We start from the raw sequence: 57,439 nt of genomic DNA, 5'->3' as shown, positions 1-57,439 counted from the left end.
TCGAGTGGAACCTCGACAGCCAGTCGATCGTCGGCTCGGCCGGCGGCAGCGTGCAGCAGGTCGTGTTCTACGTGGCGCCGTCGATGACGCTCACCGCGATCACGGCCGCGTACAACAAGGCGGTGACCGACAACGTCGCGAAGGTGATCAACGTATCGCTCGGCGTGTGCGAATCGTCGGCGAACAGCACCGGCTCGCAGGCGACCGACGACACGATCTTCAAGCAGGCGGTCGCGCAGGGGCAAACCTTCTCCGTGTCCGCCGGCGATCATGGCGCGTACGAATGCGCGAGCGGCACGCCGTCGCGCTCGACCTACACGGTGAGCGAACCGGCAACGTCGCCGTACGTGATCGCGGTGGGCGGCACGACGCTGTTCACCAGCACGTCGACCAACGCGTACAACAGCGAGATCGTCTGGAACGATCCGAGCTGGCAGCCGGGCACCGTGTGGTCGACGGGCGGCGGATACAGCAAGTACGAGGCCGCGCCGTCGTGGCAATCGTCGAGCCTCACCGGGTCGACCAAGCGCGCACTGCCGGACGTCGGCTTCGACGCCGACCTGCGCACCGGCGCGATTCTCGTCGTGAACGGCCAGACATCCGACACGCTGTGGGGGTCGGGCTACCTGAACAACGAAGGCGGCACGAGCCTGGCCGCACCGATCTTCACGGGCATCTGGGCACGGCTGCAATCGGCGAACAACAACGCGCTCGGGTTCCCCGCGTCGAGCATCTACAAGTACTTCCCGACCAACGCGGCGCTGCTGCACGACGTCACGTCCGGCAACAACGGCAGCGGCACCTACGGCTACAAGGCGAAGGCCGGCTGGGATGCGACGACGGGCTTCGGCAGCGTGAACATCTCGAAGCTGAACACGTTCATCCAGAGCACGTCGGATTTCGCGCGCTGATGAGGCGCTGACCGCGCCGGTTCCGGGTGTGCGCCGTTTGGCGCACCCGGAACCGCATACGACCGCAGGCAAAACCCGCGACGGCCGCAAGGCCATCGCGGGTTTTCTGCATTTCGCGCCGTCGCGTATCCCGGCATTCGGCAAGACGAGATACTGCCCACCTTGCAATCGTTGCGCAAACAACTTTCATATCACTTACCGGGCCGGCGACTACCCGCTTACGAACCGCAAGGTACACACACTGTTACACAACCCCCGACAACTTCCGGACGTGTCGCGCGTTTAACTGGATATAACGATTCGTCGCGGGACAACCGCCATGCGAACACGACCTTGCCGGCCGATGCTGCCGGTGTGCATTCGGTCGGTCGCGGCACGGTGCTGAAGCCGATCGCGCGCCCCGCGTACCCGACAACGCCACGACAACACCGAACGAACACCATGAAAAACGCACGTGCACACCACCGTCCCGTCAGAACGCTGATCGCATCGTCCATCATCGTGTCGCTGCTCGGCCTCTCGGCGTGCAACAAGAACGGCGACGGCAGCACGGCAGCGCCAGCCAGCGACGCGAGCGCGGCCTCGGCGGCACTGCCCGCGTCAACGCCGGTCGCCTACACGCCGCCGACTGCCGACCAGCTCTACCAGATGGTCGCGCCGATCGCGCTGTTCCCCGACAAGCTGGTCGCACTGGTGCTTGCGGGCGCAACGTATCCGGACCAGGTGGCGGCCGCCAATACATGGGTCGCGCAGAATCCTTCGCTGAAGGAGCAGGCGCTTGCAACCGCCGCCGATACGCAGCCGTGGGACCCATCCGTCAAGGCATTGACCGCGTTCCCCGCCGTGCTGGCGCAAATGGCATCGAACCCGGCCTGGACCACGTCGCTCGGCCAGGCGTACTACAACGATCCGACCGACGTGATGAACGCGATCCAGGTGATGCGCCAGCGCGCGCAGACGTCGGGACATCTCCGCTCCGGCGGCCAGATGCGCGTCACGCAAGTCGCGCAGGCCGCGCCGACCGGTTATACGCCGGCCACCGACGCGCCCGTGGTCTACGCCGGGCCGGCGATCGTGCCGCCGCCCGCGCAGGCAATCGAGATCGAATCCGCACAGCCCGACGTCGTCTACGTCCCGTCGTACAACCCGACGGTCGTCTACGGCGAGCCGGTTTCGTCCTACCCTGGCTACGTGTACCGGCCGCCCGCATACAGCACCGGCGAAGTCGTTGCGGCCGGCGTGATCACGTTCGGCGTCGGCATCGCCGTCGGCGCCGCGATCTTCGGGCATCACGACTGGGGCTGGCATGCATGGGGCATGAACTGGGGCGCGCCGCATCCGGACGGCCCGCGCTGGAACGGCGGCTGGCAGCGTCCGGCCGTGGTGTACAACCACACCGCGTACGTGTCGAAGTCGACTACCGTGATCAACAACATCACCAACATCCGCAACACACGCATCACGAACAACTACGGCGGCAACGTCACCAACAACACGACGATCGAACGCAACACGATGCAATCGGGCGCGGAGCCGATGCACGGGCAGGCCATGCAGCAACGCCCTGGTGCCGCGCCGATGACGATCCCGCACTTCGCCGCGAACGACGCGCGTCCCGGCGTGCGGCCGGCGCCGGACGCATTCGCGCAGAACCACGCGAATGCGCCGCATGCCGAAGTGCCGGCGCAACACACGCCCGGTGCGATACACGACGAACGGCAGCAGGCGATGCAGCAGGAACGTGCCGCGCAAGAGAATCACGCAGTCGTACAGCAGCAGCAACTGCAGCAACAACAGCGCAACGAAGCTCAGCAGCAACGCGAGGAGATGCAGCAACACGACGCGGCGCAGCAACAGCAACGCGAGGAAGCGCAGCAACGCAACACGGCGGCACAACAGCAGCGTGAGGAAGCGCAGCAACGTAACAAGGCCCGCCAGCACGAGGAAATGCAGCAACGCAACGAGACCCAGCAGCCGCAACGCAAGGAGATACAGCAACGCGCAGAAGCGCAGCCTCAGGAACACGCTGCGCCGCAGCCGCAGCCTCGGCAACCGGCACCCGAGCATGCGCCGGCGACGCATCCGAATCCGCATCCCGCGGAGTCGCATCCACCGCAGCACGAGTCACGTGAACACCGCCCGGAGTGAAACGGAGTACGCCGAGACAGCGCGATCGCCGCGCTCTCGGCCGGTGAAGCGACCATTTCCGTCGTGCGGAAGCCGTGCTGCCTGCAACGCAGCGCGCCTTTGATATCGCGTATGCCGCGCCGAATCGCTTTCGGCGAAGCCCCCTGCTTTTGCCGCGAAACTCAATCGGCCCAGTTCCGGACGTAGTCCGGCACGGGCACGTCGCCGTCTGCATGAACCGGTGTGCCGCGCGTCATCTTCAACGGCAGGATCCCCGCCCAGACGGCGAGCGCGAGATCTTCCTCCTTGTCCGACGGCAGCGAGTCGCTGATTTTCACGGCCGCTTCCGCCAGGGGAATCCGCAGCACGCTGGTCGCGTTGATTTCCTTTGAATTACCCGGCCGCGCTTCATGCTTTCGGCCCGCGGCGATCTTGTCCATGAACGCATCCAGCGCCGCGAGCTTCTCCACGCCGCCCTCCACCATTTCGAACTTCCCGTAGATCACCGCGGACCGGTAATTCATCGAATGACTGAAGGCGGACCTGGCCAATACGAGACCGTCCAGCAGCGTAATCGCCACGCAGGCCTGTGCGCCTGTAGTCAACGCCTTGATCATCCGGCTTCCGTTGGACCCGTGGATATAGAGGTTGTCGTCCCGTCGCCAGTGTGCGGTCGGGATGCAATGCGTGTCCTGGCCGTCGTTGAACGCGATGTGGCAGACATACGCGTCGTCCACGATGCGGTAGAGCATCGCGCGATCGCGATTCGCCAGTTCGGGCAGGCGGCGAATGGTGGTGCGGGATGTGGGAGAGAGGATGACCTGGTCTTTCATGTTTCGGGTTCCTGTACGCGCCGCCTTGCGCACATCGATCGGCATGACTCCGGCAAGAGGCGGAATCCGGTCGAATATATCTATGCAGTGCGAAATTAAATGAATCGGTATCGAGCCGTATCCGGGTCCGAACGAGCGGTCGATTGCGCCGTCGACAGTCGCCCGCCAAATCGAGCAAAATACGCGCTTGCAGCGACCGCCGAATCCCCGCAAACCGCGGCGGATCGCCCAGCCCCCGGCTGCGTCGCGAGAACGTGAACAATACGACGCACGTCGATTCTTAAAAAGAACCACCGCAACGAAAATTTCTGGAACCAGGATATGGATCTCGCGCTGCTCATCTCCTCGCTTTCCGGACAGGACGGCACGACAAGACACAGCCAGCAGGAAGCCCTCTACCGGAGCCTGCGCGACATGCTGCTGGACGGGCACATTCCACCCCGCACGCGGCTCGTGTCGACGCGCGTGCTTGCGGCGGAGCTGGGCATCGCGCGCAATTCGGCGGTCTATGCGTACGAGCGCCTTGCCGAGGAAGGCTTCGTCGCGGCCACGCGCAACGGCACGATCACGCTATGGGACGGTTGCGGCCGTTCGAATGCCCGGCACGAAGGCGGTCCGGCCGCGGTTCACCTGTCCGAGCGCGTACAAGGGCTGGAGAACGTCGACCCCGAGCCGGAACGCATGCTGCCGTTCGTCCCCGGCCTCCCTTCGCTCGACGAATTCCCCGTCGCCCAGTGGCGCCGCTGCATCGAGCGCGCGTGGAAGATCATCAAGCCCGCCCAGCTCGCGTATGGCCCGGTCGAAGGGTTGCCCGAATTGCGGCGCGCCGTGGCCGGCTACATCCGCGTGTCGCGAGGCGTGCGCTGCGAAACCGGTCAGGTATTCATCACCGACGGCACGCAAAGCAGCCTCGAATTGTGTGCGCGCATGCTGACCAATCCCGGTGAATACGGCTGGCTCGAGAACCCCTGCTACAACGGCGCCAGAACCGCATTCCGCTCGACCGGCCTGAATATCGTGCCGATCGAAGTCGATCACGAAGGGATGGCGCCGACCGACGAACAGTGGCGCGTCACGCCGCCCCGGCTGATCTATACGACGCCTTCGCATCAATACCCGCTCGGCGCGCTGATGAGCCCGCGGCGGCGAGCGGCGCTCGTCGAGCACGCGCGCGCATGCGGCGCATGGATCATCGAGGACGATTACGACAGCGAGTTCCGCCACGACGGCCAGCCGCTCCCCGCGATCCAGGGTCTGGATGCCGACGCGCCGGTCTGTTATCTCGGCACGTTCAGCAAGACGATGTTTCCCGCCCTTCGGCTCGGCTTCATGGTCGTTCCACCTGCCTTGGTCGAACGTTTCACCAGAACGCTGCGCGAACTCGTTCATCGCGGGCATTCGGCCGATCAACTGGCGATGGCCGAATTCATCGATACCGGCCTCTTTGCGCGGCACCTGCGCAAGATGAGGGCGCTCTATGCGGACCGGCGCAGCAGCCTCGAAGCGGCGCTTGCGCGCCATCTCGGCACCACGTTGGGCGTGCGCGAAAGCCCGGGCGGCATGCATCTTTCGGCCGATCTCACGATGCCGCTGCACGACTCCGAAATCGCCCGTGCGGCGTCCGGTCAGGGCCTGCTGCTTCAACCGCTGAGCAGCTACTGCGTCGGCGACGGCCGCCGGTACAACGGCTTCGTGCTGGGGTATTCGGGGCTCACCGACGCGACGATCGAAGCAGCGACGATGCAGTTCGCGGAAGTCATCGAAAAGCACGGCAGCACGCGGCGCTGAGCGTCGGCCGCCGCATCGTCCGTCACAGCTCCGATTCGATCGGGAACAGCCCAAGGAGCCAGACTTCCATCCGGCGCGCCGCCGATACTTCCGGTTCGTGGTCGAGCTCCGTGACCTTCCCGTCCGAATCGGTCTGAATCCACTTGAGCCGCCCTTTCCCTGCCGGATCGGTTCTCGGCTCGACACGCCACGCGATCCGGTCGAGCCGCGACTCCAGATCGTTCGCCACCTGCGACGCGATCGCCGGGCTCTCGCAGAAAACGCCGATCTCGGTATTGAGGTTCAACGAGCGCGGATCGAAATTCATCGACCCGATGAAAATGCGCTTGTGGTCGAACACGTAGGTCTTCGCATGCAGCGACGCACGCGACGACCCGATGATGACGTCCTTCGAAATGCTCTTGTCGCCCGATGGCCGCCGCTCGTAGAGCCGCACACCGGCCGCGACGAGGTCGCTGCGATAGCGCCGGTAGCCGGCATGCACGGCCGCCACATCGGTCGACGCGAGCGAGTTGGTGAGCACCGTCACACGCACGCCGCGCGCCGAATACGCACGCAGCCGCTCGACGAAGTCCTTGCCCGGCACGAAATACGGCGACACGATCAGCAGGTCATGTTCAGGTTGCAATGCCACCGCGCGCAACTGCGGCAACAGGTGCCCGTCGCTGTCCTTCGGCGAATGCGCGATCTTCGACGGATCGTCGTACAGGACCGTCGCGTGCCCCCACGACAACTCCGTCCCCTGCCCGTGCACGATCCGGTCGAGCCGTTGCTTCGCCTCGAGCACGTACGGGTTGTCCTCCATCGCCCTCAGGTAGTCGCGCAACCGTTCGCGTTCGCGATCCAGCCCGCCCGGCGACGCTTCGTGCCCGACCAGTGCGTCGACCGGATACGCATACGGGGAATTCCAGAACGCGTCGAACTCCGTGGAGATGGCCTTCACGGCCGGACCATGGACAACGACATCGAGATCGCCGAACTCCAGCATCGACGATGCGCCGAAGTATTCGTCGCCGATGTTGCGGCCGCCGACGATCGCCGCCTGGTTGTCCGCGATCATCGCCTTGTTGTGCATGCGCCGGTTGACGCGCGAGAACTCGAACACCGTGCCGATTTTCTTGAATCGGCGCGTGGCGACGGGATTGAACAGCCGGATCTCGATGTTCGGATGCGAGCTGATCTCGAGCAGCTTGCGGTCGTCCGCGTTCGTACCGAGATCGTCGAGCAGCACGCGAACGCGCACGCCGCGATCGGCCGCGCGAATGATCGCGTCGGCCAGTTCGTGCCCGGTCAGATCGTCGTGCCAGATGTAGTACTGAAGGTCCAGCGACCGGTCCGCGCGATCGGCAAGCAGCACGCGCGCATCCAGCGCGTCGACCGGGTCGGTCAGCAAGTGAAACGCGTCCTGCCCCGGATGCGTGCTGGCCTGCTGCTGGAACGCGGCGCCGAGCCGCGTGTTGTCGGTGTCGGTGAATGCATGCGTCGGCGCACGATCGGCCAGTGGCGGCAGGCTGGCGCACGCGACGAGCGCCAGCGACGAAAGAATCGCACCCCACGAACGCAGCATGATCATGATTGCCGCCCCACTCCCGGACGAAGGTTGTTTTTTCTGGCCGCCGGACGGTCCTCCCGGGGCTTGCCGGTTATCGGCCGCGCTACAGCATACTTCGATTGCCGGCAGCGCGGCACCCTCTCCGTATTTTCCCGATCCTGCCGTTGACACACGCCGCCCGCCAGCCTGTCCCGTGCCGAACGCGGATTAATTCATTTTCATGACAGAATTACATCTTCAAATCATTCATCAACGCGATTCCGCATTTATCACAAGAAAACGGATCAATAATAAACAATCTTTAAATTCACTAAAAATACAAAAATCCACACACCGCCCCGATTATCTTCATCATCGCCAAAACACCATGTGATAGATTGAATAAACGACAGCATCAAACCAGCAGGAGAGTGAATTGCCAAAATATCAGGAACTGATCAAGCAGCGCGCCGAACTGGAAAGGCAGATAGATATTGCAAAATCGAGCGAGCGAGCGGCCATTCTCGACGAAATCAGGCGTCTCGTGATCGAATTCCAGTTCAACGCGCGCGAGATATTCGTCGCGAAGAAGATGAGAGGCAATATCAAACTGACTCCGAAGTTCCGCGACCCCGAAACAGGTAAAACCTGGTGCGGCCGCGGGCGGACGCCTTTGTGGCTCAGAGGCAAGAATCCCAGGGATTATTTAATTACCCGGTAAATCACCGATGCGATATCCGGTCGATGTCGCATTTCGGCATCCGGCACATGTATGCCATGGTTGAAATGCCGTCCGCCGTGTTGGCCCCCGCTCCGCTCGCTCGCCCCCAGGTTGACTGACAAGACGGGGCGGACCGAAGCCTTTCGTCTCGTCACGCGATTCGCGCACACCCGCCCTGACACGCATCAACCAGCGTCCCGCACCCGAGTCCGGACAATCAATAGCGCACGTCGACGATCACGCTGTCGGTATAGGTACCGACCGGCGGCGTCGACTGATCGGAGTAGATTCGGGCAACGTACGGGAACGTTTTCACTGACGTCCCGTCAGCTGAACCGCCGCTGCCGACCCGATTCGTTGCCTGCCCCCAGACCGTGCCGCTACTGGCCGCATAGATGTCGTACTGCAACACGTTCGTCCCGCTCGTCATCTGCCTGCGCCCGTTCGCAGCCGCATGGTTGCCCGGGCTCAGGCCAACCGTATAGGTCATGCCTTTCGTGCAGATCAACGACAGGCTGCCACTGACCGGCGCGAAACTCGATACGGTCGGTGCGGACCCGAAGTTCGCGTCCGGGGCGACGATCGTGCAATCGTTCGTCACGGTCAATGTGACCGGAAACGTCACCGTGTTCTGTCCGTCGTTCCATCCCAGACAGAAAGATCCGATCCCCGCGCCGCCGCAGACATGCCAGTTCCACGCGATCGTCAACGTATCGGTGTAGGTCCCGGCGGCAACATTGTTCCCCGGTGTGGTCCGGAAGAACAACGGAAGCGCAACGTTCGAGCCGCCGCCCAACCCGAGAAAGCTCACGAATTGCGTATCGGCCCAGTTGTACAGCTGCCCGAAGTTCAGCGACTTCGAATAATCCTTGTCGGCGAACATCGAATAGGCAATCGCATCGCCGGTGGCGCCCGTCAGCTTGCCGCCGTTGGCCGACGAGATCGTTCCGTTGATCATGTTTCCGTTCATGAGAAATGCTAAAAGCGCGCCACCGCACGACAGCCCGGCACTAGGCGATGACGTGGATTGCTGCTGACTCGCCAGGTTCAGCGACGTCACCGAACCGAACACGGCCGGCGCAGGATTGTTCGCCACGCAATCCGCATGTGCGGACGTCGGCGCAATCATCGCGACGAGCACCGCGATTGCCGCACGTCGAATGAAGCCGAGAAACGATCTCATGGGATTGACCTCACGGTTTTACTCCTTGCATGACAACGGCCCGATACGGCTCGTCCCGGCAGCCTTCACGTCGAGCGCGAACGCCGCGCTGCAATGCGTGCCGTCCGGCAACGCCACGCTCAGGTGATTGGTGCTCGAGAGTCCTTCGAAATAGGTTTCGCCGTTCCAGCCGACGAGCGAGGCCTGGCCGCTCTCGCGATGCGTCACCGGCGAGCCGACCTTGATCGGTTTGCCGTTTGCATCGACAAGCAGGATCGTGGCCGACACGACGCGTTCGATCGGAAACGTCACGAGCGCACCGGCATGTCGCCTCACGGCGACACGCCGTTCGACCGACGACACCCGCATGTCGTCGGGCAGGCCGAGCGGATCGATCTCGTACTTCGCCCCGTAGTAGGACGGCGCCCACGGCACCAGCAGATGGCCGCCGCTGTCCGTCGTGCCGATCCGCTGGTTCTCGTAGCGCACCGGGATGCCTTTCTGGCCTTGCGTGTCGACCAGCACGAACGAATCGTCGACGCGATTGGCCGGCAGCACCGCACCGTCCATGATCACCAGCGATCCCTGCATGTCGCCCCAGCGCGTATAACCTTCGCGCGAGCCGTATCCGTAGACGCCGCCCTGCACCTGGAAGTAGCGATTGCGCCACGTCATGTCTGCCTGTTGATATCGGGAAGCGCCGCCCGCATAGGCAAGATTCCAGCCGAATCCGCCATCGCTCGGCACGCTGCGGCTGTACTGCACGCGCTCGACCCGGTTGTCGTTGCCGTCCCGCGACACACTGGCGCTCACCGTGCCTCGCCCGCCGAGCGGCACGATCAGTTGAACCTGCGCGTCGACGCCGCGATTGCCGATCGTCCTGTTCAACGACGCGTAAAGCGTCGCACGGTCGAAGAGCGGCCGGGTATATGACACGTTCGCGATCCGCATGCGCGAGCCGTCGCTGCCGCGCACATCGAAATAACCCGCACCGATCGCGCCGCCGATCGCACCGAGATTCAGCGCGCCCGTCGCCTGTGTGCTGCTGCGCACTTGCCGGTAAACGAGGCCGGGCGACAGGTCGTATGCCGACAGATCCCGGAATCCGCCGGTTCGCTGGATTCTCTGCAACGACAGGCTGAAGCGTTGCGATGAATAGCCGTAACCGACCACGTATTGCTGCCCGGACGTTCCTCCCAGCGTGCTCTGCGTTACGGCGGCGCTGGCGACGCCGACCCGGCCGATACCAAGATCGAAGCCGAGGCCGCCGAGCGCGAAACGCTCGCCGCCCTCCACGTGCCCTTCGATCGTCAGCGCATTCGTCAGGCCGTGGCGCACGGTTCCCGACACCGCAAACTTGCCGTACGAAAACGAACTGATCCCGTAGTCGCGCCGCATCGCGCCGGCTGACAGCGAGAAATCGGACAACCCTTTCTGCAGCAGCGTATTGGCGACGTAGAACGGTATCGTGGTCGCAACCTGACGTCCGAGCGCGTCGGTCGTCACGACGGTGGCTTCCCCAGCGCCATTGATGAACGGTACGTTGTTCAGCGTGAAAGGTCCCGGGTTGACCTGGCCAGTGGTCGCCTTGCTGCCGTTGATGAACAAATCGACTGCGGTCGGCACGGCCGCCTGCCCCGAAAACTGCGGCAGCGGATACGTCACGATGTCCGGTCGCACGCTGAAATCGCGCGCGACGGATACGCCGCCAAGACGCACGGCGCTGGTCCACGAGAGGGCCCCGGTCACGAGGTCGCCCGCCGTATACGTCAGCATCCGGTTCTGATCGGAGTAGCTCCAGGTCGTGTCGTAGCGCAGATAGCGATTGTCGCCATGCATGCCCGCACCGCTGCCGTACGATCGCCGGTAAACACCGGTATTGGTCAGGATGCCCCAGCGATCGAAAAAGCGCTGCTCGGTCCATGCCGACGTATAGCCCGTGCCGCGCGTCGGCGAGCTGGTGTAGACGTCGTAGTTGAACAGCAGGCCGCGGCTCACCGCGGCAGGCGTCCTGTCGTAGAGCCTCGACGATCCGACCGCCTGCTCCGGCAACCAGTCGGACGGCACGGTCAGGTTCAACCGCTGTGCCGCGCTGTCGTATTCGACCTCGACGCCGTCGAGTCGGGCGAGATCGACCATTTCATCGGCAGACGCTCCCGTACGGACGGAAACCCTGGCAAGATCCCCGGCCCGGATCGAGTAGGTCCCGTCGAGATAGCGCACCGGCACGACCTGCCCGGTTGCCAGATGATTGACCACCAGCTCGAGAAACAGCGTGCCGCTACGAACGAGCCGGGCCGGCGGCGGCAGTCCCGTGGCATAGTTCTCCGCGAGCGTCGCCTCGTCTGCATGCGCTGCGCTCACCGCCGCGAATGCAAGCCCGGCAACCCATACGATGGCGCGCATGCGCGGCACCCGCGTGTTATCTGCTCGAATATCTCGCACCGGCCCCCCGTCGAGTATCGTTGATTGTCCGTTCCGAGCGACCTGTGAAACTACGGATGCATGTCGGCGCTATCCGGATGCATTTCGACACCTGTCTTGCCGTTGACCGTGGCAACCAGATTCGACTGCATGGCGAGCTTCAGGTCCTGCGGCAACGGCCAGCGCATCTGCGCACCGGGCAGCACGTAGCCCAGCAGTCCCTTCTCGATCTCGGTGCGCCGATCGTCCGACTCGAACGCAATCTGCGTGATGCGCGCATGCACGACGCCACGATTCACCACGACGAGCCAGCGCTTGCCGTCCTCGTGGGTGATATGCCAGCCGAGCAGCGGCACCGAAGCCGTGGCCGGGTCGCGGCGCTTGTCCGGATCTTCCTTGGTCCATATGCCGTTCCCGTACACGAACAGCGGTATCGAGTAATGCATCTGGAACCGTACGCCGAGCGACGCAGCGCTGCCCTTCTCACGGGAATCCTCCGCCTGCGGAATCTCGTCGATGAGCACCCGATACGCCTCCTCGGTTCCGGGTGCGGCATCGACCAGTTTCGTCAACCGGATCAGTTGCCGCTTGCCGGGCAGTACCGTCGCCATCGGCGGGCTGCTCACGATGCGACGCTGATTCTCCGCATGAAACTCCTTCCAGTCGGCCTCACGCCACGCGAGCACGCGGATCTGCAACGTGACCGGCTTGACGTCCTGATTCTCGAGCCACAAGGCGCTCGCCCGCTGGTCGCTCTCGATCACCGGATCGATCGGCCAGATCATCACTGACGTGGCCGCGTGCGCGGCGCTTGCGCATGCGATCGTCATCGACACCGCCATTGCGGTCATGGTCGTGCATCGCATCGTGCGTCCCGGTCGACCGGTCGCAATCGGATCGTTCATAGCGGATTTCATCCTGACTCAGTAACTGACCGTGACCTGGGCGGTATCCGTGTACGTGCCGGCTGGCGCAGTACCGCCTGGCAGACTGAGCGAGCCGTAGATCGGCAAGCTCGCGACGCCCGACACCGGTATCGATACCGGCTGCCCGATGTTGAGCGTTTGTGTGTGGGCGGCATCCGCGTAGAGCCGGTAACCGATGAGCGTTTGGCCCGGTCCCTGCAGATTCCGCTGCGTATTGCCCGAAGAAGGATTGAGCCCGCCGTCGACGGCAATCTTCAGCGTCGTACCCGACGAACACTGGATCTGCAGCACACTGCCGGTCGTCACCGTATTGACCTGCCCGACCGACACCGCGGGATAGGTGCCGAAATCCAGCAGCCCGAAATCGAGGCCGGTTCCGCCGCCCGACACGCCACACCCCGACACGATCTGCGCGCTGACCGTGAAGGCCTTCGTGGTCGGTATCGGCGTATCCGCGATGCCGGTAGCCGGAAACATGAATGCACTCGACAGAAGGGCACAAGCGTTGCGGAGCCACATAGCGATCCCGTCGGGAGATAGGCGTCTTGCGGCACCGTCGGGCACCGCAAGACGGGAGAGGATTGGCGAGCGCGCTTACCAGCCGACCGTCACGTTCAGCACGTCGGTATATGTGCCGGCCGCGAGGGCGGACGTGCTCGTCTTGTTCACGACGCCGTAGATCGGCAGCGCGAGCGCCGTGCCCGCCGTCAGCGGAACGGTTTGGGCGGTGCTTGCGACGTATTGATTCTTGAACGCGCTATCCGAATAGACTTCGTACGGCACATAAGACGTGCCGTTCGCCAACGCGCGCGTGCCCGTACCGACGGCGGCGCCCTTCCCCGCGTTCTTGCCGCCGTCCACCGTGACTTTGACCGAGGTCACATCGGGCGAACAGGTGATCTGTGTCGTGCTCGTCCCGGTCCCGGTCGTTTGCGCATTCAACGATCCGGTAAATCCGCTCGGCTGGGTGCCGAAGTTGAGCGAACCGAAATTGGTGGTCGTACTGACCGAGCCGCTGCCCGCATTGATCGCGCAACCGCTGGTCAGCACGAGCTGCGCATTGACGGTACCGTTGATCGGATTGGATTGCGCGTGCACGAGCCCGCCAGTCATGGCAAGCAAAACGGCAAGCAGAGCACTTGAACGAGCCTTCATGGTTTTCCCCGGTTGAGTTGATAACTGCAAGGTTGACAACTGGAAGCACGACGTTCGCCCGCGTCGCCGCCAATCAGGCAAGCGGGCCGATTCAGTCAACGCTCAAATGAAACCCCGAACCACGCGAGTTCCGTCGGCATGAATTTCTGGAATACATGCAGATTTATAAAACCTGCTTCGCAATACGAATTAATTGACCGGCAGCATCGAACATGATGTTTGCTTGATCATCGCTTTACCGATTTCAGGCTTCTTCCGTTCAATCGATTCGGGCTCGATTAAATCACCCAAATCGATGGCGAGAAAGAGTGCGGCCGGACATCAGCGGCGTAGTTCCGGACACCGATATTCCGCCGGTATCCGACACGATGTTCGGCACCGCCTTGCATCGCATGCCGGACACCGGGTGCTCCTCCGCTTGGCAAAGCATCCTCCACGCGATCAGCGCGACTTCGGCGTCACGTATCGGAATGGCAAATCGATCCTCGCCTTCGGTAGCAGGTTGATCAGCTTCGCAAATGCCGTCACGGAATACACTCTCGACATCAAGGTCCGTCTTGCCGTCGGCCACATCCGAAAAATTCGCGAAGTAGCTCCTGGATTGCTTCAGCACCCGTTGATATTTGAAAAGCGATTCGCACTCGAAAGTGGGCGCGCCCAGGAAGTGGCAGGCTGATGCGACAGCACTGCCGCCATCTTTGGAAAGGCTACTCGCGGCAGCATCGCTGCCCGGCGTGTCATCACCGCCGCAGGCAGTCAACGTCAGACTCGCGATCAGCACCAGGCCGAACGTCTTTCGTGAACGATAGAACGTGGAATTTTCAGATCGATGTGGATGGGTATTCGCCTGTTCGCTGCCCGGATCCTGTCCTGGCTCGCGCTCAAACAACGACGCAATACGCCTTTTCCTGCAACCGACCTCTATCGGGAATTCTTACAACGTGCTCAATTCCAGTTCAACCTCATCGCATTCACGTGATAGCCGGCTTCCACTTGAAATCAACTCAAGCCGATACCCATACCCTCTGACCGCCGCGAGCAGGTAGCCGTTTTCCGGCGTCAGGCCGAGCTTCCTTTTCAGATTCGAGACGTGTGTCCGTATCTTCCCGCTCGCCTCTCCGGTCGAAACACCCCAAGTCGCTTCCTCGAGATAGCTCAACGAAATGGGCCCACCCAAATTCCGGAAAAGCGAAAGAGAAAGATGGAACTCCATCACGTTGACCGGGATGTCCGTTCTCTGCCGCCGGACCTTCTTGCTGAGCAGATCGAATTCGTACGCCCCGTGAATTTCTCTGCAAGGACGCCCTGTTCTCGTCTTTGCGCGCCTCACAAGCGCATCGACATACGACAGAAAAACGGGGCGCGACGCGGTGGTGGCAATATAGGCATCGGCACCCGCATCCAGCATCGACACGACCTTCCATTTCGTCACGTCCGACGTGACGAAAATAATCGGCGTTCTTTCGAGCATGCCATTTCTCCGGCGAAGCAGGATTCGCCCCGATACGGAATCCAGATCTTCGAATCGCGTCACAAGGATGCTTAAATCAGCATGATCCGCGTAATTCCAAATATCCCTGAAACTTCGAAAAAATACGCAATCGTAGTCGGACTCTCTCAAATTCTTCACAATCCACGATTCGATTTCTGAATCCTTGGATAGAATTGCCGCCCTCTTCTTCGGCATCGTCAAGCTCACGCGACCACCTCTTCTCGTCGTCGACACTTCAATTCAGCGCGCACGCCAGATCGATCGAAAATCGATCGATTCCGCGTCCATTTATCCGATTTCACGACCGCGATGATCCGCGCGCATGCGGGATCACACCTCGCGCCACAGCAACATGCCGATCATAAGAACCGTCGAGCGAGTGCATCGCCCACTTCGACTCGCCTGGCGCTATACGACGCCGGCATCTCGCCGAAAATCACTTGGGCTGCGTCCGGTCCACCGGCGAAATGCATGTCTGAAGCTCGACGTATCCGCATATCCGAGCTTTTCGGCAATGTCGTCCATCCGCAAACGCTTATCCAGCAACAGGCGCTTGGCTCTTTTGTGCCGCACGGTATCCAGGACCTCGCGATAGCTGCAGCCTTCATCGGTCAGCCGCCGGCGCAGCGTTCGCTCGTTGATGCCAAGACGCCTGGCGACATCGCTGCTGTCCGGATACTGATCGGGAAGCGATTCGAGCAACTGGAGAATGCGCTCCCGATATCCGCACACTTCCCGCGAGAGCATCGTATCGAGCACCTCTCCACTTATCGCAATGGCTGCCTGGAAAACCGCCTGGTTTGCACTCGGTATCTCCTGTTCGAAGCAGTCGCCCGGCAACGTGAAAACAATCCCCCGACCGCCGAATCGCACCGGTACACCGAAATGCGCTTCATACGGCCCCGGATCGTCGATCGACGCAGGAAGCCGCAAGCGAATCAACCCGATCTTGCCGAGCAACAAGTTCCTGGTCATCGCATATGACGCCGCGGCAACCAGGTTGGCATTGAAAAGCCTCAACTCCGCGGGCAAATCCAGGCTATCGTGCAAATCGATGCTGACATCGACAGTATCGGCACCGGACACCTCGACACGCACGCCCCGAATATCCGGATTGAGCGGCAGCATGTACGTCCTGACGACCTGAAGCGCCTCTCCAAAATTGGCCGCGGTCTTGATCGCCAATCCGACAACGCCGTAGTCGGAAAGCCGATAGTGCTCGCCGATACGCAGCGCCTCCCGCGGAGACATGCTGTTCCGGGCGATCCAGTCGTAAAGCAACTCGCTGGGCAAGCGGTTCGTCGAGCGGGCATCTCTCCACAAATCGGGAATCGCGACACCTTTCTCCTTCAGATAATTGACCAAGGGCCGCCATTCGATGTCCAATCCGATGGCGTCGACGCGATCCATGCGCCCTTTCATTCGGTTCCCGTGCTCTATGCAATGACGCCGTTCGCCCGGCATTTCGTCTTTCATTTGCTCGTCGTCCATCGTGTATCTGTCGTACGCCGAGTTCATCGCGCCCCTCAGTGACGCGGATCAACACATGCTTCCCCACGAAATCGATGCCCGACGCCACCTTCCGGACATCACAAACCACGGCGCTGTCACAACACCGTCACTCACGACCGATGCTTTCCTTGTCGCTTGATAATTCGTTATCCATATTTTTATGATCAGCAGATTATGTCGTGCCGAAACGACTATCCTCCCGACCCAAAAAGAAAGGCCGACAAGCAACAATTCAAGAACTGCCATGAATCGCGCGCAACCATCACGCAATCGATCACCCGCCAATCGGCGCACGACAGCATTGATGACGCGATGAACCCCGGTCCCTGTTGTTCCAACCCAAAGAAATCGCCGGAAACACAGGCTTGCCAGGTCGGCACAATCAGCCGGTTGCTCTACGATTACTGCTGCCTACTCGTCGGGCACCTTCATTTCCCGACGCGTATGTATCGCTTGTTCAATGTAAAAAATTAAAACATTCGGTCCGAAACCGGGGAAGCGTAACAGCGGCCAATGAGCAGGTTTTTTCGGACAAGGTAATGCCGTCATCATCGCGTCGAGCAACGTGGTCTGCATCGCTGATGCAGCGCTGGCGAGCGGGCAGTATCCGGCCGCCGGCCGGGCGCGCTACCCGTGAACCACTTTCGAATCGAAATCATTCTCCCATGGCACGATCGACACTCGATACTCTGCAAATGCAGACGTACGCCCGGACGACCGCCCGTCGTGACGATCCGAGAAATGGTCCGCTCGGGCGTCGCGGCGGACCGATGACGACCCAACCGTCGCCGGACACATCAACGACATTTGCCGACGAAGGATTTGGGCACACAAGAGTCAACGGAGAAATGGGCCATGACCGACGATCACCCTCGCGTCGGGCGACGCGTCGCGACAGGAGTCAGCGGTTTCAAACGGGTCGACGAGATGTAAATGCCGGAGGCTGCCGCAATCAGGATGGCTGGACGCCCTCACCCCGGCCATCTGTCGCATCCGGAACGAGCACCTTGCCGAGTTGGATTTTGTTGTTCACCCCGAGGTGCGCATAGATGCGTTGCAGATAGGTTCTGACCGTTGCAGGGGACAGGCCGATCGCGCGTGAAATTTCCTTGTATGAGCGACCGGCGGCAAACAGATGCGCAATCGCCCTCTCCTTGGGTGACAGGACGAACCCGTGCCCGTCCTGTGCGAGGGATACATGCAGGTAGCTTCCGAAATAGCCGATCTCGACCGTTCTCCCTCCCAGGCGCGTACGACAAGGCGCGTCGCTGAAGAGCTGAACGAGATCGTGTGGCAGCGTCCCGCCGCTCCACCCTGGCCAGTTCACGGAGATGAACTCGCACAGCCCTCCGCCGATGCCGACAATTCTTCCGTCCTTGTCCGCGATCCCGCTCAAATGCACGCTTTCTGCGGCCGGGACAGAAAGCATGCGGTGAAGATTCTCTCGCCATATCTCGAGCGTGTATCTCATTAGCTGACCGAAATATGCCATCTCGATGTCATCGAACGGTCGCGCACCTTGTCCTCGGTACAACGTGCAAAAGAAATGATTCCTTGTGAACGACTCACTCAGCAGTATCGATACGCCATGAGCCAGATCGTAATCCCGGCAATAGTCCTGGACTTCCTTTGTTTTTCCCGGAGCGCCGTAGTTTTCGTCCGTGGAAAAGGCGCAAACCTCGCCGATACGGCTTTCGACTTCTTTCGCGAATGTGTCCTGCGCCGAAATGGGAAGCCACCTTGCCTCGAAGTCTGCTGGGAGCGCTATTAATTCCTTCTTGTAGACCGTCGGTGTGACTTCATTGCACCCACGACCGACCAGCCCCCACCACGCGGAACGGGAGGATATTGATTGACTGACAAGTGCAACCGCGGAGCCGATGAAGGAAGGGGCGGGAAGTTCGCACGAAAGCGCGTGGACCCGCAAAAAAACGTCTCCGAGGAAATTGATCGAATCAACCGATTCGCTCCGACTTGCCTGCATCACGTATTTCCTAACGAGAAGAATTCAAACGGAATGAATGCAAACGTCGCATCGACGTACGGAAAGCCGGCATGGAGCATTGAGTTGTTGCTGGAGGAACGGCTTGGGGCCAACGCATCGGCTTGATGGAGCCAGTGTCCGGTTGGGCGGAGCCAGTTGGTCGAGTTCGTGAGATTACCGACAGTCGTCGATCTTAAACGATAGGACCGGCCGGCGTGATGCCACACCGGCATGGCCTGATGCCTGAGAGGCATACCGGCTGCCTACGAATCCACCCGGACACCCTGAAAAACAAAAAACCCGCGAAGCCTTGCGGCATCGCGGGTTTCGAAACTTCCTCGAATAACGTTGGAAGCAAATCTGGTGGGCCCGGCGGGGTTCGAACCCGCGACCAATCGATTATGAGTCGACTGCTCTAACCGCTGAGCTACAAGCCCTGATGAGAAGCGAAGCGTGCTACACGCAGCCCCGGCAAAGAAGCCGGGCCGGCATTGTAACAACAAAGGAGACAAACGCCACCGGTATCGCGCGGATACCGGCGGCGTTCGCAGGAGAGACGCTGGAAATCAGTTCCCTTCGAGGAACGACTTCAGCTTGTCGGAACGGCTCGGGTGACGCAGCTTGCGCAGCGCCTTGGCCTCGATCTGACGGATCCGCTCGCGCGTGACGTCGAACTGCTTGCCGACTTCCTCGAGCGTGTGATCGGTGCTCATCTCGATACCGAAGCGCATCCGCAGCACCTTCGCCTCACGCGGCGTCAGCGAATCGAGCACGTCCTTCACGACGTCGCGCATGCTGGCATGCAGCGCGGCATCTGCCGGCGCGACCGTGTTGGTGTCCTCGATGAAGTCGCCGAGATGGGAATCGTCGTCGTCACCGATCGGCGTTTCCATCGAGATCGGCTCCTTCGCGATCTTCATGATCTTGCGGATCTTGTCTTCCGGCATTTCCATCTTCTCGGCGAGCGTTGCCGGATCCGGCTCGAGACCGGTTTCCTGCAGGATCTGCCGCGAGATGCGGTTCATCTTGTTGATCGTTTCGATCATGTGAACCGGAATACGGATCGTGCGCGCCTGGTCAGCGATCGAGCGCGTGATGGCCTGACGGATCCACCACGTCGCATAGGTCGAGAACTTGTAGCCGCGACGGTATTCGAACTTGTCCACCGCCTTCATCAGGCCGATGTTGCCTTCCTGGATCAGGTCGAGGAACTGCAGACCACGGTTCGTGTACTTCTTCGCGATCGAGATCACGAGACGCAGGTTGGCCTCGGTCATCTCGCGCTTCGCCTGGCGTGCCTTCAGTTCGCCGGCCGCCATCTGGCGGTTGGTTTCCTTCAGGTCCTTCAGCGGCAGCACGACGCGCGCCTGCAGGTCGAGCAGGCGCTGCTGCTGTTCGCGGATCGCCGGAACGTTACGCGACAGCACCGCGCTGTACGAATGGCCTTCGGCCGTGATCTTCTCGGCCCAGTCGAGATCCGTCTCGCTGCCCGGGAAGCGCGCGATGAATTCCGAACGCGGCATGCCGCACTTGTCGACGACGGTGTGCAGGATCTGGCGCTCGACCTGACGCACTTCGTCCACCTGCGCACGCAGCGTGTCGCACAGGCGCTCGACGGTACGCGCGGTGAAGCGGATCGTCATCAGTTCGGCTTGGATCGTTTCCTGCGCCTTCAGGTAGGCCTTCGACTTGTAGCCTTCCTTTTCGAACGCGCGGCGCATCTTGTCGAACCACTCGCTGATCTGCGAGAACTTGTCGAGCGATGCACGCTTGAGGGCTTCGAGCTGGGCGGCGTTGGCCGATGCTTGCGCGGCACCGTCGTCCTCCTCTTCTTCCTCTTCTTCCTCTTCCTCTTCGGCTTCCTCGTCCTCGTTCTCGATGGCTTCCGCTTCCTTCGCGGAGAAGCCGTCGGTATCGGCGGAATCCGATGCGTTCGGATCGAGCAGGCCGTCGACGAGTTCGTCGACGCGGATCTCTTCGTTCGCGACGCGCTCCGCCATCGCGAGGATGTCGGCAATCGTCGTCGGGCACGCGGAAATCGCCATCACCATGTGGCGCAGGCCGTCCTCGATCCGCTTCGCGATCTCGATTTCGCCTTCGCGCGTGAGCAGCTCGACCGTGCCCATTTCACGCATGTACATCCGAACCGGATCGGTCGTGCGGCCGAATTCCGAATCGACGGTGGACAGCGCGACTTCCGCTTCCTCTTCGACTTCATCGTCCGACGACGCGGCCGGCGCGTTGTCGTTCAGGAGCAGCGTTTCCGCGTCCGGCGCCTGCTCGTAAACCGCCACGCCCATGTCGTTGAACGTGCCGATGATGCCTTCGAGGGCTTCGGTCTCGGTGAAGTTGTCCGGCAGGTGGTCGTTGATTTCGGCGTACGTAAGGAAGCCGCGCTCCTTGCCGAGCTTGATCAGCGCGCGCAGCTTCACGCGGCGCTCTTCGAGCTCCTCGGCCGTGCCCGGCGTGCTCGTCGCGAACGCTTCCTTCAGCAGCGCCTTTTCCTTGGCGCGACGATCGCGCACCTTGGATTTGCCCGGTGCAGCCGCGGCTGCGGGCTGCTCGTCGCTCTGATTTGCGTCGTCTTCGACGGATACTTCGTTCAGCTTTTTGGTCATGGAGTTCGCCGTACCGGCTATATCGACTCGCGGCTGCTGGACGACAGCCGGTTGAACCGTGGGTGCATGAGTAGTACGTACTGCCGTTTCGTCCGCGTCGGCAGTCGTGTCCCTTGCGCTTTTCGCACTTGCCCGCTTCGCCGCCGGCTTGGCCGGCCCGGAGTCGGGTCTGGCGGCAGCCCGTGTTCTGGCTGCCGGCGCCGGCGCAGCCTGAGCGGTGCCGGCCGCGGTTTTCTTTCCTGCAGTGGCTGACGAGGCTGAAGACGTTGTCCTGGTGGAAGAAGCAGACTTGGCCGCTGTGACCTTCTTGGTCGGCTCCGTCGAGCCCTTGCCTGTTGCTTTCTTTCCGCCTGTCGTCTTTGCCATCGCGATTCTCGCCTCTGCTTAGAAAACAAACCGCTGGAAACCTTATATTATAGCACGCTGGGGAGCCCTCTCTAAGCTCCCCCGGCCGCCTACAGCCCGAGCCGACGCTTCATGTCGGTTCGCTGCTGGTTCAATTCCGTCAATTCGGCCAGTTCCTCGGGTGTGAAGGTGGATTGCCGCGCCAGCCTGTCAAGCCTGTCGCAGCAGGCGTCATAGCGCATCTTGAGCACCGCCGCCTGCAGCTCCTCCCCCGCGATCCGCTCCTGCTCACGCTGCCGCTCGGGCACCGTCTCGTCTTCCGGATTCTGTAACAGCAAATCGCGGACGTTTTCATCATAGTCCAGAATTTCGCGGAAGATTTCCTCGTAAGTCGCCCCGTTCGAGGACGTCCGCAGGACGTCCGACAGCAGCCGGAACTCCGCGCCGTCGCCCAGCGCACGCGCGTGGTCGACCACCTCCGCGAACAGCTCGCCGATGCGCGGCAACGCTCGCAGGGTCGCAATCTGTTCGTCGTCGAGCTGCGACGCGATGCGCGGATGCATCACCAGCGTTCGCAACGCGCGCTTTTCGCTGTCCGTCACGCGGCGGCGCTCGCTGCGCGCCGGAGCCTGGCGCGGCGGCGCCGCGATCCGCGTATCGACGTCGGACAGCCCCGCGACCTCTTCGAACGGGATGTCGAGACGGTCCGCGAACATGTGCATGATCTGCGCGCGCAACGCGTTCGCGGGCAGCGCCTGCAGCAGCGGCTTCGCATCGAACAGCGCCTTCGCGCGGCCTTCCGGCTGATCGAGCGCCTTGCCGGCAATGGCTTCGTTCAGCAGAAATTGCGACAGCGGCATCGCGCGCTCGACCTGGTCGGAGAACGCATCGGCGCCAAATTCGCGTACATAGCTGTCCGGATCATGCTCGGTCGGCAGAAAAAGGAACCGGATCGTACGGTTGTCCGCCGCATGCGGCAGACATGCCTCGAGCGCTCGCCGGGCCGCACGCCGCCCCGCCGAGTCGCCGTCGAAACTGAAAATGACCGTGTCGGTCTGGCGCAGCAGCTTCTGCACGTGAATCGGCGTACATGCGGTGCCGAGCGTCGCGACCGCGTTCGGGAACCCCAGCTGCGCGAGCGCGACGACGTCCATGTAGCCCTCGACGACCAGCACGTACTTGCGCTCGCGAATGGCGAGCCGCGCCTCGAACAGGCCGTACAGTTCGCTGCCCTTGTTGAACAGCGGCGTCTCGGGCGAGTTCAGGTACTTCGGCTCGCCGCTGCCGAGCACGCGGCCGCCGAAGCCGATCACCTGCCCCTTCACGTTGCGGATCGGGAACATGATCCGCTCGCGGAACCGGTCGTAGCGGCGCGCGGCGCCCTGCGCATCGGTTTTCTCGCTGACGATCACAAGCCCCGACTCGACGAGCGACTCGTCGCGGTAGTCCGGGAACGCGGCTTCGAGATTCTGCCAGCCGTCCGGCGCATAACCGAGCCCGAAGCGCGCGGCGATCTCGCCGGTCAGGCCCCGGTTCTTCAGGTACTGGATCGCGACGGTCGCGCCGCGCAGCTGCTTGCGGTAGTAATCGCACGCGGCAGTCATCGCGTCGGACAACGCGGTCGCGACTGATTTCGACACGGGCGCCGGATAGTCACCGCCACCGCCTCCTCCACCGCCGCCGCGCATCGACGGCTCGTGCGGCACGGTCAGCCCGACGGACTGCGCGAGTTCCTGCACGGCTTCCGGGAACGTGAGCCCCGCATGCTCCATCAGGAAGCCAATCGCCGTGCCGTGCGCGCCGCAGCCGAAGCAGTGATAGAACTGCTTGGTCGGGCTGACGGTAAACGACGGGCTTTTCTCGTTGTGGAACGGGCACAGCCCCATGAAATTGGCGCCGCCCTTCTTGAGCTGCACGTACCGGCCCACCACGTCGACGATATCGACGCGGTTCAGCAAATCCTGCAGGAACGAGTGCGGAATCACCGTGGGATCGAGCGAAAAAAGACAATACGATGCCCGGCGCGCGCATCGCTGCGCGCACCGGGAACAGGTTTTACTTCGTGAGTGCGGCCTTGACCTGCGCGGAAACGGCCGTCATGTCGGCGCGGCCGGCGAGCTTGCCCTTCAGCACGCCCATCACCTTGCCCATGTCCTGCGGGCCGGCTGCGCCGGTTTGCGCGACCGCGGCCTGGACTTCGGCAGCCACTTCGGCGTCCGACAGCTGCGCGGGCATGTAGCCGCCCAGCACGACCAGCTCGGCCTGCTCCTTCGCGACGAGGTCGTCGCGGTTGGCGGCCTGGAACTGGCTGATCGAATCCTTGCGCTGCTTGATCATCTTGTCGATCACGGCCGTGATGCCCGCGTCGTCGAGCGTGACCCGATCATCGACCTCACGCTGCTTGATCGCGGCCATCAGCAGGCGAATCGTCGCCAGACGCTCGCTGTCCTTCGCGCGCATCGCGGCCTTCATGTCTTCGCTGATCTGCTCTTTCAAACTCATCTTTCACCCGGGATGGAAACGTGAATCTGACGCCCGTGACCGGACGTCAACACAAAAACCCGCTTGGGACAGTGTCTCAAGCGGGTTGCTCGAATCCGGCATCGGCGACTCGCCGCCCGACCGGCCGCCTGACTGGCTGCGCGATCGCGCTCGATTGTCCGGGATCGCGCCCGATTGGAGTCGCCGGTGCGCCGCCCGGCAAACCGCGCGGCGCCCAATCTCGTTCAGTACAGCTTCTTCGGCAACGTCTGGCTGCGGATACGCTTGTAGTGACGCTTCACCGCTGCAGACTTCTTCCGCTTGCGCTCCGCAGTCGGCTTCTCGTAAAACTCGCGCGCACGAAGTTCGGTCAACAGACCGTTCTTTTCGATCGTGCGCTTGAAGCGACGCATTGCAACTTCGAACGGCTCGTTCTCTTTAACGCGAATGATCGTCATGATCCGACACGAATAAAGGTTTGCAGGGAAAGACTACCGAGTATAGCAGAGCACCGCACAAAGACACGAGGGCCTGGTCCCGTCAAAAGGCTTGCCCGGCACGTCAGGCGCCGCGCGAATACTCCGCTGCGGCCTGCCCGGCTGCCGTGCCGGACGCCCACGCCCACTGGAAGTTGTAGCCGCCGAGCCAGCCCGTCACGTCCACGGCCTCGCCGACGAAGAACAGCCCCGGCACCCGCGCGCTCATCATCGTCGCCGACGACAACTCCCGCGTATCGACCCCGCCCTTGGTCACTTCGGCCTTCTTGTAGCCCTCGGTACCATTCGGGGTCAGCGTCCAGCCGGCGAGCGCCTCGCCGATCTGGCGCAGCGTCTTGTCGGGCAAGTCGGCGAGCCGCGCGTCGGCCGCGACACGATGCGTGTCGAGCCATGCGTGCGCGAGGCGCGACGGCACCCAGTCCGCGAGCAGCGAACCGACCTGGCGCTTCGACGTGCGCTTCGCGTCGAGCAGGTCGGCCACCGTGTCGCGCTGCGGCAGCAGGTCGACACGGATCGGGTCGCCGGGCTGCCAGTAGCTCGAGATCTGCAGGATGCCGGGCCCGGACAGGCCGCGATGGGTCAACAGCAGATCCTCGACGAATTCGCCGCCGCGCTTCTTGTCGCCGGTGGACACACGCACCTCGAGCGACACGCCGGACAACGCCGCGAACGGCTCCCAGTCCTGCTGCGCGAACGTGAGCGGCACCAGCGCGGGCCGCGTATCGATGAGCTTGTGGCCGAACTGCTTCGCGAGCCGGTAGCCGAAGTCGGTCGCGCCGATCTTCGGGATCGACAGGCCGCCGGTCGCGACGATCAGCGCGCGCGCGCCGATCTGCCCCGCCTGCTGCGTATCGAGCATGAAGCCATCGGCCGGCGCGTGGCGCACCGCGTCGACGACGACGGGCCGGCGCCACGCGATGCCGCCTGCGTCGCACTCGTGCTTCAGCACGTCGATGACCGCGTCGCTGCCGTGATCACAAAAAAGCTGGCCCTTGTGCTTTTCGTGCCAGGTCACGTGATGGCGTTTGAGCAACCCGAGAAAGTCGCGCGGCGTATAACGCGCCAGCGCCGAGCGTGCGAAATGCGGATTGGCCGACAGGTAGTTGTCGGGGCCCGCGTACAGGTTCGTGAAGTTGCAGCGGCCGCCGCCCGAGATACGGATTTTCTCGGCGAGCCGCGGCGCGTGATCGATCAGCACGACGCGGCGGCCGAGTTGCCCGGCGACCGCGGCGCTCATCATCCCGGCGGCACCCGCGCCGATCACGGCGATGTCATAAGTTTCCATGGCGCGGATTGTACCCGCCCGGAATCCGGCCCGCCCTCGCCTGCTATACTTTCCTGTTACGTTGACCTTCCTGCGGCGCGCCCGATACGGCGCGCCCCGCCCGCACCCATGCTCGTTCTCGGCATCGAAAGCTCCTGTGACGAAACCGGCCTCGCGCTCTACGACACGCAGCGCGGCCTGCTCGCGCACGCGCTCCATTCGCAGATCGCGATGCACCGCGACTACGGCGGCGTCGTGCCCGAGCTCGCATCGCGCGACCACATCCGCCGCGCGCTGCCGCTGCTCGAGGAAGTGATGACGCAAAGCGGCACGCACCGCGACGACATCGACGCGATCGCGTTCACGCAAGGCCCTGGCCTCGCCGGCGCGCTGCTGGTCGGCGCGAGCATCGCGAATGCACTCGCGCTCGCATGGAACAAGCCGACCGTCGGCATTCATCACCTCGAAGGCCACTTGCTGTCACCGCTGCTCGTCGCCGAGCCGCCGCCGTTCCCGTTCGTCGCGCTGCTGGTTTCCGGTGGCCATACGCAACTGATGCGCGTGACCGACGTCGGCGTGTACGAAACGCTCGGCGAAACGCTCGACGACGCGGCCGGCGAAGCGTTCGACAAGACGGCGAAGCTGATCTGCCTCGGATACCCGGGCGGCCCGGAAGTATCGAAGCTCGCCGAAACAGGCACGCCTGGCGCGGTCGTGCTGCCGCGCCCGATGCTGCATTCCGGCGACCTCGACTTCAGCTTCAGCGGCCTGAAGACGGCCGTGCTCACGCAGATGAAGAAGTTCGAAGCGGCGAAGCTGTCGGGCGACGCGCTCGAACGCGCGAAAGCTGACCTCGCGCGCGGCTTCGTCGACGCAGCCGTCGACGTGCTCGTCGCGAAATCGCTCGCCGCGCTGAAAAAGACGAAGCTCAAGCGCCTCGTGGTTGCAGGCGGCGTCGGCGCGAACCGCCAGTTGCGCGCGGCACTGTCGGCGGCCGCGGCCAAGCGCGGCTTCGACGTGCATTACCCCGACCTCGCGCTCTGCACCGACAACGGCGCGATGATCGCGCTCGCGGGCGCGCTGCGGCTCGGCCGCTGGCCCGAGCAGGCGAATGCCGACTACGCATTCACGGTGAAGCCGCGCTGGGATCTCGCTTCGCTCGCACGCTGAGCCGCGCAAAGCAAACGCAAAAAAGGCCACTCAAACGAGCGGCCTTTTTCGTCAGCGCGACAAAACGACGCAGCGTTATGCAGCCTGCCGCTTGTCGCGTTCGATCAACGCATACGCGCTGTGATTGTGGATCGACTCGAAGTTCTCGGCTTCGAGCACGTACGCGATCACGCGTTCGTCCGCATCGAGACGCTGCGCGACGTCGCGCACGAGATCCTCGACGAACTTCGGGTTCTCGTATGCACGCTCGGTCACGAACTTCTCGTCCGGACGCTTCAGCAGGCCCCACAGCTCGCACGACGCCTCTTCCTCCGCGATGCGGATCAGCGCCTCGACCGGCAGGTCGGCCGCGAGCTCGGCATCGATCGTCACGTGCGAGCGCTGGTTGTGCGCGCCGTACTGCGAGATCTTCTTCGAGCACGGGCACAGGCTCGTCACCGGCACGAGCACCTTCAGGAACAGGCGCGTGTCGCCGTTGCGGCTTTCGCCCGCGAGCGTCACTTCATAGTCGAGCAGGCTCTGCACGCCCGACACCGGTGCGGTCTTGTTCACGAAGTACGGGAACGTGACCTCGATGCGGCCGGCCTCGGCTTCCAACTTCTCGAGCATCGACGCGAGCATCGCGCGGAAGCGCTCGACCGTCAGCGGCGCACGGTTCTCTTCGAGCAGCGCGACGAAGCGCGACATGTGCGTGCCCTTCTGGTCAGCCGGCAGGCGGACGTCGAGGTTCCAGACGCCGACGGTCGGCTGCACGTCGCCGCTTTCGGTACACACCGTCAACGGATGCCGGACCGCCTTCACGCCCACGCGCTGAATCGGAATCTGGCGGGTATCCACCGTGCTCTGCACGTCGGGCATCACGAAGGCGGGATTCATCTGGTTCATCTCTTGTTCAATCCTTGTAAGCCGCGCGTCCGACGACGCGCACGCCGCATCTTGCGGCAGCCGGAAAAGCAACATGGGCCCGCAGGCCCATGTTTTCCGCATCAATGAAGACCGGTTGCGCCAGTCGCACCAGCGCCGCCCGCGGGTAGCGCCAGCTTATGCGACGCGCTTTGCCTGACCGGCGACATCGGCCGCCGGGCTCAGGAAGCGTTCGCGAATCGATTTCGCGATACCCGCGCCGTCGAGGCCGCATTGCGACAGCAGCTTCGCGGGGTCGCCGTGATCGATGAACAGGTCAGGGAGGCCCAATTGTAGTACGGGTCGGATAACCCCACTCTCCATCAGGGCTTCCACGCAGGCCGAGCCCGCACCGCCCATCACGCAACCTTCCTCGACCGTGACGAGGTAGTCGTGCGTCTCGGCGAGTTCGCGCACGAGCGCAGCGTCGACCGGCTTCACGAAGCGCATGTTCGCGACGGTTGCATCGAGCTCTTCGCCTGCGACGAGCGACGGTGCGACCATCGTGCCGAATGCGAGGATCGCGACGCGCTTGCCTTCCGGCTGCGCCGTGCGGCGGCGCACCTCACCCTTGCCGAGCGGAATCTCGGTGAGTTCCTTCACCGTCTGCACGCCCGTGCCCGCGCCGCGCGGATAGCGCACCGCCGTCGGGTTCGGCTGTTGCAGCGCCGTGTGCAGCATCTGGCGGCATTCGTTCTCGTCGGATGCGGCCATGATCGTCATGTTCGGGATGCAGCGCATGAACGCGAGATCGTACGCACCCGCGTGCGTCGCGCCGTCCGCGCCGACGAGGCCCGCGCGGTCGATCGCGAACACGACCGGCAGGTTCTGCAGCGCGACGTCGTGAATCAGCTGATCGTACGCACGCTGCAGGAACGTCGAGTAGATCGCGACGACCGGCTTGAGCCCTTCGGTCGCGAGGCCGCCCGCGAACGTCACCGCGTGCTGCTCGGCGATGCCGACGTCGTAGTAGCGATCCTTGAAGCGCTTCTCGAACTCGACCATGCCCGAGCCTTCGCGCATCGCGGGCGTGATGCCGACGACACGCGAATCGCGCTCGGCTTCATCGCACAGCCACTCGCCGAACACCTGCGTGTACGTCTTTTTCGCGGGCGTGGGCGACGGCTTGATGCCTTCGGCCGGATTGAACTTGCCGGGGCCGTGATAGAGCACGGGATCGGCTTCGGCGAGCTTGTAGCCCTGGCCTTTCTTCGTCACCACGTGCAGGAACTGCGGGCCGCGCAGTTCGCGGATGTTCTGCAGCGTCGGGATCAGCGAATCGAGATCGTGACCGTCGATCGGGCCGATGTAGTTGAAGCCGAACTCTTCGAACAGCGTGGCCGGCACGACCATGCCCTTCGCATGCTCCTCGAGCTTGCGCGCGAGTTCGAGCACCGGCGGTGCAACACTCAGCACGCGCTCGACGCCCGCGCGCGCGGCCGCATAGAAGCGGCCCGACATCAGGCGTGCGAGATGGCGATTCAGCGCGCCGACCGGCGGCGAAATCGACATGTCGTTGTCGTTCAGGATCACGAGCACTTTCGCATCTTCCGACACGCCCGCGTTGTTCATCGCTTCGAATGCCATGCCGGCCGTCATCGCGCCGTCGCCGATCACGGCGATCGAGAAGCGGTCGTCACCGTTCAGCTGGCTGCCGATCGCCATGCCGAGCGCGGCGGAGATCGACGTGCTCGAGTGCGCGGTGCCGAACGTGTCGTATTCCGACTCCGAACGGCGCGGGAAACCCGAGATGCCATCCTGCTGGCGCAGCGAATGCATCTGGTCGCGGCGGCCCGTCAGGATCTTGTGCGGGTAGGTCTGGTGACCCACGTCCCAGACGATGCGATCGTTCGGCGTGTTGAACACGTAGTGCAACGCGATCGTCAGCTCGACCGTCCCGAGGTTGGACGACAAATGGCCGCCCGTCTTCGACACGCTGTCGAGCACGAACGCGCGCAGTTCATCCGCGAGCGGTTGCAGTTGGCGACGATCGAGGCGGCGCAAATCCGCCGGGTCGTCGATGGTTTTCAGCAAGTCGTACATCGTCGTTCCATTGTAGGAAATCAAACGCGCCCGCATTCTATTGCACGCACGTAGCGTGTGCGCGGCGGCGGGCTTTCGCGTCAGCTGACCCGGTTCACCACCAGGTCGGCAAGTTCGGCGAGACGCTGTGCGCGTGCGCCGAACGGTTTCAGCGCGTCGTGCGCTTCGGCGCGCAGTTGCGCGGCGAGTTCGCGCGACGCCTCGAGGCCGAGGATCGATACGTAGGTCGGCTTGTCGTTCGCCGCATCCTTGCCGGCCGTCTTGCCGAGCGTCGCCGAATCGGTCGTGACGTCGAGAATATCGTCGACGACCTGGAAGGCCAGACCCACGGCCCCCGCATAGACATCGAGCGCGGCCATCGTTTCCGCCGAAGGCGTCTCGCCAGCCAGCGCGCCCATCCGCACGGCCGCGCGCAGCAATGCGCCCGTCTTCATCCGGTGCATCGTCTCGAGCTGTTCGCGCGTCAGCTTGAGGCCGACGCTCGCCAGGTCGATCGCCTGGCCGCCGGCCATGCCGATCGAGCCGCTCGCGAGCGCAAGCTCGCGCACGAGCGCCGCCTGTTGTACCGGCGACAGCGCATCGGCATCGGTCAGCGCGACGAACGCCTGCGACTGCAGCGCATCGCCGACCAGCAGCGCCGTCGGCTCGTCGTACTGCACGTGCACGGTCGGCTTGCCGCGCCGCAGCGCGTCGTCGTCCATGCACGGCATGTCGTCGTGCACGAGCGAGTAGACGTGGATCATCTCCAGCGCCGCCGCCGCTGCATTGCGCGCCGCTTCCGTCGCGCCGGTCAGCTCGCCGGCTGCATGGCACAGCAGCGGGCGAACGCGTTTGCCGCCGCCGAGGACCGCATAGCGCATCGCCTCGTGGAGTTGCGCGGGCATCGCGGTTTCTGCGGGCAGGTAGTAACCGAGTGCGTCCTCGACACGGTCAAGCACGGACCGCATCCATTGTTCGAATGTCATAGATCGTCGTCTTCGCCGTCCGTGGCGGCCGTTCCGGACGAAAGCGGCTTCAGCGTCGCGCCGTCGAGCACGCGAACCTGCTGTTCCACTTTCTCAAGCTGCTGTTGGCAAAACGCAACGAGGGTCGCACCGCGGCGGTAGGCCGCCAGTGAATCCTCGAGGCTCAACGCGCCGCCTTCCATCCGGGCAACCAGCGTCTCGAGTTCCGCGAGCGCCATCTCATAATTGTCCGGCAACGGTTCGGTGCCATTGCCGGGCGGCGTGGCGCCTGGGGATGCGGTTTTCGCCATGGACGAGGGTGTCAAATTTCAAAACAAGTCGGACATTCTACGGCAAAAGAGAATTCTCCGATCTGCCGACTTGGGCCGCCTCGCACATATTCCGGCCCCATCTCCGATACACAGTGTGCGCCTCCCGATTGTCGCCCGACAAAAAATTGACACAAATCAGGCACTTAATCCTAGCCTTGCGAGGCGAACCGGGTATAATTCCCCGTTTCCCTAAATCGATTTTTCGATGGTTGGGTTGTTCACTGCTTTCACGCTAACACCGGGAGTGGGAATGTCCAATCTGAGCGATGCGCTTCAGTTGAAGTCGGCTCACAGCCAGCTTCCAGTCACTGCATACTTCGATGAGGCGCTCCTCGAGCGCGAGATCGAAACCCTCTTCAAGAAAGGACCTCGTTACGTCGGGCACGAGTTGATGGTGCCCGAGGCGGGGGATTATTTTGCGCTGCCGTCCGAGAAGGAAGGCCGCGTGCTGGTCCGCAACCCGGCGAACCAGATCGAACTGCTGTCGAACGTCTGCCGCCACCGGCAGGCGATCATGCTCAACGGGCGCGGCCACACGCAGAACATCGTGTGCCCGCTGCACCGCTGGACCTACGATCTGGAAGGCCAGTTGCTCGGCGCACCGCACTTCCCCGACAAACCCTGCCTGAACCTCGGCAAAAGCCCGCTGCAGAACTGGCAGGGGCTGCTGTTCGAGGCCGAAGGCCGGAACGTCGCACGCGACCTCGCCAATCTCGGCACCAGGCATCACTTCGATTTCTCCGAGTACCACTTCGATCACGTCGAAGTGCACGAGTGCGATTACAACTGGAAGACGTTCATCGAGGTCTACCTCGAGGACTATCACGTCGTCCCGTTCCATCCGGGCCTGGGCAGCTTCGTGTCGTGCGACGACCTCAAGTGGGAGTTCGGCGACTGGTACAGCGTGCAAACGGTCGGCGTGCACAACGCCCTCGCGAAACCAGGCAGCGCGACCTACCAGAAATGGCACGAGCAGGTGCTGAAGTTCCGCAACGGCGTGCCGCCGGAGTTCGGCGCGATCTGGATGGTCTACTACCCGGGCCTGATGATCGAGTGGTATCCGCACGTGCTCGTCGTGTCGTGGCTGATTCCGCGTGGCCCGCAGAAGACGACCAACATCGTCGAGTTCTATTACCCCGAGGAAATCGCGCTGTTCGAACGCGAATTCGTCGAAGCCGAGCGCGCCGCCTATATGGAAACGGCCGTCGAGGACGACGAGATCGCAATGCGGATGGATGCAGGCCGCCGTGCGCTGATGGCACGCGGCGAGTCGCAGGTCGGCCCGTACCAGAGCCCGATGGAAGACGGCATGCAGCACTTCCACGAGTTCCTGCGCCGCCACCTCGGCGACCTCTGACAGCCGGTGCGACGCTTTGACGCCGCACCGCATCCGGCAGACGAAAAGACGGGCTTCGGCCCGTCTTTTTTTGTTTAGACTTGGAATGTCAGGCCATTCGCACTCCAGGGAGCCGTCATGCCACACACTCACTACACCACGCTCATTTCCGCCGCCAACCTCGCCGAGCGCCTGGCCGCGGCGCCCGGTAGCGTCGCGCTGTTCGACTGCCGTTTCGATCTCGTCGATCCCGGCGCGGGCGAAGCCGCCTATGCAGCCGGCCACATCCCCGGCGCGCAGTATCTCCACCTCGACCGAGACCTGTCCGGCCGCAAGACGGGCACCAACGGCCGCCATCCGCTGCCGACCCGCGATGCGCTCGCCACGCTGCTCGCAAGCCATGGCCTCAAGCAGGGCCAGCAGGTCGTCGCGTACGACGCGCAAGGCGGCGCCTACGCGGCGCGCCTGTGGTGGCTGCTGCGCTGGCTCGGCCACGATTCGGTCGCCGTGCTCGACGGCGGCCTGCAGGCCTGGGAAGCAGCCGGCCACCCGCTGACGACCGACGTGCCGCAGCCGGCCGCCGGTGACTTCCGCGCAGGCGCACCGCTCGAATCGACGGTCGATGCGGCCGCCGTGCTCGCGAACGTCAAGTCGCCCACGCGCGTCGTGATCGATGCACGCGCGCCCGACCGCTACCGCGGCGAAAACGAAACGATCGATCGTGTGGGCGGCCACATCCCCGGCGCACGCAACCGGTTCTTCAAGGACAACCTGACCGCCGACGGCCGCTTCAAGACCGGCCATGAACTGCGCGAGACGTTCTCCACCCTGCTGGCGGGCATCGAGCCGAACCGCGTGATCCTGCAATGCGGCTCCGGCGTCACCGCATGCCACAACGCGCTCGCGCTGGAGATTGCCGGGCTGCACGGCGCATCGCTGTATCCGGGCTCGTGGAGCGAATGGAGCGCCGATCCGTCGCGGCCGATCGCGACCGGCCCTACGCCGTAAGCGCCGGCGCGGTGAAGTAACGAAGCGGCGGCAGGTGCCGCCGCTTGCCGTTTACAGCACGCCGTACTTGTGGAACCACTCGATCGAGCGCTTCCACCCGTCCTCGGCATCGCCCTTGACATAGCTCGGCCGGTAATCGGCGAAGAACGCGTGGCCGGCATCCGGATACACGACGATCTCGGATGCGCGCGCAAGCTTCGAATCGCTCGTCTGGATCGCCTTGCGCATGTCCGCGAGCGACGCCTGCGTGATGTTCTTGTCCTTCTCGCCGTACAGCCCGAGCACGGGCACTTTCAACTGCGATGCGTGATCGACCGGATTGAACGGCGTCATCTCGTCGGCCTTGCCCTCGACGAACCCGTACCACGCGACGGCTGCACGCACGTGCGGATTGTGCTCGGCATACAGCCACGCCTGGCGGCCGCCCCAGCAGAACCCGGTCACGCCGAGACGCGTCAGGTCGCCGCCGTTCTTGCCGGCCCACGCGACGGTCGCATCGATATCCTCCGTCACCTGCCGGTCGGGCACCTTGCTGATGATGTTCTCGTCAAGCTCCTTGATCGTCGGATACTTCGCCGCGTTGCCCTGACGCGCGAACAGGTCCGGCGCGATCGCAAGGTAGCCGAGCTTCGCGAAGCGGCGGCAGACGTCGGCGATATGCGCATGCACACCGAAGATCTCGTGGATCACGATGATGACCGGCAGGTTCGTCTTGTCGACCGGCTGCGCGCGATAGGCCGGCACGCTCGCATCGCCCGAACGGATTTCGATGGTGTCGACGTCCAGCCCGGCGCTGTCGGTCGTGACCGTCTGGGCCGACACGGGCAGCACGGCCGCCGCGAAGGTGCCGCCCAGCGCGGCCTGCATGAACTTGCGGCGCGTGAACGGAACGTGGGGGACCAGGCTGTCGACTTCGGGTTTCAACATGAATGCACTCCTCGATTGGGTGCCGCCGTCACGATCACGGACGCGACATGACGGGGCATCGCGCCGGTGCCCGGCGCGGATGTCGCGGCGATTGGCACTTCGCCGCAAGCGGAAACCCGGACAAGATGCCCAATAATCCGTTGTCGCGTCAACTGTCAGATGTGTAAGACTCAATTACGACGAATCGATCCAGCCACGTCGATCGTGGCGCCGATGCGCGCCGGCGGCCCGCCGTGTCGAGGTATAGCGGGCGTGTATCGATCGCCGTTGCGCGACCGAATGCTTGCGAACCGAAAAGAAAACGCGCGGACAGTATCGCCCGGCAAGCACACGCACGCCCGCGCGATTGACCGCAAAAACAACGGGCGGGGAGCCCGCACGACACGCGCACTCCCCGCCCGCTCCCCGCGCGAACACGCAATCAGGTCAGTGCAGCTTGACGCGCGGCAGCGTCGTGCGCCGCAGCCAGTGCGCGACCGTGTCGAGCATCATCCGCGGATAGCCATGCAGCGCCGCGATGTGCAGCCGGTACAGCGACATGTACATGAAGCGCGCGAACAGCCCTTCGATCAGCATGTTGCCGCCGATCAGCCCGCCCATCAGGTTGCCGACCGCGCTGAAGTGGCCGAGCGACACGAGCGAACCGAAATCGCGATACGTGAACTCGGGCAGCGGACGCCCTTCGAGCCGGCAACCGATCGCCTTCAGCAGGAAACTCGCCTGCTGGTGCGCGGCCTGCGCGCGCGGCGGCACGTTGCGTTCGTTGCCGGGCCACACGCATGCCGCGCAATCGCCGAGCGCGAACACGTTGTCGTCGGTGAAGGTCTGCAGCGTGCGGCGCACGTCGAGCTGGCCGAGCTTGTTGACCTGAAGGCCGTCGAGATGCGAGAGCACGGCCGGCGCCTTGATGCCGGCCGCCCAGACCGTCAGGTCCGCGCGCACCGCCTTGCCGCTCGCGGTATGCACGAGCCCCGGCGCGACTTCGGTCACGCGCTCGCCGAGCATCAGCCGCACGCCGAGCTTTTCGAGCAGTTCGGCCGTCGCCGCCGACACGCGCTCCTGCAGCGCCGGCAGAATCCGCGGCCCCGACTCGATCAGCACGATGCCGACATCGTGGCGCGGGTCGAGCTTGTGCAGCCCGTACACGGACAGCACTTGCGCGGTGTTGCGCAGTTCCGCGGACAACTCGACACCCGTCGCGCCGCCGCCGACGATCACGACCTGGATGCGCGGCTCGGCCGCTTCGTCCGGCACGGGCTGCGCCGGCGCCTGGTGCTCCGCGCGCATGCACGCGGCGATCAGCCGCTTGCGGAAGCGCTCGGCCTCGCCGACCGTATCGAGCGCAATCGCATTTTCCGGCGCGCCCTGCACGCCGAAGAAGTGCGTCGTGCTGCCGATCGCGATCACGAGCGTGTCGTATTCCAGCTCGCGCTCCGGCAGCAGTTCCTCGCCGTCGCTGTCGTTGAGCGGCGACAGCGTGACGCGCTTCGCCGCGCGGTCGAGCCCGGTCAGTTCGCCCTGCTGGAACTCGAAGCCATGCCAACGCGCCTGCGCCGCATATTCGAGCTCCTGCGTGAACGGGTCCATGCTGCCGGCCGCAACCTCGTGCAGCAGCGGTTTCCAGATGTGCGTCGGATTGCGGTCGACGAGCGTGACAAGCGCACGCGCGGGACGATTACCGCGCGCGCCGTAACGGTCGCCGAGCCGCGTCGCCAGTTCCAGGCCGCCCGCGCCTCCGCCTACGATGATGATCCGATGCATCTGATTCCCCCTTTGCGATTCGAAACTGCTGCCGCCGGACGCCGCGAACGCGATGCATTCGCACCACCCGGTGGATTAACCGGTTCGGACATCATCGATGTGCAGTTCGAAGCACTTCGATGCGCCCGCCCCGGAACGCGGGGCGCGCCGCCCCTCGTCAATGACATGACCGACATGCATTGTCCGGGAGCTTGCGCGTTGACCACAAGCAAACCATCTCGATATTCAGCATCCCTGCAACAATATGCCGCAGGAATCGGGAACCGCGCAGCGGTGCGTCAGTGTGCCTCTTCCCAGTTCGCACCGGCACCCACTTCGGCGACGAGCGGCACCTTCAGCTTCGCGACGCCGCACATCATTTCCGGCAACTTTTCGCGCACGAGCGACAGTTCGCCGTCGGGCACCTCGAGCACCAGTTCATCGTGCACCTGCATGATCATCCGCGACGCGAGCCGGTCGCGCGTGAGCCAGTCGTCCACCGCGATCATCGACAGCTTGATCAGGTCGGCGGCCGTGCCCTGCATCGGCGCATTGATTGCCGCACGCTCGGCCGCCTGGCGGCGCGGACCGTTGCCGCCGTTGATCTCCGGCAGCCACAGGCGGCGGCCGAAAACGGTTTCGACGTAGCCCTTCTCCTTCGCGACCGCGCGCGTGTCTTCCATGTACTGCGCGACGCCCGGATAGCGGGCGAAATAACGGTCGATATAGAGCTTCGCCGCATCGCGCGTGATGCCGAGGTTCGACGCGAGCCCGAACGCGCTCATCCCGTAGATGAGCCCGAAGTTGATCACCTTCGCGATCCGGCGCTGGTCGGAATTGACCTCCAGCGGCGTCACGCCGAACACCTCGGCGGCCGTCGCGCGGTGGATGTCCTCGCCCTGCGAGAACGCGCGCAGCAGCGACGCGTCGCCCGAGATGTGCGCCATGATCCGCAGTTCGATCTGCGAATAATCGGCCGATACGATCCGGTGGCCCGGCGACGCGATGAACGCCTCGCGGATCCGCCGACCTTCGGCCGTGCGCACCGGAATGTTCTGAAGATTCGGATCGTTCGACGCGAGGCGGCCGGTGACCGCGACGGCCTGCGCATAGTTCGTGTGCACGCGGCCCGTCGTGGGGTTCACCATGCGCGGCAGCTTGTCGGTATAGGTCGACTTCAGCTTCGACAGCCCACGATGCTCGAGCAGAAGCTTCGGCAGCGGGTAATCTTCGGCGAGCTTCTGCAGCACCTCTTCATCGGTCGACGGCGCACCGCTCGGCGTTTTCTTCACCACCGGCAACTGCAGTTTCTCGAAGAAGATCTGCCCGATCTGCTTCGGCGAGCCGAGATTGAATTCGCCGCCGGCGAGTTCGTAGGCCTGCGCCTCGAGCTCGATCAGACGCGTCGCGATTTCCGTGCTCTGCGCCTGCAGGCGCGCGTCGTCGATCAGCACGCCCGTGCGCTCCATCTTGCGCAGCACGAGCGACACCGGCATCTCGATCTCGCGATACACGCGCTCGAGGCCCGGCTCGCGCGCGACCTGCGGATACAGCGCGTGATGAAGCTGCAGCGTGATGTCGGCATCCTCGGCCGCGTATTCGGCGGCCTGCGTGAGCGCCACTTCGTCGAAACCGATCTGCTTCGCACCCTTGCCGGCGACGTCTTCATACTTGATCGTCTTGACGCCCAGATGACGCAGCGCGAGGCTGTCCATGTCATGCGTGCGGTGCGATTCGACCACGTACGATTCGAGCAGCGTGTCGTGCTCGATGCCGTTCAGCGCGATGTCGTAATTCGCGAGCACCTGCGCGTCGTACTTCAGGTGCTGGCCGACCTTCTTGCGATCGGCCGATTCGAGCCAAGGCTTGAGGCGCGCGAGCACTTCGTCGATCGGCAGTTGCTCGGGCATGTCGGGGCCGCGGTGCGCGACCGGCAGATAGGCCGCCTTGCCCGGCTCGACCGAGAACGACAGGCCGACGAGCCGCGCGAGCATCGGGTCGAGCGCGGTCGTCTCGGTGTCGAACGCGGTCAGCTTCGCCGCGTCGATCTTCGCGAACCACGCGTCGAACTGCTCCCAGGTCTGGATCGTGTCGTATTCGCGGACGATGTCGGCCGCCACCACCGGCGCCGGCTCGCCCTCCGGCGCGTCGGCGCCGCCGCCTTCCGCGGGTGCACTGTCGACTTCGCGCAGCCACGTCTTGAAGCCGTAACGCGCGAAGATGTCGCGCATCAGATCGCGCGCTTCGCCGTCGCTCTTCAGCGACGCTTCGATCGATTCGAGATGCGGCGCGAGATCGCAGGCCGTCTCGACGGTCACGAGCGTGCGGCCGAGCGGCAGGAAATCGAGCGCGCGGCGCAGGTTGTCGCCGACCACGCCCTTGATCTCGGCCGCGTGTTCGATCACGCCATCGAGGCTGTCGTATTGCGACAGCCATTTGACGGCCGTCTTCGGCCCGCACTTCTCGACGCCCGGCACGTTGTCGACGGTGTCGCCGATCAATGCCAGGTAGTCGATGATCCGCTCGGGCGGCACGCCGAACTTCGCGATCACGCCGTCGCGGTCGAGCGTCTCGTTGGTCATCGTGTTGACGAGCGTGATGCGGTCGGTCACGAGCTGGGCGAGATCCTTGTCACCGGTCGACACGATCACGTTCATCCCGTGCCGTTCGGCTTCGCGCGCGAGCGTGCCGATCACGTCGTCGGCCTCGACGCCTTCGACCATCAGCAGCGGCCAGCCCAGCGCGCGCACCGCGCCGTGGATCGGCTCGACCTGCAATGCAAGATCGGGCGGCATCGATGGGCGGTTTGCCTTATAGTCGGCATAAAGGTCGTCGCGGAACGTCTTGCCCTTTGCATCGAACACGCAAGCGCTATACTCTGCACTGACTTCCTTGCGCATACGGCGCAGCATGTTGATGATTCCGTAGAGCGCTCCGGTCGGCTCCCCGCCAGGGCCACGCAAATCAGGCATCGCATGGTAAGCCCGATACAGATAGCTCGAACCGTCAACCAATAGCAGGGTCTTACCTTCCAGATTTCGTTCTTCAGGCATTATGAACAAGAGAAAAGTGATTCCGAGTCTGCGTTCGCTCGCAGATCAAGAACGTGCGACGGCCAAGAAGGCGCGCGCATCGTGGCAGATGTTCACGATTATGGCAGAGTTTATCGAGGCGACCGAGTACCTGTCGGAGATCCGCCCGGCTGTCAGCATCTACGGTTCTGCCCGCCTCAAACCCGATACGCCGCACTACAAGCTCGCCGTGCAGATCGCGCGCAAGCTTTCCGATGCAGGCTTCGCCGTGATCTCCGGCGGCGGCCCCGGCATCATGGAAGCCGCGAACAAGGGCGCGCACGCCGGCAAGGCGCCGTCGGTCGGCCTGAACATCGAGCTACCGCACGAGCAGGCCGGCAACCACTACCAGGACATCTCGCTGCGCTTCCGCCACTTCTTCACGCGCAAGGTCACGTTCGTGAAGAATTCGGATGCGGTCATCGTGATGCCGGGCGGCTTCGGCACGCTCGACGAACTGTCCGAAGTGCTCACGCTGATCCAGACGAAAAAGTCGCGCCTCGTGCCGATCATTCTCGTCGGCAGCGAGTTCTGGAAGGGGCTGCTGCAATGGTTCCGCGACCAGTTGATCCCGATGGGCCTCATCAATCCGGACGACATGGATCTGATGCAGGTGATCGACGATCCCGACCAGGTACTCGACGCGGTACTCGCGTTCTACGAGGATAGCGGCGAGGAAGAAGGCTCGGACGATGACGGCCATCCGCCGCGCCCCGAAGAAGACCGGATGTTCTATCTGTAACCCGCCCGCGGCAATTGCCGGCCCGACGGCCGGCATACCGCTACCCGCGCGGCAGGCATGGCGAACCCGCCAGCTGCCGCGCGTCACTTTGTAACGCGCCGTTAATCCCGCTACGCGGCCACACGCCGTCGAATGTCAAATCCGTGAAGCCGGCGCCGCGCGATGCGGCATGACCGCCCAAGCGCGCAGCCAGCCATTGTCAAATGGCGCGGCCCGACGCCCGCCTCAAAGGCTCGCCGCCCGCCAATCCGCCGTAACAAACACACCTCGCCTTTTCCGTCGCGCGATCGCACACTGCATGTGTCGGCGTGGCGTTCCCCCCGGTGGAACGGTCCCCCTCGCTTCCATCGCGTCGCGCCGGCCTCTTCACAACGACATCACGGAAAAGAACATGCAACGCTCGCTGATCGCCCTCGCCTTCGCCGGCCTCGGCCTTTCGCTGTCCGGCCTCGCTCATGCCGTCAACGTCGACGTCAACATCGGCACGCCCGCACCGGTCATCGTCGCGCCCGCGCCCGTCGTGGTCGCCCCTGCGCCCGCGGTCATCGTCGGCTGGCATGGCGACCGCTACTGGGACGGCCGCCGCTACTGGGAACGCCGTGAGTGGGAAGATCACCAGCGTCATTACCGCCATGACGATCGTCGCGGCTACCACTGCCCGCCGGGACACGCGAAAAAGGGTGAGTGCTGAGCGATACCGCACCGCCACTCAGCACGCAAGGCCGCCCGCGCGCTTCGGCGCCGGGCGGCTTTTTATCGTGGTTCGTCGATGTCGCAAACGACCGGCCAGCCGGCATGACACCGAGTGGTAGCATTGCCCTCATACGAGGCCAATCCCGCCACTCATGCCGCTCATCCGAATCTGGGCCGTCGAACATGCCCTTGCGTCCGGCATCGCCGCGCCGACCGACATCCTCACGGCGGCCAACCGTCTTGCGCCGACGCTGCCGCAGGGGCGCACAGCCGCCCCCTTTCGCTGGCGCGTCGAATCGATCGGCGGACGCCCCGTACGCACGGCCTCCGGCCAGGTCATTCCGGTCGATGGCGCGATCGACGGCGGCAGCACAGCCGACGCGATCTGGCTGACAGGCCCGTTCGTCTCGGATCTCGACCGGCTGCTCGACCGCCCCGCATCGCTCGCGCCGCTGCTCGACGCGCTGCGCCGGCAACACGCGCGCGGCACGCTGATCGCAACATACTGCACCGGCGCATTCCTGCTCGCGGAAGCCGGGCTGCTCGACGGCCGCGTCGCCACGACGCACTGGTCGAAAGCATCGAGCTTCCGGGCGCGCTATCCGGACGTGGCGCTGCGCGCGTCGGACGTACTGACCGAACAGGACGGCATATTGTGCGGCGGCGCCGTCACGTCGTACCAGAATCTTGCGCTGCGGGTCGTCGACAAGCTGGCCAACGCGCGGCTTGCCGCGTCCGTCGCCAGGCTCATGCTGATCGACATACATCGCGTGTCGCAGGATTCGTTCATCGACCTCGACCGGATGGGCCATGACGGGCACGACGATCCCGCCATTGCGCGCGCACAACGCTGGATGGAAAAGCACCTGCGCGAACCGTTCAGCCTCGCCCGGTTGAGCGAACACGTCGCAATGAGCGAACGCACGCTCCATCGCCGCTTCAGGGACGCGGTGGGTGCACCGCCGCTCAGATATCTGCAAACGCTCAGGATCGAAGTCGCCAAGCGACTGCTCGCGGAAACGAAGCTCGCGATCGACGCGGTATGCGAGCGCGTCGGCTATGCGGATATCAGCGGTTTCAGGCAACTGTTCAAGCGCGAGACCGGCATCTCTCCCGGCGAATATCGCCGTCGCTTCACGCGCTAGCCGCGCGATGCCGATATCGGCGTGATGTCGGGGATGGCATCGCTGAATGGCAGTTTCGCCACTTCGCGCATCGAGGTGCGGTTCATACACTGGATTCACGTCGCCCGGAACCGGCGCGACGCCGTCTCCACCGAACCAGGACACCATCATGCCGATGATCGACGTCTATATCCCCGAAGGGGCGCTCGCCCCGCCTGCCGAAGCGCAATTGATGAACGCGCTGACCGACACGCTGATCCGCCACGAGGGACTCGATCCCGACAATCCACGTGTGCGGGACGTGACATGGATCTTCGTTCATCGGCCGGCCGCCGTGTATCGCGCCGGCGCCGTTGCGCCAGCACCGATCTACCGGATCGTGCCGACCGTCCCGGAAGGACAGTACACGGACGCCGCACGCGCCGGACTGATCGCCGACGTGACCGCCGCCGTCGCACGTGCGGAAGGCGTGCCGGTCGACGCCGTCGCGACGCGCGTGTGGGTCTTTCCATCGGAAATCGACGACGGTTGCTGGGGCAGCCGTGGCGTCGTGCGCCGTCTGCCGGACATCATGGAGTATTTCGGCGGAGCGGCGCTGCGCACGCTCGGCGAACAGCGTCTGGCGATCAAGCGGCGCGCGGATGCGAGCCGAATCGTCGATGCGATGCGCGATTCGATTCGGGAGACGGATCGGAACGCGTCGCGCGAACCGGCCGCCGTGGCCGACCGCTAACGCTGTTTCGTCGCAACATGCGCGCGGCGGGAGGTAGAAAGTCGCGCGCCAGTTCGCGGTCTCGGCGCATGACGCGCGCCGGGACCGCTTCCATCGCCCTGCCTTTTTGTGCGCCGCTTACGCCGGAACGAAGCGAACGCGACGCCATGCGTCCGGATCATGACAGACACCTGCGTTGTCCGGACTGACCTCGAGCAGCCCTTGCATCTCGCCGCGCTCGCCCGGGACACAAATCAAGTCGAACGACCACATTCCCTCGAACACGTTTTCCGGGTTGCCGCGGAAGTTGAGGCGATTGAACAACGGGGTGATGAAATACCAGACGCGATAGCCGAGGGACGCAAAAAATTCGAGAAACGACTTCGAGCTATCACCGGTGTAGTGGTTCATGTATTCGAGATAGACAATCGGCCGGTGTACTCGAATCGTTTCCTGAGCCCCACGAATAACTTGCGCTTCGAACCCTTCCACATCTGCCTTCAGGAAATCGAGCCTCGGCAGCCGAAGCGAATCGATGGCTCGCAGCAATACGGGCTCCGTCACGGAAGCACGCATCAGCAATGACGAGCCGCCGAAATTGTTCGGTAACCGCGGATCGACGACCGGAAACTCGACAGTCTCGTCCGCATCGCCAACTGCATACTGCGAGGCGCGCACGTTCAACCGCTCGTTCAACGCGAGATTCGCGCTCAACAACTGAAAAGTATGCCGCTGCGGCTCGAACGCGAAGACGGTGCCACTATCGCCGACTGCCTTCGACAACATGACGGTATGCGAACCGATGTTCGCCCCCGCCTCGACGACCGTATCGCCCTCCCGAATCATCTGCGCAAACAAGGCAGACTCCGGCTCGGACCATTCGCCGTATAGCAGCAGGCTGCGGCCGACGAACTCGTCGTTCGAGTTAAACAGCATCGTGCCGTACCGACACGTCCGACTCGCGTACAGTGACATTGCAACCCCGCCCGTCATGGTTATTCCTGGCTGCGACTATCGTGTCGAGCATGCCGAAACCGGTCGGGCTCCGAGCCCGGCATCAAACTGACGTCATCAGTCTTCGCCAGGCCCGGGATCCGACGTTACCGCTATTCATTCGATGGTGTAGCCACGGCAGACGGGACGGAGGTCACCGCACCGGGCGATACGCCGAACTGCTCGATCGCTCGCGTCCGCGCAACCGCCTCGTTCGCAGCTTCGAACCGGAAACACGCGTTCGTGGCATTGAGCCGCGCACTCCGCATCGGAGCCTGCCCCGCCCCATCCTTACCGGATAAGGCGTTTCACTGGAACGCCACTTCCGCGAAACTGCGCAGCTTGCGGCTGTGCAGCTTGTCGAGCCCGTTCGTGCGCAGGATCTCCATCGCCTTCACGCCGATCTGCAAATGCTGATCGACCTGCCCGCGATAGAACGTGTCGGCCATGCCCGGCAGCTTCAGCTCTCCGTGCAGCGGCTTGTCCGATACGCACAGCAGCGTGCCGTACGGCACGCGGAAGCGGAAGCCGTTCGCGGCGATCGTCGCGCTTTCCATGTCGAGCGCGATCGCGCGGCTCTGCGACAGCCGTTGCACGGGCTCGCGGTGATCGCGCAGCTCCCAGTTGCGGTTGTCGACGCTCGCGACCGTGCCCGTGCGCATCACGCGCTTCAGTTCGACGCCTTCGAGCCGCGTGACGTCGGCCACCGCGCGCTCGAGCGCGAGCTGCACTTCGGCGAGCGCCGGAATTGGCACCCACAGCGGCAAATCGGCGTCGAGCACGTGATCCTCGCGCACGTAACCGTGCGCGAGCACGTAGTCGCCGAGGCGCTGCGTGTTGCGCAGCCCCGCGCAGTGACCGAGCATCACCCATGCATGCGGGCGCAGCACCGCGATGTGATCGGTGATCGTCTTCGCGTTCGACGGACCGACGCCGATGTTGACCATCGTGATCCCGCTGCCGTCCGCGCGCTTCAGGTGATACGCGGGCATCTGCGGCAGGCGCGGCGGCGCGGCACCCTCGACCGGCTCGCTGCCGAGATTCGCGTTGTACGTGACGACATCGCCCGGCTCGACGAACGAACTGTACTGGCTGCGGTACGCCCGCACCTCGGGATCGTCGCTCTCCATCATCATCGTGCGGCCGAGCTTCACGAACTCGTCGATGTAGAACTGGTAGTTCGTGTAGAGCACGTAGTTCTGGAAATGCGTGGGCGACGTCGCGGTGTAGTGACGCAGCCGGTGCAGCGAAAAGTCGACGCGCGCGGCCGTGAACAGCGCGAGCGGATGCGGCTCGCCCGGCGCCGGCTCGAACGTGCCGTTGACGATGCGGTCGTCGAGATACGACAGGTCGGGCGTGTCGAAGATGTCGCGCATCGCGAGCAGGCGGTCGCGATCGAGCTCGCCCTCGAGATGGATGCCTTCGGGAAACGCGAAATGGATCGGAATCGGCTGCGACGACACGCCGATCTCGATCTTCACATGGTGGTTCTTCGACAGCAGGCGCAGTTGCTCGCGATAGTAGTTCGCGAAGAGATCGGGACGCGTGACCGTCGTCTCGAACACGCCGGGACCCGCGACGAAACCGTACGAGCGGCGCGAATCGACGTGCGTGTTGACGTCGGTACGGATCCGCACGAACGGATAGCACGCGCGTACGTGCTCGGTGATCGGTTCGTGGCGGCGATAGCGCGCGAATGCGTCGCGCAGGAAGCCCGTATTCGTGTCGTAAATGGCGGACAGCCGCGCGACGGCGGCGATCGGATCGTCGAAAGCCTCGATCGACGGGCTTTCGGGCGTCAGCACACGGTGCCGGCGGCTCAAATCGTTCTTCATTTTCATCACCTCGTCTGATCCGACGACATTACCACGGAACCCGGTCACCCTCGTGGCCGCCCGTCCGCACGCGAGGGCCGGATGGTGCGCAGTATTTGCTAAAATCCGTAGGTTCACTGGAGACTCATCATGAAGCCGCTCATTCTCGTCGTCGCTGCTGCCGCGTTTGCCGCCGCCAGCGTCGCTTACGCCGCCGGCGCCACGCCTGACGCCGACGCGCAGGCCCGGGCCGAGGCCAACGAAGCCGCCGGCCTGCCCGATCTCCGTAAAATCAACCGGCCGGGCGCCGAAGTCTCGTCGAAAGTCGACTTCGACGACATCCGCCGCACGCCGAGCTTCCATGAAAAGAGCAAGAACGGCACCGAGGTCACCGAATACCGCGACCGCGGCAAGCCGGTCGAAATCGACGTGAAGTCGAACTTCGGCACGCGCTACCAGATGAGCTCGACACCCGATACCTCGCCGAAGCCGCACGACGCGGGCATCCCGATCACGCGCCTGCCGTCGCTGAACCTGCGCTACTGATTTCCTGGCGCGGCGCGTCGATCGCGCCGCGCCGCCCCCCTTCACCCGCTGTCGCGATGCACGCCGCACGCGTGCCGACAACCTGACCAGACGCATCCCGCATGGCCGTTTTCACTGCTGTTTCCGACTCCGATCTCGCGCAATGGATGCGCCACTACGAACTGGGCGACGTGCTTGCGTTCCGCGGCATTCCGTCCGGTATCGAAAACAGCAATTTCTTCCTGACGACGACGCGCGGCGAGTACGTCCTCACGATCTTCGAAAAGCTGACGGCGCAACAGCTGCCCTTCTACCTCGACCTGATGCGCCATCTGGCCGGCCACGGCGTGCCGGTGCCGGACCCGATCCCGCGTGACGACGGCGCGCTGTTCGGCGAGCTGCACGGCAAGCCGGCCGCGATCGTCACGAAGCTCGACGGCGCGGCCGAACTCGCGCCGGGGGTCGAACACTGCATCGAGGTCGGGCAGATGCTCGCGCGCATGCACCTCGCGGGGCGCGACTATCCGCGCAACCAGCCGAACCTGCGCAGCCTGCCGTGGTGGCAGGAGAACGTCCCGGCGATCCTGCCGTTCATCTCCGACGCGCAACGCGCGCTGCTCGAAGGCGAGCTCGCGCACCAGGCGAGCTTCTTCGCGTCGGACGACTACGCGGCGCTGCCGGCCGGCCCATGCCATTGCGACCTGTTCCGCGACAACGTGCTGTTCGCGCACGCGGCGCCCGGCACCGGCCACGACGTGCGGCTCGGCGGGTTCTTCGATTTCTATTTCGCCGGCTGCGACAAGTGGCTGTTCGACGTCGCGGTGACCGTCAACGACTGGTGCGTCGACCTTGCCACCGGCGTGCTCGACGTCGCGCGCGCCGATGCGCTGCTGCGCGCCTACCAGACCGTGCGGCCGTTCACGGCCGAGGAACGCCGCCACTGGAGCGACATGCTGCGCGCGGGCGCGTACCGCTTCTGGGTGTCGCGCCTATACGACTTCCACCTGCCGCGCGCGGCCGAGATGCTCAAGCCGCACGACCCCGGTCATTTCGAACGCATCCTGCGCGAGCGTATCGCCCACACGCCCGCGCTTCCCGAGATCCAAACCGCATGCAACTGATCGAAGTGCCCGCCAAAACGGGCTATGTCTGGTTCCGTCAAGGCATCTGGCTGTTCCGCCGGAACCCGCTCGCGTTCATCACGCTGTTCTTCACCTACCTGCTGGCGATCACGCTGGTGTCGATGGTGCCCATAGTCGGCTCGGCGCTGCCGCTGGTGTTCATTCCCGGCATCGCGGTCGGCTTCATGGCCGCGTGTCGCGACACGGTGGCCGGCAAGCCCGTGATGCCGACGATCCTGATCGACGGGTTCCGCTCGTACGGCACCATTGCGACCCAGCGGCTGCTCGTGCTCGGCGTGATCTACGTCGCATCGATGGTGCTCGTGTTCGCCGCTTCGTCCTTCGTGGACGGCGGCGCGCTGTTCCACGTGATGATGGGCGCGGCCGACGAAGCGAGCACGACGCCGGAAGCGCTCGCCGCGCAAGGCACGCTCGGCGCGCTGTTCTTCGCGACGCTGCTCTATCTGCCGGTCGCGATGCTGTTCTGGTTCGCGCCGGTGCTCGTCGCGTGGCATGACGTCCCGCCCGCCAAGGCGCTGTTCTTCAGCGTCGTCAGCTGCTGGCGCAATCGCGGCGCGTTCGTCGTGTACGGCGTGCTGTGGTTCAGCGTTGCGCTCGGCACGTCGCTCGCGCTGTCGCTGCTGCTGCAGGCGCTCGGCGCCGGCGCCTATGCGCTGACGATCATGATGCCGGTGACGATCCTCATCGTGACGATGCTGTACTGCTCGTTCTACGCGACCTATCGCGGTTGCTTCGGCGTGCAGGAGCCGGGCGCGACGACGACCACGTCGGGCCGCTGAACCTGCCACGGCCGGCGCGCATCGCCGGCCGTCACGCTGCTCCCCGCGCCGGATTGTATCCCGGCGCCCCTCTCGATCGTCCCCCGTTTCCCGCCCCCCGCCGCCCCTGTTCAACCTGATCTTTTGCGCGCAAAATAATTTGCGTACAAATTGTTAGCGCGTCCGTCGCGCCCTCCGAATCATGGACCGCCTGCCCCCGCTGCCCCAGACGCTCGACGAGCAACTGTGCTTCGCGCTCTACTCGACTTCGCACGCGATGACGAAAGCGTACAAGCCGCTGCTCGACAAGCTGTCGCTGACCTATCCTCAATATCTCGCCATGCTCGTGCTGTGGGAGCGCGACGACATCGCAGTGAAGGACATCGCCGCGCGGCTCGACCTCGACCCGGCCACGGTCACGCCGCTGCTCAAGCGGCTGGAAGCGCTCGGTTATGTCGAACGCGTGCGCAGCGCAGCCGACGAGCGGGTCGTGAACGTGCGCGTGACGCCTGAAGGCCGTACGCTGAAGGAGCGCGCGCGCTCGGTGCCCGCCGATCTCTTTTGCGCGATGCAGCAAACACCCGAGTTCCTGATCCGGCTGCGCGCCGATCTCCAGCAGTTGCGCGACACGCTGTCGGCCGCCAACGAACGCTGACGAGACCAGCGTGAACAACCGGCCCGGCACTGCCGGGTTTTTCTTTAAAATTTCATTTGCACACTAATGATTTGTGTTCTATATTTTATCCGTGGCCAGCGACATCCCGTTCGACCCGGCCGCTTTTCTCCCCTTTTCCCGACAGGAGCTGCACGATGAACATTCTGTACAAGACCAGCGCTACGAGCACGGGCGGCCGCGACGGCCGCGCAGTATCCGCCGACAACAAGCTGGAAGTGAAGCTGGCCGCGCCGCGCGAACTCGGCGGCACGGGCGCGGAAGGCACGAATCCGGAGCAACTGTTTGCCGCGGGTTACTCGGCCTGTTTCCTGAGCGCGATGAAATTCGTCGCCGGCCAGAACAAGCAGGCGCTGCCGGCCGATACGCAGGTCACGGCGGAAGTGGGCATCGGCCCGAACGACGCAGGCGGTTTCGGGCTGGACGTCGAGCTGCGCGTGTCGCTGCCGGGGCTCGACAAGGCGGACGCGCAAGCGCTGGTCGAAAAGGCGCACCACGTGTGCCCGTATTCGAACGCCACGCGCAACAACGTGCCGGTGCGCCTGATGGTCATCTGACCCGACGCGGGACGACACATGCAAAAAGGGCGCGTGCGGCATGAAGCCGCACGCGCCCTTTTGCGTGATTCGTCGCAACGGCGGGCCGCCAGGCCCGCCCTGTACTGCTTAGCGCGAGCCGAACGAATACGGACGGCTCATCGCCGCTTCGCGATCGATCTTGCGCATACGGAATTCGAGATCGTAGATGTCGGTCGCTTCGGACAGGTACGCCTCGGCGCGCTCTTTCGCGGCCTTTTCAGCGTTCTTGGTCAACATCAGGAAGAGGTGGCTCAGCAGGTACATGGTCGATCTCGCAATCCAAAGGTTCTTTGACTAGGGTTTTCCCGAATTATAGGGAAAACCCTAGTCTTTGGCCAGCGTCGATCAGACGATGCGTCGTTCGGTCGCCACAGTGCGGCGACGTGCTTCGAAAAAGTCCCAGATCATCGCGCTCGCATCGGGACCGACGGCCGCATGAAACGGCACGGCCTCATCGCCGCCGGACCACGCATGATCGAGCCCTTTCACATGGCAGAGCCGCACGACCGGTTCGCCGTCGCGGCAGACATCGGTGATCTGTGCGCCCGCCTCGCGCGTCTCGACCCGTTCGCCGCCGCGCAACGCGCCGCGGCTGTCGGCCAGCCCGTTCAGGCGCATGAACTGCACCGTCAGCTGGTCGGCGTTCTTCGGCGCGACGACGTGGTCGCCGTCGCCCTGGACGATCAGCGCGGGCATGCCCGGATAGGCGCCGGCATCGACCAGCGCATCCACGGCCGCGGCCGGATTCTGCCGCACGCCGCGCCGCATCACGTCCATCGCGGCGATACCGGAATTCGCCTCGCCGAGCGCGGGCCCCGAGTGCAGCGCCACCGCCGCGAAACGGTCGGGATGGTGCAGCGCAAGAAGCGCCGCAAGGCCCGCACCGGCCGACAGCCCCGCGACGTAGACGCGCGACGCGTCGAAGCCGTGTTCGTCGACGAGCGCATCGACCAGCGACGCCACCGCGTTAGCCTCGCCGCGGCCCGCGCGGTCGGTGTCTTCATACCAGTGCCAGCAGCCGTGCGCGTGCGCGCGCAGCGACTGCTCCGGATACAGCACCGCGAAGCCGTGCTTGTCGGCCAGCAGGTTCATCCGCGTGCCCTGCACGAATTCGTCGACGGATTGCTGGCAGCCATGCAGCATCACGACGAGCGGCATCGCGCCGCGCCGGCGTCCGGGCGGCACGTAGAGGCCGTATGCGAGATTCTGGACGAGACGCCCGAGCGCGGGCGCCATCGGATGCTCGCCGCGCGTCCACTCGCCCGCCGCCCACGCAGCCGCGCGCGGGCGCACGCGGGATTCGCGCGGCGGGGACAGATCGACTGCAGCAGGAGACGCGGCGGCCTCGAGTGCGTCGCGGGTGATGCGCTGCGCATCGCGCGCCGCGCGTTTGGCAGCCGGAGACAGCATGCGTTTCACGCCGCCCAGCCACACCTTGGTCAGACTTTTGGTCATCGATCGGGCTCGCAATCAGGAAAAATGGGGGCGCCATGTGGGCGCCACAACGGATGCATCGTTCGACTTTGTGCAATGCACCATAACATTGTTTCTGGGATTTTTCCTGCGCGCGGATAGTTCCCGGCGACGCAAAAAACGGGCCTCGTACACCTGCGGCGCTATACTGGGGTTTAGCCGCTTGTATCCGTTGTAGTCGTTCTTCCCGGCTCGCGCGTTGATTTAAGCATCCTCCCGCCTCCGTTCGTCCCTTCCCGATGTTCGACCTGTCGTCTCACCTGTGGATCATGATCACCGCCTTCGGCGGCGCCGGCCTGACTTTGCCGCTCGCGATCACGATCGCCGTCTGGCTTGCGCTCGGCTACTCGTGGCAGCGCGCGCTCGCGTGGCTGGGCGTGCTTGCCGCCGCGATCGGCGTGGTCGCGCTCACGAAGATCGCGTTCCTCGGCTGGGGCATCGGCATCCGCGCGTGGGATTTCACGGGGTTCAGCGGCCACGCGATGCTGTCGACGTCGGTCTATCCGGTCGCGATATTCCTGATGCTGATCCGCATGCGCACGCCGGTGCGGATCGCCGGCATCGCGCTCGGGCTCGCGGCCGGCATCGCGGTCGGCGTGTCGCGCGTCGCGCTCGACGCGCATTCGCCGTCCGAATCGATCACCGGCTGCATCGTCGGCGCGATCGCCGCGCTCGCGTTCATCGCCGGCTCGTGGCGTGCGGTGCCGCACCGCTGGTCGGTGCCCGCGGTCGTCGCGAGCCTCGCGCTCGTCACCGTCGCGCTGCACGGCATCACGGTGCCGTCGCATCGCTGGGTCACCAAGGTCGCGCTGCAACTGTCGGGACACGAGCGCCCGTTCGTCCGCGCGCGCTGGAAGGCCAATCCGAACTACCACCCCGCATCGCAGCCGTCGTCGCTGCAGCGCACCGAATCGTCGCTGCACACGCTCCGCACGTGACGGGCCGCGCGGCCCTCACGCCCGCCTTTCTTCAGGTCTGACCATTTCATGCGCGCCGTCGCATGAACGGTATGTCGAGCGTTATAACCCGCCCTATATTACGATTACGTTTTCCACCCATTAAAAACGAATCCACCATGCGCTCACCCGTCCGTCCGCTTCGCCGCACCCTGCTCCGCCTGCTGCCGATCGCCACGCTTGCCGCCGGCGTCGTGTTCAGCGCGCCCGCTTCCGCCGCCGACGAACTGGTCGTATCGGCCGCCGCCAGCCTGACGAACGCGTTCAAGGCCGTCGGCGACGCGTACGAGAAGCAGCATCCGGACACCAAGGTGCTGTTCAACTTCGGCGCGTCGGACGTGCTGATGCAGCAGATCGCCAAGGGCGCGCCGGCCGACGTGTTCGCCTCGGCCGACCAGAAGGCGATGGATCGCGCGGCCGACGAAAAGGTGATCGCGCCCGGTACGCGCCGCGATTTCGCCGCGAACTCGCTCGTGCTGATCGTGCCGGCGGACAGCCACGCGGCCGCCCCGACGTCGCTGAACGACCTGACGGCGCCCGGCGTGAAGCGGATCGCGTACGGCGACCCGGCCTCGGTGCCGGTCGGCCGCTACACGGAAGGCGCACTGCGCGCGGCCGGCGTGTGGGACGCCGTCAGTGCAAAGGGCGTGCTGGCCGCCAACGTGCGCCAGAGCCTCGACTACGTCACGCGCGGCGAAGTCGACGCGGGCTTCGTGTTCGGCACCGACGCCGCGATCATGCCGGGCCGCGTGAAGGTCGCGCTGACGGTGCCGACGAAGACGGCCATCACCTATCCGATCGCCGTGGTCAAGGACAGCCGCCACGCCGCGCAGGCGCAGTCGTTCATCGACTTCGTCGCGTCGCCGCAGGGCCAAGCCGTGCTGTCGACGTTCGGCTTCAAGCCCGCGGGCAAGTGAGCGCATCGCGATGCAAGACGTCTGGGTACCGCTGCTGTTGTCGCTGAAGGTTGCCGGCTGGGCGACCGCGCTCGACATCGTGCTCGGCGTCGCCGCCGCGTTCGTGCTCGCGCGCTGGCGCTCGCCGCTGCGCGACGTCGTCGATTCGCTGCTGACGCTGCCGCTCGTACTGCCGCCGACGGTACTCGGCTATTACCTGCTCGTGCTGCTCGGCCGGCGCGGCGTGTTCGGCGCCTGGCTCGACAGGCTCGGCATCGAGCTCGTCTTCACGTGGCAGGGCGCGGTGATCGCGTCGATGGTCGTCGCGTTTCCGCTGATCCTCAAATCAGCGCGGGCCGCGTTCGAAGGCGTCGATCCGCACCTCGAACGCGCCGCGCGCACGCTCGGGCTCGGCGAAGTCGCAGTGTTCTTCCGCGTGACGCTGCCGCTCGCCACGCGCGGCATCCTCGCGGGTGCGCTGCTCGCGTTCGCGCGCGCGCTCGGCGAGTTCGGCGCGACGCTGATGATCGCGGGCAACCTGCCCGGCCGCACGCAGACGCTGTCGGTCGCGATCTACGCGGCCGTGCAGGCCGGCGACGACAACACGGCCAACTTCCTCGTGCTGATCACGTCGATCACCTGCGTGCTCGTGCTGCTCGCAACCGGCTGGCTCGTGCCGTCGCGCGCCGGGCGGAGTCAACTGACATGAAGCGCCTGTCTCATTCGTATCGTCCGGCGGCCGGGTTGCCTCGACGGAGGCCCGCATGAGCCTCGTCGTCGACATCCGCAAGACCTACGCGAACGCCGAGCGCCGCTTCACGCTCGACATGTCGTTCGCGGCAACGGCACAGCGCGTCGTGCTGTTCGGGCCGTCCGGCGCCGGCAAGAGCATGACGCTGCAGGCGATCGCCGGGCTGCTCTCCCCCGACGAAGGGACGATCACGCTGAACGGCGAGCCGCTGTTCGACGCCGCGCGCCGCATCGACGTGCCGACCCGCGAACGCCGCGTCGCGTACCTGTTTCAGGACTACGCGCTGTTTCCGCACCTGAACGTGCGGCAGAACATCGCGTTCGGGCTCACGTCGGGGCTGCGCAACCCGCGCGCGAAAACGGTGCCGCCCGAAGTTGCGTACTGGCTGCGCGCGTTCGATCTCGAAGCGCTCGCCGGGCAGTATCCGTCGCAACTGTCGGGCGGGCAGAAGCAACGTGTCGCGCTCGCGCGCGCGCTGGTCGCCCAGCCGCGGATCCTGCTGCTCGACGAACCGTTCGCGGCACTCGACGGCGCGATGCGCCAGCGCATGCGTCATGAGCTCGCCGAACTGCAGGCGCGGCTCGATATCCCGATGGTGCTGATCTCGCACGATCCCGACGACGTCGCCGCGTTCGGCGACCAGGTCGTGCAGCTGAGCGAAGGACGCGTGCAGGCGACATCGCCGCACGCCGAGTGGCCGACGCGCGTCGCGTGAGCGCGCGAGGCCGTGGTCGTGGTCGTCGTGGCAAGTCACGCCGGAGCCTGAGAGAAGCCGCGCATCGCGGCACAAGCTGAAAACGGCAACGAAGCCGGTGTCGCGCGACCACCATGCGGCGCCGGCTTCGCACCGTCCCGTGCGCGATCGCCGAAGCGCGCCCGTGCGCGTCGTCAACCCGTCAGCCCGTCAACCCGTCACCGCAAGAACCACGCTCGATGCCTTGAACAGCGCGATCGCCCGCTGGCCGGCGTCGAGCCGCAGCGCATCGACGCTGTCGTTGGTGACGACGGCCGTAAAGGTCCCGCCGCCGTCGAGCGCCAGCGTCACCTCACTGTTCACCGCGCCCGCCGCGACGGATTCGACGACGCCGCGCAACTGGTTCCGCGCGGACACCTTCAACTCGGGCCCGCCCTCGTCGACCGCCAGCACGACCCACGACGCCTTCACCAGCGCGCAAGCGTCCGCACCGGCCTGCAGGCCGAGCGCATCGGCACTTTCGTGCGTCAGCACGGCGACGATCGGCTGCCCGCCAGGCAGCGTGAGCGTCACCTCGTCGTTGACCGTACCGCGTACGATCGACGCGACCTTGCCGAACAACTGGTTGCGCGCGCTCGTCTTCATCCCGATCCGGCCGATCAGCGCCCAGTCGACGTCGAACCCGGCAACGGCCGCGCTCGCGGCCTCGATGAAACGGCGATGCTCGCGCTCGATCATGCGGAATGCGGCGATCAGCGACGTCGCGCGCGGCGTCAGCGTCGTGCCGCCGCCGCCCTTGCCGCCCGTCGAACGCGCAACGAGCGGTTCGCCGGCGAGGTTGTTCATCGTGTCGACCGCATCCCAGGCAGCCTTGTAGCTCAGGCCGACGGCCTTCGCCGCGTGCGTGATCGAACCGGTGTCGCCGATCGCCGCGAGCAGCGCGATGCGCGTGGCGCCGCCGAGCGTCTGCTCGCCCGCGCGCAGCCAGAGCTCGCCGCCCAGTTCGAGCGGTTCGGAGGACGGAGAAGAATGCGGTGCGTCGGTCATCGGTATGGGTGCGGAAAACGGGCCGCCATTATAGTCAGCGCGCCGCTCAGCCCGGCTTGCCGCCGAGCTTCGGCGGACGCAGGCTGGCCAGCAGTGCCTCGGCGTCGCGCGCAGCGCGCTGTTCGAGCGCCGCGCCGTAACCGCGCACGAACCCGAGCTGGTACGGAGGCGCCGCCAGTTTCTCGAGATGATGCAGCGCGACCATCGTGTCGTTCGCTTCGCCGAGCACGCTCTGCACGCGCGTGAGCGTTTTGACCGTCTCGGTGCGTGTACGGCGCGACGCCAGCGACGCGAAGAATTCGAGCGCGTAGCGCAGCCGCTTCGCGTCGATCCGCACCTGATGGCGCGCCGCCGTATCGAGCGACGTGAGCGACGGCGATGCGTAGAGATCGCCGAACAGCCGCCGCACGCGCTTCGTCGCGTGACGCCGCAGCGACGGCGCGTCGCCGCCCTCGGCCGGCGGCAGCGCGAGCGCGCTGAGCCATTCGAGCCAGCCGAGCGTCAGGCGCGCGTAGCGGGCCGAATGCAGCGCCTGCCGCAGCTCGACGCGCGCGGCCATCGATTGCGCGCGCGCGGCGTCGAGCGTGCCGTTCCAGTCGGCGCCGCCGCCGTCGGCCGCGATCAGCGCGGGCAGGCTTTCGGTCGTGAATACGTCCCAGTCGCGCACGGTGCCGAGCAGCGCGGCCAGCCAGCGCAGGTCGACGCCGAGCGTGTCCTGCCACTGGCGGTCGGCAAAGAGCGGAAAGAAGCGCATCAGCGTGCGCAGGCGCCGCAGCGCGACGCGCATCTGATGCACGAATTCGGGATCGTCGCGATCGAGCACGCCGCCCTCGTTGCCGAGCCATTGCGCGGTGATGTCGCCGGACAGTGCGAACAGCGCGGCGCGCTGCGTGCGCACGCCGGTCAGGTCGACGAGCTGGGCCTTGACCGGCCTGACGGCGGCCGGCTCGCCCGCGCAAGCGCGGTCGATCGCGCTCGTCAGTTGCACGAATGCGGGCCACGCGCCGCTCAGCTCGCGCGCCGCGGCAAACAGCGCCCGCAGCGCGGCCGTGCGCGCGGCGAAGGTTTCCCAGTCGGGCGCGGCGAGACGCAGCTCGACGTAGCGGCGCGGCGGTTCGCCGCCGCCATGCAGCGTGATGTCGTCGAGCGTCATCTCGACCACGACACCGCTGTCGTCGGCCCACCGCCCGCGCCGCCGTTCGCTGACGAGGCGCGGCGCCGACGATTCCGGCGGTGCGGCAACGTCCGGCGCGACGCCGTTGATTTCGCCGGTCGGTGCATCCGCATCGGCCGCGGCGGCCGTCACCGGGAGCGGCAGCGGCATCGCGATGGCGATGCCCGCATGTTCGGCGTCGAACAGTTCGCGCTGCGTGACGCCGGGCGCGAACGCCTCGGTGCGGGACGCGACGACCCGCCTTCCGTGCGCATTCGACTCGACCCAGGTCCACCAGCTCGCGCCGGGGCTCCGCTCGGCTTCCTCGACCTGGCACGGCTCGATCGTCACGCGCTCATGGCCTCGCCGCATCCGGACCTGCGGGCAGATCCGCCACGCGCGCACGAGTTCGGCGCCGAAATCGCGCTGCGCGCCACGGGCGCGGCTTGCAGCCTTGACCGGCCAACCTTCCAGCGACAGCGACAACACGATTTCCAGCACACGCGACATGGAGGCTCCTGCACATGAAGAATCGCCGGCGCAGCATCCCCGCCGGCGTCGCCCGTGAAGCAGCTTCCATAGTACACGCCGAAAAAACGCGCGGGCGACGATCCGGCCCCGCCGCCCTGTCGCACGTCAAACGGCGTATTGCGCGATGCCGTTGCCGAACGACCAGTCCTCCTTCAGCACCTCGACAAGACTGATGAATACGTCCTGCGGCCGCACGCCGGGCTGCTGCGCGAGGTTCTCCGCGATGGTCCGGTAAAGCGCCCGCTTCTGCTCGAGCGTGCGCGTGTTGTTCGCGGTGATCTGGATCATCACGAGATCGTCGCTGCGCTCGATATCGAGGTAATGGCGGCCGAACACGAAGTTCTCGGCGGCATGCTCGGTCACGACCATGAAGATGTCGTCCTCGGGCACGTTGAACGTGTGCATCAGCGCGCGATGCACGCCGTCGACGAGCGCCGCGCGATATGCGGCCGGTTTGCCTTCGCGCACGGCGATACGGGTAAATGGCATGGTCCTGCTCCTGTCGGTGACGTTGATGAACGAAAACACGGGATCAGGTTAAGGCCGCCGATCTATAATGAACAGTCATCGATCAATATTTCATCTATTTACTTCAGAAATGAAAGTACTCGATCTCGATGCCGTGCGCGCGTTCGTGCTGGTCGCCGATCTCGCCAGCTTCACGCGCGCCGCCGATGCGCTCGGCACCACGCAATCGGCCGTCAGCCTGAAGCTGAAGCGGCTGGAGGCGCATCTCGGCAAACCGCTGCTCGCGCGCACGCCGCGCGTCGTCAAGCTGGCCGCCGACGGCGAGAACTTCCTGCCCGCCGCCCGCGCGCTACTCGACGCGCACGACCACGCGCTCGGTGCGATCTCGGCCGGCACGCACCGTCTGTCGCTCGGCGTCAGCGAGCACGTCGCGGTGCCCGACCTGCCGGCCGTGCTCACCAGCCTGCATCG

At 64.7% G+C, this 57,439-nt stretch carries 51 protein-coding genes and 1 tRNA gene (2 of these 52 running past the window's edge); 21 read left to right on the top strand and 31 right to left on the bottom strand.

Going from position 1 to position 57,439, the window contains the following annotated elements; genetic code table 11:
• Together BBJ41_RS32380 and BBJ41_RS32375 are read left to right on the top strand one after the other, a co-directional pair.
• Positions 1-911: the 3' portion of a S53 family peptidase gene (locus tag BBJ41_RS32380; RefSeq protein ID WP_069750206.1), read on the top strand. It extends 922 nt beyond the left edge of the window; only the last 911 of its 1,833 coding nucleotides appear in the window; its start codon lies off the left edge, out of view; it ends in the stop codon at positions 909-911.
• Positions 912-1,352: 441 nt separating this feature from the next.
• Positions 1,353-3,059, top strand: coding sequence for a DUF3300 domain-containing protein (locus BBJ41_RS32375; RefSeq protein ID WP_069750480.1), 1,707 nt, complete (start codon positions 1,353-1,355; stop codon positions 3,057-3,059).
• A 161-nt stretch (positions 3,060-3,220) separates the two neighbouring features.
• Here the strand turns inward: BBJ41_RS32375 and BBJ41_RS32370 are convergent, their stop codons facing one another.
• Positions 3,221-3,871, bottom strand: a complete 651-nt coding sequence (locus BBJ41_RS32370) for a pyridoxamine 5'-phosphate oxidase family protein (protein WP_069750205.1) — start codon at positions 3,869-3,871, stop codon at positions 3,221-3,223.
• Between the two features lie 321 nt (positions 3,872-4,192).
• Between BBJ41_RS32370 and pdxR the strand changes: the two genes are divergently transcribed.
• Positions 4,193-5,659 (top strand): MocR-like pyridoxine biosynthesis transcription factor PdxR, encoded by a 1,467-nt coding sequence (gene pdxR, locus BBJ41_RS32365; RefSeq protein WP_069750204.1) that lies wholly within the window; start codon positions 4,193-4,195, stop codon positions 5,657-5,659.
• A 22-nt stretch (positions 5,660-5,681) separates the two neighbouring features.
• Here pdxR and BBJ41_RS32360 read toward each other — a convergent pair whose 3' ends face one another.
• Positions 5,682-7,232: a phospholipase D family protein gene (locus tag BBJ41_RS32360; protein WP_069750203.1), complete on the bottom strand. Its 1,551-nt coding sequence runs from the start codon at positions 7,230-7,232 to the stop codon at positions 5,682-5,684.
• A 394-nt stretch (positions 7,233-7,626) separates the two neighbouring features.
• On the opposite strand from BBJ41_RS32360, the gene BBJ41_RS32355 reads away from it, so the two are divergent.
• A complete protein-coding gene (locus BBJ41_RS32355) occupies positions 7,627-7,911 on the top strand; it encodes an H-NS histone family protein (protein WP_069750202.1) in 285 nt (94 codons plus the stop codon).
• Between the two features lie 217 nt (positions 7,912-8,128).
• Here the strand turns inward: BBJ41_RS32355 and BBJ41_RS32350 are convergent, their stop codons facing one another.
• The 15 genes from BBJ41_RS32350 to BBJ41_RS32275 all read right to left on the bottom strand — a co-directional run bounded on the left by BBJ41_RS32350 (position 8,129) and on the right by BBJ41_RS32275 (position 25,792).
• Complete coding sequence (locus tag BBJ41_RS32350; RefSeq protein WP_069750201.1) at positions 8,129-9,094, bottom strand: Csu type fimbrial protein; 966 nt, start codon at positions 9,092-9,094, stop codon at positions 8,129-8,131.
• 18 nt (positions 9,095-9,112) lie between these two features.
• Entirely contained in the window at positions 9,113-11,479 is a 2,367-nt protein-coding gene (locus BBJ41_RS32345; RefSeq protein WP_069750200.1) for a fimbria/pilus outer membrane usher protein, read from the bottom strand.
• 89 nt (positions 11,480-11,568) lie between these two features.
• Entirely contained in the window at positions 11,569-12,414 is an 846-nt protein-coding gene (locus BBJ41_RS32340; protein ID WP_069750199.1) for a fimbrial biogenesis chaperone, read from the bottom strand.
• A 6-nt stretch (positions 12,415-12,420) separates the two neighbouring features.
• Positions 12,421-12,900: a Csu type fimbrial protein gene (locus tag BBJ41_RS32335; RefSeq protein WP_069750479.1), complete on the bottom strand. Its 480-nt coding sequence runs from the start codon at positions 12,898-12,900 to the stop codon at positions 12,421-12,423.
• 117 nt (positions 12,901-13,017) lie between these two features.
• Entirely contained in the window at positions 13,018-13,578 is a 561-nt protein-coding gene (locus BBJ41_RS32330; RefSeq protein ID WP_069750198.1) for a spore coat protein U domain-containing protein, read from the bottom strand.
• Between the two features lie 283 nt (positions 13,579-13,861).
• Positions 13,862-14,467: a hypothetical protein gene (locus BBJ41_RS32325; RefSeq protein ID WP_156814917.1), complete on the bottom strand. Its 606-nt coding sequence runs from the start codon at positions 14,465-14,467 to the stop codon at positions 13,862-13,864.
• Positions 14,468-14,512: 45 nt separating this feature from the next.
• Positions 14,513-15,277, bottom strand: a complete 765-nt coding sequence (locus tag BBJ41_RS32320; RefSeq protein WP_069750196.1) for a response regulator transcription factor — start codon at positions 15,275-15,277, stop codon at positions 14,513-14,515.
• Between the two features lie 201 nt (positions 15,278-15,478).
• A complete protein-coding gene (locus tag BBJ41_RS32315; protein WP_175972595.1) occupies positions 15,479-16,561 on the bottom strand; it encodes an AraC family transcriptional regulator in 1,083 nt (360 codons plus the stop codon).
• Between the two features lie 973 nt (positions 16,562-17,534).
• Complete coding sequence (locus BBJ41_RS32310) at positions 17,535-18,566, bottom strand: response regulator transcription factor (RefSeq protein WP_069750195.1); 1,032 nt, start codon at positions 18,564-18,566, stop codon at positions 17,535-17,537.
• 361 nt (positions 18,567-18,927) lie between these two features.
• Positions 18,928-19,003, bottom strand: a tRNA-Ile gene (locus tag BBJ41_RS32305).
• A gap of 129 nt (positions 19,004-19,132) precedes the next feature.
• Entirely contained in the window at positions 19,133-21,550 is a 2,418-nt protein-coding gene (gene rpoD / locus BBJ41_RS32300) for an RNA polymerase sigma factor RpoD (RefSeq protein ID WP_083282039.1), read from the bottom strand.
• 89 nt (positions 21,551-21,639) lie between these two features.
• Entirely contained in the window at positions 21,640-23,514 is a 1,875-nt protein-coding gene (gene dnaG / locus BBJ41_RS32290; protein ID WP_069750193.1) for a DNA primase, read from the bottom strand.
• 70 nt (positions 23,515-23,584) lie between these two features.
• A complete protein-coding gene (locus tag BBJ41_RS32285; protein ID WP_069750192.1) occupies positions 23,585-24,031 on the bottom strand; it encodes a GatB/YqeY domain-containing protein in 447 nt (148 codons plus the stop codon).
• Between the two features lie 224 nt (positions 24,032-24,255).
• A complete protein-coding gene (rpsU, locus tag BBJ41_RS32280; RefSeq protein WP_069750191.1) occupies positions 24,256-24,468 on the bottom strand; it encodes a 30S ribosomal protein S21 in 213 nt (70 codons plus the stop codon).
• A gap of 103 nt (positions 24,469-24,571) precedes the next feature.
• On the bottom strand, positions 24,572-25,792 hold the full coding sequence (locus tag BBJ41_RS32275; RefSeq protein ID WP_069750190.1) for a BaiN/RdsA family NAD(P)/FAD-dependent oxidoreductase: 1,221 nt from the start codon (positions 25,790-25,792) through the stop codon (positions 24,572-24,574).
• Positions 25,793-25,900: 108 nt separating this feature from the next.
• On the opposite strand from BBJ41_RS32275, the gene tsaD reads away from it, so the two are divergent.
• Positions 25,901-26,941: a tRNA (adenosine(37)-N6)-threonylcarbamoyltransferase complex transferase subunit TsaD gene (gene tsaD / locus BBJ41_RS32270; protein WP_069750189.1), complete on the top strand. Its 1,041-nt coding sequence runs from the start codon at positions 25,901-25,903 to the stop codon at positions 26,939-26,941.
• Positions 26,942-27,016: 75 nt separating this feature from the next.
• On the opposite strand, the gene folE2 is transcribed toward tsaD, so the two are convergent.
• From folE2 to BBJ41_RS32250, 4 genes are all read right to left on the bottom strand, one after another.
• Positions 27,017-27,826, bottom strand: a complete 810-nt coding sequence (folE2, locus tag BBJ41_RS32265; protein WP_069750188.1) for a GTP cyclohydrolase FolE2 — start codon at positions 27,824-27,826, stop codon at positions 27,017-27,019.
• 156 nt (positions 27,827-27,982) lie between these two features.
• Positions 27,983-29,887, bottom strand: coding sequence for a 1-deoxy-D-xylulose-5-phosphate synthase (gene dxs, locus BBJ41_RS32260; protein ID WP_069750187.1), 1,905 nt, complete (start codon positions 29,885-29,887; stop codon positions 27,983-27,985).
• A gap of 80 nt (positions 29,888-29,967) precedes the next feature.
• Positions 29,968-30,852 carry a polyprenyl synthetase family protein gene (locus BBJ41_RS32255; RefSeq protein WP_069750186.1) on the bottom strand — a complete coding sequence of 295 codons (885 nt, stop codon included), beginning with the start codon at positions 30,850-30,852 and terminating at the stop codon, positions 29,968-29,970.
• Complete coding sequence (locus BBJ41_RS32250) at positions 30,849-31,142, bottom strand: exodeoxyribonuclease VII small subunit (protein WP_006479428.1); 294 nt, start codon at positions 31,140-31,142, stop codon at positions 30,849-30,851. The genes BBJ41_RS32255 and BBJ41_RS32250 overlap by 4 nt, the downstream gene beginning before the upstream one ends.
• A gap of 271 nt (positions 31,143-31,413) precedes the next feature.
• On the opposite strand from BBJ41_RS32250, the gene BBJ41_RS32245 reads away from it, so the two are divergent.
• Positions 31,414-32,520, top strand: a complete 1,107-nt coding sequence (locus BBJ41_RS32245) for an aromatic ring-hydroxylating oxygenase subunit alpha (protein ID WP_069750185.1) — start codon at positions 31,414-31,416, stop codon at positions 32,518-32,520.
• 117 nt (positions 32,521-32,637) lie between these two features.
• Entirely contained in the window at positions 32,638-33,507 is an 870-nt protein-coding gene (locus BBJ41_RS32240) for a sulfurtransferase (RefSeq protein WP_069750184.1), read from the top strand.
• A 51-nt stretch (positions 33,508-33,558) separates the two neighbouring features.
• Here the strand turns inward: BBJ41_RS32240 and BBJ41_RS32235 are convergent, their stop codons facing one another.
• From BBJ41_RS32235 to polA, 3 genes are all read right to left on the bottom strand, one after another.
• On the bottom strand, positions 33,559-34,434 hold the full coding sequence (locus tag BBJ41_RS32235; protein ID WP_069750183.1) for a dienelactone hydrolase family protein: 876 nt from the start codon (positions 34,432-34,434) through the stop codon (positions 33,559-33,561).
• Between the two features lie 426 nt (positions 34,435-34,860).
• Positions 34,861-36,195 (bottom strand): NAD(P)/FAD-dependent oxidoreductase, encoded by a 1,335-nt coding sequence (locus BBJ41_RS32230; RefSeq protein ID WP_069750182.1) that lies wholly within the window; start codon positions 36,193-36,195, stop codon positions 34,861-34,863.
• 278 nt (positions 36,196-36,473) lie between these two features.
• Positions 36,474-39,227, bottom strand: a complete 2,754-nt coding sequence (gene polA, locus BBJ41_RS32225) for a DNA polymerase I (RefSeq protein WP_069750181.1) — start codon at positions 39,225-39,227, stop codon at positions 36,474-36,476.
• 1 nt (position 39,228) lies between these two features.
• Here polA and BBJ41_RS32220 point away from each other — a divergent pair, with 1 nt between their 5' ends.
• From BBJ41_RS32220 to BBJ41_RS32205, 4 genes are all read left to right on the top strand, one after another.
• A complete protein-coding gene (locus BBJ41_RS32220; protein ID WP_034185732.1) occupies positions 39,229-39,987 on the top strand; it encodes an LOG family protein in 759 nt (252 codons plus the stop codon).
• A 391-nt stretch (positions 39,988-40,378) separates the two neighbouring features.
• The gene (locus BBJ41_RS32215; protein WP_069750180.1) at positions 40,379-40,678 is read left to right on the top strand and encodes a hypothetical protein; all 300 of its coding nucleotides are present in this window, start codon (positions 40,379-40,381) and stop codon (positions 40,676-40,678) included.
• A gap of 154 nt (positions 40,679-40,832) precedes the next feature.
• Positions 40,833-41,825 carry a GlxA family transcriptional regulator gene (locus BBJ41_RS32210; RefSeq protein ID WP_069750179.1) on the top strand — a complete coding sequence of 331 codons (993 nt, stop codon included), beginning with the start codon at positions 40,833-40,835 and terminating at the stop codon, positions 41,823-41,825.
• Between the two features lie 148 nt (positions 41,826-41,973).
• Positions 41,974-42,537, top strand: coding sequence for a tautomerase family protein (locus BBJ41_RS32205; RefSeq protein WP_069750178.1), 564 nt, complete (start codon positions 41,974-41,976; stop codon positions 42,535-42,537).
• 117 nt (positions 42,538-42,654) lie between these two features.
• Here the strand turns inward: BBJ41_RS32205 and BBJ41_RS32200 are convergent, their stop codons facing one another.
• Both BBJ41_RS32200 and BBJ41_RS32195 read right to left on the bottom strand, forming a co-directional pair.
• Positions 42,655-43,452 carry an FkbM family methyltransferase gene (locus BBJ41_RS32200; RefSeq protein WP_236872095.1) on the bottom strand — a complete coding sequence of 266 codons (798 nt, stop codon included), beginning with the start codon at positions 43,450-43,452 and terminating at the stop codon, positions 42,655-42,657.
• A gap of 365 nt (positions 43,453-43,817) precedes the next feature.
• Complete coding sequence (locus BBJ41_RS32195) at positions 43,818-45,344, bottom strand: AMP nucleosidase (protein ID WP_069750477.1); 1,527 nt, start codon at positions 45,342-45,344, stop codon at positions 43,818-43,820.
• Between the two features lie 129 nt (positions 45,345-45,473).
• Here BBJ41_RS32195 and BBJ41_RS32190 point away from each other — a divergent pair, with 129 nt between their 5' ends.
• The 5 genes from BBJ41_RS32190 (at position 45,474) to BBJ41_RS32170 (ending at position 48,978) form a co-directional block, all read left to right on the top strand.
• The gene (locus BBJ41_RS32190) at positions 45,474-45,869 is read left to right on the top strand and encodes a hypothetical protein (RefSeq protein WP_069750176.1); all 396 of its coding nucleotides are present in this window, start codon (positions 45,474-45,476) and stop codon (positions 45,867-45,869) included.
• Positions 45,870-45,970: 101 nt separating this feature from the next.
• A complete protein-coding gene (locus BBJ41_RS32185; RefSeq protein WP_069750175.1) occupies positions 45,971-46,969 on the top strand; it encodes a homoserine kinase in 999 nt (332 codons plus the stop codon).
• A complete protein-coding gene (locus BBJ41_RS32180; protein WP_069750174.1) occupies positions 46,960-47,769 on the top strand; it encodes a BPSS1780 family membrane protein in 810 nt (269 codons plus the stop codon). Before BBJ41_RS32185 ends, BBJ41_RS32180 begins: the two co-directional genes overlap by 10 nt.
• Positions 47,770-47,950: 181 nt before the next feature.
• Positions 47,951-48,403, top strand: coding sequence for a MarR family winged helix-turn-helix transcriptional regulator (locus tag BBJ41_RS32175; protein WP_069750173.1), 453 nt, complete (start codon positions 47,951-47,953; stop codon positions 48,401-48,403).
• 155 nt (positions 48,404-48,558) lie between these two features.
• Entirely contained in the window at positions 48,559-48,978 is a 420-nt protein-coding gene (locus BBJ41_RS32170; RefSeq protein ID WP_069750172.1) for an organic hydroperoxide resistance protein, read from the top strand.
• A gap of 108 nt (positions 48,979-49,086) precedes the next feature.
• On the opposite strand, the gene BBJ41_RS32165 is transcribed toward BBJ41_RS32170, so the two are convergent.
• Entirely contained in the window at positions 49,087-49,263 is a 177-nt protein-coding gene (locus BBJ41_RS32165; RefSeq protein ID WP_069750171.1) for a DUF3563 family protein, read from the bottom strand.
• A gap of 81 nt (positions 49,264-49,344) precedes the next feature.
• On the bottom strand, positions 49,345-50,454 hold the full coding sequence (locus tag BBJ41_RS32160; protein ID WP_069750170.1) for an extracellular catalytic domain type 1 short-chain-length polyhydroxyalkanoate depolymerase: 1,110 nt from the start codon (positions 50,452-50,454) through the stop codon (positions 49,345-49,347).
• A gap of 257 nt (positions 50,455-50,711) precedes the next feature.
• Here BBJ41_RS32160 and BBJ41_RS32155 point away from each other — a divergent pair, with 257 nt between their 5' ends.
• The 4 genes from BBJ41_RS32155 to BBJ41_RS32140 all read left to right on the top strand — a co-directional run bounded on the left by BBJ41_RS32155 (position 50,712) and on the right by BBJ41_RS32140 (position 53,790).
• A complete protein-coding gene (locus tag BBJ41_RS32155; protein WP_069750169.1) occupies positions 50,712-51,410 on the top strand; it encodes a phosphatase PAP2 family protein in 699 nt (232 codons plus the stop codon).
• 137 nt (positions 51,411-51,547) lie between these two features.
• The gene (gene modA / locus BBJ41_RS32150; RefSeq protein WP_069750168.1) at positions 51,548-52,345 is read left to right on the top strand and encodes a molybdate ABC transporter substrate-binding protein; all 798 of its coding nucleotides are present in this window, start codon (positions 51,548-51,550) and stop codon (positions 52,343-52,345) included.
• Between the two features lie 10 nt (positions 52,346-52,355).
• Positions 52,356-53,033 (top strand): molybdate ABC transporter permease subunit, encoded by a 678-nt coding sequence (gene modB / locus BBJ41_RS32145; protein WP_069750167.1) that lies wholly within the window; start codon positions 52,356-52,358, stop codon positions 53,031-53,033.
• A gap of 55 nt (positions 53,034-53,088) precedes the next feature.
• On the top strand, positions 53,089-53,790 hold the full coding sequence (locus BBJ41_RS32140) for a sulfate/molybdate ABC transporter ATP-binding protein (protein ID WP_069750166.1): 702 nt from the start codon (positions 53,089-53,091) through the stop codon (positions 53,788-53,790).
• Positions 53,791-53,979: 189 nt separating this feature from the next.
• On the opposite strand, the gene BBJ41_RS32135 is transcribed toward BBJ41_RS32140, so the two are convergent.
• The 3 genes from BBJ41_RS32135 to BBJ41_RS32125 all read right to left on the bottom strand — a co-directional run bounded on the left by BBJ41_RS32135 (position 53,980) and on the right by BBJ41_RS32125 (position 56,989).
• Positions 53,980-54,816, bottom strand: coding sequence for a TOBE domain-containing protein (locus tag BBJ41_RS32135; RefSeq protein ID WP_069750165.1), 837 nt, complete (start codon positions 54,814-54,816; stop codon positions 53,980-53,982).
• A 46-nt stretch (positions 54,817-54,862) separates the two neighbouring features.
• On the bottom strand, positions 54,863-56,479 hold the full coding sequence (locus tag BBJ41_RS32130; RefSeq protein WP_069750164.1) for a CHAD domain-containing protein: 1,617 nt from the start codon (positions 56,477-56,479) through the stop codon (positions 54,863-54,865).
• A gap of 126 nt (positions 56,480-56,605) precedes the next feature.
• Positions 56,606-56,989 carry a tautomerase family protein gene (locus tag BBJ41_RS32125; RefSeq protein WP_069750163.1) on the bottom strand — a complete coding sequence of 128 codons (384 nt, stop codon included), beginning with the start codon at positions 56,987-56,989 and terminating at the stop codon, positions 56,606-56,608.
• 109 nt (positions 56,990-57,098) lie between these two features.
• On the opposite strand from BBJ41_RS32125, the gene BBJ41_RS32120 reads away from it, so the two are divergent.
• On the top strand, positions 57,099-57,439 hold the beginning of the coding sequence (locus tag BBJ41_RS32120; protein WP_069750162.1) for a LysR family transcriptional regulator. 517 nt of this gene lie beyond the right edge of the window; 341 of the gene's 858 nt are visible here — the first part of the coding sequence; its start codon is at positions 57,099-57,101; its stop codon lies off the right edge, out of view.

Origin of the sequence: Burkholderia stabilis, assembly GCF_001742165.1 — a bacterium.
Classification (GTDB): Bacteria; Pseudomonadota; Gammaproteobacteria; order Burkholderiales; family Burkholderiaceae; genus Burkholderia; species Burkholderia stabilis.
The sequence above is the reverse complement of the archived record's forward strand: the minus strand, read 5'-3'. Positions and strand labels throughout refer to the sequence as shown.

Excerpts from the sequence above, each read along its gene's own strand:
- BBJ41_RS32375 (WP_069750480.1), top strand. The coding sequence starts at position 1,353 with ATGAAAAACGCACGTGCACACCACCGTCCCGTCAGAACGCTGATCGCA.
- BBJ41_RS32370 (WP_069750205.1), bottom strand. The coding sequence starts at position 3,871 with ATGAAAGACCAGGTCATCCTCTCTCCCACATCCCGCACCACCATTCGC.
- pdxR (WP_069750204.1), top strand. The coding sequence starts at position 4,193 with ATGGATCTCGCGCTGCTCATCTCCTCGCTTTCCGGACAGGACGGCACG.
- BBJ41_RS32360 (WP_069750203.1), bottom strand. The coding sequence starts at position 7,232 with ATGATCATGCTGCGTTCGTGGGGTGCGATTCTTTCGTCGCTGGCGCTC.
- BBJ41_RS32350 (WP_069750201.1), bottom strand. The coding sequence starts at position 9,094 with ATGAGATCGTTTCTCGGCTTCATTCGACGTGCGGCAATCGCGGTGCTC.
- BBJ41_RS32345 (WP_069750200.1), bottom strand. The coding sequence starts at position 11,479 with ATGCGCGCCATCGTATGGGTTGCCGGGCTTGCATTCGCGGCGGTGAGC.
- BBJ41_RS32340 (WP_069750199.1), bottom strand. The coding sequence starts at position 12,414 with ATGAAATCCGCTATGAACGATCCGATTGCGACCGGTCGACCGGGACGC.
- BBJ41_RS32335 (WP_069750479.1), bottom strand. The coding sequence starts at position 12,900 with ATGTTTCCGGCTACCGGCATCGCGGATACGCCGATACCGACCACGAAG.
- BBJ41_RS32330 (WP_069750198.1), bottom strand. The coding sequence starts at position 13,578 with ATGAAGGCTCGTTCAAGTGCTCTGCTTGCCGTTTTGCTTGCCATGACT.
- BBJ41_RS32315 (WP_175972595.1), bottom strand. The coding sequence starts at position 16,561 with ATGGACGACGAGCAAATGAAAGACGAAATGCCGGGCGAACGGCGTCAT.
- BBJ41_RS32310 (WP_069750195.1), bottom strand. The coding sequence starts at position 18,566 with ATGCAGGCAAGTCGGAGCGAATCGGTTGATTCGATCAATTTCCTCGGA.
- rpoD (WP_083282039.1), bottom strand. The coding sequence starts at position 21,550 with ATGGCAAAGACGACAGGCGGAAAGAAAGCAACAGGCAAGGGCTCGACG.
- BBJ41_RS32285 (WP_069750192.1), bottom strand. The coding sequence starts at position 24,031 with ATGAGTTTGAAAGAGCAGATCAGCGAAGACATGAAGGCCGCGATGCGC.
- rpsU (WP_069750191.1), bottom strand. The coding sequence starts at position 24,468 with ATGACGATCATTCGCGTTAAAGAGAACGAGCCGTTCGAAGTTGCAATG.
- BBJ41_RS32275 (WP_069750190.1), bottom strand. The coding sequence starts at position 25,792 with ATGGAAACTTATGACATCGCCGTGATCGGCGCGGGTGCCGCCGGGATG.
- tsaD (WP_069750189.1), top strand. The coding sequence starts at position 25,901 with ATGCTCGTTCTCGGCATCGAAAGCTCCTGTGACGAAACCGGCCTCGCG.
- folE2 (WP_069750188.1), bottom strand. The coding sequence starts at position 27,826 with ATGAACCAGATGAATCCCGCCTTCGTGATGCCCGACGTGCAGAGCACG.
- dxs (WP_069750187.1), bottom strand. The coding sequence starts at position 29,887 with ATGTACGACTTGCTGAAAACCATCGACGACCCGGCGGATTTGCGCCGC.
- BBJ41_RS32255 (WP_069750186.1), bottom strand. The coding sequence starts at position 30,852 with ATGACATTCGAACAATGGATGCGGTCCGTGCTTGACCGTGTCGAGGAC.
- BBJ41_RS32250 (WP_006479428.1), bottom strand. The coding sequence starts at position 31,142 with ATGGCGAAAACCGCATCCCCAGGCGCCACGCCGCCCGGCAATGGCACC.
- BBJ41_RS32245 (WP_069750185.1), top strand. The coding sequence starts at position 31,414 with ATGTCCAATCTGAGCGATGCGCTTCAGTTGAAGTCGGCTCACAGCCAG.
- BBJ41_RS32240 (WP_069750184.1), top strand. The coding sequence starts at position 32,638 with ATGCCACACACTCACTACACCACGCTCATTTCCGCCGCCAACCTCGCC.
- BBJ41_RS32235 (WP_069750183.1), bottom strand. The coding sequence starts at position 34,434 with ATGTTGAAACCCGAAGTCGACAGCCTGGTCCCCCACGTTCCGTTCACG.
- BBJ41_RS32230 (WP_069750182.1), bottom strand. The coding sequence starts at position 36,195 with ATGCATCGGATCATCATCGTAGGCGGAGGCGCGGGCGGCCTGGAACTG.
- polA (WP_069750181.1), bottom strand. The coding sequence starts at position 39,227 with ATGCCTGAAGAACGAAATCTGGAAGGTAAGACCCTGCTATTGGTTGAC.
- BBJ41_RS32220 (WP_034185732.1), top strand. The coding sequence starts at position 39,229 with ATGAACAAGAGAAAAGTGATTCCGAGTCTGCGTTCGCTCGCAGATCAA.
- BBJ41_RS32215 (WP_069750180.1), top strand. The coding sequence starts at position 40,379 with ATGCAACGCTCGCTGATCGCCCTCGCCTTCGCCGGCCTCGGCCTTTCG.
- BBJ41_RS32210 (WP_069750179.1), top strand. The coding sequence starts at position 40,833 with ATGCCGCTCATCCGAATCTGGGCCGTCGAACATGCCCTTGCGTCCGGC.
- BBJ41_RS32205 (WP_069750178.1), top strand. The coding sequence starts at position 41,974 with ATGCCGATGATCGACGTCTATATCCCCGAAGGGGCGCTCGCCCCGCCT.
- BBJ41_RS32200 (WP_236872095.1), bottom strand. The coding sequence starts at position 43,452 with ATGCTGTTTAACTCGAACGACGAGTTCGTCGGCCGCAGCCTGCTGCTA.
- BBJ41_RS32195 (WP_069750477.1), bottom strand. The coding sequence starts at position 45,344 with ATGAAGAACGATTTGAGCCGCCGGCACCGTGTGCTGACGCCCGAAAGC.
- BBJ41_RS32190 (WP_069750176.1), top strand. The coding sequence starts at position 45,474 with ATGAAGCCGCTCATTCTCGTCGTCGCTGCTGCCGCGTTTGCCGCCGCC.
- BBJ41_RS32185 (WP_069750175.1), top strand. The coding sequence starts at position 45,971 with ATGGCCGTTTTCACTGCTGTTTCCGACTCCGATCTCGCGCAATGGATG.
- BBJ41_RS32180 (WP_069750174.1), top strand. The coding sequence starts at position 46,960 with ATGCAACTGATCGAAGTGCCCGCCAAAACGGGCTATGTCTGGTTCCGT.
- BBJ41_RS32175 (WP_069750173.1), top strand. The coding sequence starts at position 47,951 with ATGGACCGCCTGCCCCCGCTGCCCCAGACGCTCGACGAGCAACTGTGC.
- BBJ41_RS32170 (WP_069750172.1), top strand. The coding sequence starts at position 48,559 with ATGAACATTCTGTACAAGACCAGCGCTACGAGCACGGGCGGCCGCGAC.
- BBJ41_RS32165 (WP_069750171.1), bottom strand. The coding sequence starts at position 49,263 with ATGTACCTGCTGAGCCACCTCTTCCTGATGTTGACCAAGAACGCTGAA.
- BBJ41_RS32160 (WP_069750170.1), bottom strand. The coding sequence starts at position 50,454 with ATGACCAAAAGTCTGACCAAGGTGTGGCTGGGCGGCGTGAAACGCATG.
- BBJ41_RS32155 (WP_069750169.1), top strand. The coding sequence starts at position 50,712 with ATGTTCGACCTGTCGTCTCACCTGTGGATCATGATCACCGCCTTCGGC.
- modA (WP_069750168.1), top strand. The coding sequence starts at position 51,548 with ATGCGCTCACCCGTCCGTCCGCTTCGCCGCACCCTGCTCCGCCTGCTG.
- modB (WP_069750167.1), top strand. The coding sequence starts at position 52,356 with ATGCAAGACGTCTGGGTACCGCTGCTGTTGTCGCTGAAGGTTGCCGGC.
- BBJ41_RS32140 (WP_069750166.1), top strand. The coding sequence starts at position 53,089 with ATGAGCCTCGTCGTCGACATCCGCAAGACCTACGCGAACGCCGAGCGC.
- BBJ41_RS32135 (WP_069750165.1), bottom strand. The coding sequence starts at position 54,816 with ATGACCGACGCACCGCATTCTTCTCCGTCCTCCGAACCGCTCGAACTG.
- BBJ41_RS32130 (WP_069750164.1), bottom strand. The coding sequence starts at position 56,479 with ATGTCGCGTGTGCTGGAAATCGTGTTGTCGCTGTCGCTGGAAGGTTGG.
- BBJ41_RS32125 (WP_069750163.1), bottom strand. The coding sequence starts at position 56,989 with ATGCCATTTACCCGTATCGCCGTGCGCGAAGGCAAACCGGCCGCATAT.